Genomic DNA, 55,324 nt, shown 5'->3' on the forward strand with positions numbered 1-55,324 from the left:
GTTGGCAGCGTTGTTGACATAACCCACTGCGCTCGCGCCTTCCGCGCTGGCTTCGTTGAGCGCGCCCACGGCCGTGCTGTCGGTCGCGCTGGCTTCGCTGCTGCCTATCGCCACCGCATTAAGACCCGAAGCTTCGCTGAAGCTGCCGAGCGCGGCGCTGTTGTCGCCGCTGGCGACGCTGCCGGTTCCGGCGGCGACGCTGTTGGCGCCCGTCTGGGTGCCGCGGATCACGTAGCCGTCGCCGGCGGCGCCGATCGCGCTTTGCAACTGACGCACGTTGACCGCATCGGTTCCCTGCGTGCCGTCGGCGACGTTGACAATCTGACGTTCGGCGCCGGCCGCGCCGACCGAGATCGTATTGGCGCGATCGGCGATCGAATTGGCGCCCAGCGCCACTGCATCGTTCGCCGTCGCCTGGCTATTGAAGCCCGCGACCAAGCTGTTCGCGCCGCTGGCAACATTGCCGTTGCCGAGCGCGGCAGCATTGGCGCCACTGACCTCGTTGCCGTTGCCGAATGCGTTCGCGCTGTCGCCGCTGACGATGTTCAGGCCGCCGAACGCATTGCCGTCGGCGCCGGTGACGAGGTTTTCGCGACCGAACGCATTCGAACCATCACCGTTGGCCTGATTGAAGTTGCCGAACGCGCTGCTGTTCTCACCCTCGGCCGTATTCACGTAGCCGACCGCGCTGGAGGCCAAGCCCGAGGCGGTATTGACCGTACCCAGCGCGGTGCTTTCATCGCCAGTGGCCTTGCTGCCATTGCCCAACGCGCTGCTGCTGGCACCACTGGACGTGCTGCCGGCGCCCGCGGCGACGCTGTCGGTGCCCGTCTGGACGCCGCGAATCACGTAACCATCGCCCGCCGAGCCGATCGCGCCCTGCAACTGGCGCAGATTCACCGCATCGGTGCCTTGCGTCGCATCGCCCACGTTGACGATCTGACGTTCCGCGCCCGCGGCGCCGACCGAGATAGTGCCGGCGCGGTCGGCGACGGCACCGGAACCCAGCGCCACCGAGTCGGCGGCCAGCGCCTGGCTGCCGAAACCCGCGGCGAGGCTGTTGGCGCCGCTGGCTACGTTGCCGGTACCGAACGCGCTGGCGTTCTCGCCATCCACCGAGTTGGCGGCGCCGAAAGCGTTGCCGCCGAGGCCGTCGACCGTGTTGCCACGGCCGAACGCACTCGCACCGACGCTGCTGGCGCTGTTGAAATTACCGTAAGCACTGGAGTCCTCGCCCAACGCATTGCTGGCATGACCCACCGCGCTCGCTCCATCGCCCGCGGCTTCGCTGAGCGAACCGATAGCCAAGCTGTCGCTGCCGGTCGCCAGGCTGCCCAAACCCACGGCGATGGAATTGAGCCCGCTGGCTTCGCTGCCGGAGCCTAGTGCGCTGCTGCTGTCGCCGCTGGCGATGCTGCCCGCCCCGGCGGCAACGCTGTCCACGCCGGTCTGAGTGCCCCGAATCACGTAGCCGTCGCCCGCCGCGCTGATCGCCGAGTCGAGCTGACGCAGATTCACCGCATCGGTATCGTCGGTGCCGTCAGCGACGTTGACGATCTGCCGCTCCGCGCCGGATGCGCCGACCGAAACCGTACCGGCGCGATCGGCCACCGCGTTGGCGCCCAGCGCAACCGAATCGTCCGCGATGGCCTGGCTGTTGTAGCCGGCAGCGAAACTGTTCGCGCCGTCGGCGACATTGCCGCTGCCGAACGCGCTTGCGTTGATGCCGCTGACGGTATTGTCGCTGCCGAACGCGTTGCCGCCCGCGGCGCTCACCGAATTGTTGGCGCCGAATGCATTGCCCGCATCGCCGGTCACTTCGTTGAAGCTGCCGAATGCGTTGCTGTTGCCCGCATTGGCCAGATTGCCGGTACCGACCGCACTGGCGTTGTCGCCGTCGACGTTGTTGTCGCCGCCCACCGCATTGCCGTTGACACCCGCGACGCTGTTGCCGCGACCGAGCGCACTGGAGCCGACGCCCCCTGCCACGTTGAGATGACCAAGGGCGCTGCTGTTTTCGCCGCTGGCGAGGTTGGCGTATCCCAACGCGCTGGAGCTATTGGCCTGGGCCTCGTTGCCCACGCCGATAGCGTTGGCGTCGGTGGCGCTGGCGGTGTTGTCGACACCGGCCGCGACCGCTCCCGCGCCGCTGGCGTCGCCGCCGCTGCCGAGCGCGCTGCTGTTGAGACCCGACGCCTTGTTGTCGTTGCCGACCGCGGTAGCGTTGTCGCCGATCACCGTATTGTCGCCACCGAACGCATTACCGTTGTTGCCGGTGACGGTGTTGGTACGGCCGAATGCATTCGCTCCCGCGCCTCCGGCTGAGTTGAAGTAACCCATGGCGCTGCTGCTGTCGCCGTTGGCGTCGTTGACGAAACCGACGGCGCTGGCGCCGATGGAAACGGCCTTGTTGGCGGCGCCCAGCGAGGTACTGCTTTCGCCGCTGGCCACGCTGCCGCTGCCCAATGCGCTGCTGCCCGTTCCGGAAGATTCGCTGCCCAGACCGGCGGCGACACTGTCGGTACCGCTCTGAGCGCCGCGCAACACGTAACCGTCGCCGGCCGTGATGATCGCGCTTTGCATCTGGCGCAGATTCACCGCATCGGTGGTTTGCACCGCATCGGCGACGTTGACCAGATTGCGCTCCGCGCCGGCCGCGCCGATGGACACGGTGTTGGCGCGATCGGCGATCGAACCCGATCCCAGCGCGACCGCGTCGGCGGCCGTCGCCTGGCTGTTGTAACCGGCCGCGAGACTGTTGTCGCCGCTGGCGAGGTTGCCCACGCCGATCGCCGTCGCATTGGCGCCGTCGGCCGAATTGTCGCCGCCGAACGCATTGGCGTTGACGCCGACGACTCCATTACCGCGACCGAAGGCATTGGCGCCGGTCCCCGAAACCGAGTTGAAGGCGCCGACCGCGCTGGCGTTCTCGCCCGTGGCGTCGTTAATGAACCCTATCGCGCTGGCGCCGGTCGCGCCGGCTTCGTTGATGCGACCGATCGCGGTGCTGTCGTCGCCACTTGCCTGGTTGCCGTTTCCGACTGCCAACGCTGCCGCGCCGCTGGCGATATTGTCGATACCCGAAGCATGGCTGCCCAAGCCGGCGGCTTCATTATTGTTGCCGACCGCCACGGCACCATCACCGGCAACGTTGTTATTGCCGCCGAACGCCGCCGCCCCCACGCCGCCGACTGTATTCAAACTGCCGAAACCGTTCGCGCCGTCGCCGGTGACGGTATTGATCCGTCCGAAGGCATTGCTGCCCACGCCGAGCGCCTGATTGAAGTTGCCGACCGCGCTGCTGTCGTCGCCGGTCGCGCTGTTGACGAAGCCCAAGGCGCTGGCGCTCGCGCCGGCCGCGCTGTTGGCTTGTCCGATCGCGGTGCTTTCCGCGCCGTCGGCGCTGTTGCCGTTGCCGCAGCTGATCGCGTTGGCGCCGCTGGCGGTGCTGCCGCCGCTGTTCTCGTTGCTGGTGTCGCCATCGTTGAGGTCGCAGTTGTTGCCTGCGAACGCCTGCGTCGATGCGACCACGTTGATACCGATGACGCTGGCGATAGCCAGCGCCAGTAGGGTGCTGCGATTCATTCGTTTTCCCCCTAATGGCTGACAAGAACCGGTTCGGAACCGTCAAAGCGCGTGCCTGGATTTGACCCGCGCCCTCCCCGGCACCGGCTCGCACAACCATAAAGCGCTTTGGTGCACTTTTATATAGGGGAGGCCATACGAATTAATTCACCAACATGGACAGGACGTGCAAGCCCGCATTCATCGCGCTGCAACGCAGCAATATCAAGCTGTCCGGTTATGCATCATTTTTGCGTCCTTGTGTTCGGCCGCATTTCGTGATCAAACTCGGCCGCGGCCTGTCGTTCGCCTCACTCGTGGCCGTTCATCGTTCGCATCGAAGTACTGTCCGAACGAGTCACCATTGCCAATTCTTAGGGGGATTGATCATGAGTACTCGCATGAAAGCCGGGCTGTTCGTGCCCGGTTTGTTTTTGCTCAGCTTGAGCGTGGCGAACGCCGCGCAAAACGACGCAACCGATACGTCCATGGCCGGTTCCAAGGTCGGCATCGACCAGGTCACCGGCAAGTTGCGTCCGCTCACCGCGGAAGAAAGCAGCGCGCTGGAACAGGCCGGCGCCAGCCGGCAGAAGTCCATGGCGAAAACCAGTGCGATGCGCGGCGTGGCTCCGGCCGACGACGCGGCCGCGCGCGCCACCGAGCGGCGCCTGCCCAACGGCGCGGTCGCACGCAAGGCGCCGCTGAGCATGATGAGTACGCTCACCGCCACCCGCGACGCTTCCGGCAAGCTCGTGATCCAGCACAGCGAACCCGGCGATTCCAGCGCCGCGAACGCCCAGCACGAGGAGCTGCCGAGTGAATAAGTCCCTGCTCGCAAGCGCGCTCGCGCTCGCCGCCGCGCTGTCGTGCGCGCCGTCCGCCCAGGCCGCGCGCCTGACCTTGATCAATCTCGACAACGGCACCCAGGTCGGCCTCAACGATCCCACCCCGGCCGCGCCGGTCGGCGGCAATCCCGGCACCACCGTCGGCGAACAACGCCGCATCGCCTATCAATACGCGATGGATGCGTGGGGCGCGGTGGTGCAAAGCACCGTCGAGATCAAGATCTATGCCTCGTTCGCGCGGCTGAACTGCACCGCCACCAGCGCCACGCTCGGCCAGGCCGGGCCGAACTGGATCGTCAACGATTTCCCCGGCTCGCGTCCCAACACGCTGTACCACTCCGCGCTGGGCGACGCGATCGCCGGCGAAGACCTGGTGATCGACGAGAGCGATCCGGCCGACATTTCCTCCGCGTTCAACGGCGACCTCGGCAAGCCCGACTGTCTCGCCGGCCGCGGCTGGTATCTGGGCCTGGACGGCAAGACGCCGGACAGCACGATCAACTTCCTCAACGTGGTCATGCACGAAATCGGCCACGGCCTGGGCGCGTCGGGCTTCCTCAATAAGACCACCGGCGTGCTCGGCCTGGGCACGGGCCTGACCGACGTCTATACCGCCAACGCTTACGACAACGTCAGCAACAAGCGCTTCGACGATCCGGCGATGACCAACGCACTGCGCGCGACGGCGATGAAGACGCCCGGTCGCACCGTGTGGGACGGCGCCCAGGTCAACGCGCAGGCGGCGCTGATCCTCGACAATCGCACCGTGTTGAACGTCAGCGCGCCGGCGGCGGCCGCGGGCAGCTACGAGATCGGCTTCGCCGACTTCGGCCCGGCGCCGACCGCGACCAGCTTCCCGTCCAACCAGTTGGTGCTGGTCAACGACGGCGTCGCCGCCGCTTCGACCAGCGACGGTTGCGAGACACCGTTCGTCAACGCGGCGGCGGTGGCCGGCAAGATCGCAGTGATCGATCGCGGCACCTGCGGCTTCGCGGTCAAGGCCAAGAATGCGCAGCTCAACGGCGCGGCCGGCGTGGTGATCGTCAACAACACCGGCGGCGTGCAGGGCATGGGCAACGCGGTGCCGCCGATCACCGACATCACCATTCCCACGGTGATGATCTCGCAAGCCGAAGGCGGCCTGGTCAAGGCCAATTTGCCGGCGACGGCGAGCGTGCTGGTCGATCCGAGCTTCCTGCAAGGCGCCGATCGCAACGGCCGCACGCGTCTGTATTCGCCGACCGTGGTGGCCGGCGGCTCGACCTTCTCGCACTTCGACACCGACCTGCAGCCCAATGCGCTGATGGAACCGTTCGATACGCCGGAGATCCAGTCGCAGCTCAACGTCGATCTGACCCCGGCCTTGTTCACCGACATCGGCTGGACGCTCAATCCGGGCAACGCCGTGCTCGGCACCTGCAATACCACGGTCAAGGCGGTGGACACCGGCGGCCTGATCGTGGGCGCGAACATCACCGCCGAGAGCAACCTGTGCGCGGCGCACTCCAACGGCAGCCGTGCCTTGTATCTGCGTTGCATCTCCGATCACGCCACCGAACTGCAGCAGAAGGGCGCGATCACCACCACGCAGCTGGGCAAGGTGCGCCAGTGCGCGGCGACGGTGCGCCCGTAAACGGCATCGCCCGCTAAGCGATCGCGACAGCGATGACGGCGCCGCAAGGCGCCGTCATCGTTTGCGGCGGACGCGCGCGGCAACGATATTTCGTTTCATCGCCATCGCCGCATGCACAACGGCGGAATAACCCCATCGCGGCGCGGCAACGATCGGCACTTGAATTTCGCGCCCAAACCACTAATTTCGCAGCGTGGCCAACCCGGCCTTGCAGCGGAGTACGAAACGATGGGATTGATCAGCCTGCTCTGGGGCATGTTCGCGCTGGTGTGGATGATCCTGGCCCTGATTCCCTTGTTGGGCTGGGGCAACTGGTTCCTGATCCCGTTCGCCGCGGTCGGCGCGATCATCGCCGCGATCGGCCTGTTGTTCACGCGTTCGGAACACAGCGGCCGCGCCAAGGCCGGCCTGATCCTCAACGGCATCGTGATCGTGGTCGGCATCGTCCGCCTGAGCATCGGCGGCGGGTTCATCTGATCGCGCCAAGCCGCGTCCGGTAACGCAACGCGCGAGCCGCACCCCGGCTCGCGCCCTTTATGCCGCTGCCGCTGCGCAGCGGCGACGACTCAAGCCGAAGGCCGCGCCGCCAGCAGCGCGCGCGTGTGCGCATGTTGCGGCGCGCGCAACACCTGCGCGGTCGCCCCGGTCTCGACGATGCGGCCGGCTTCCAACACCGCGATGCGTTCGGCCACCGCCGCTGCGGCGGCGAGATCGTGAGTCACGAACAGCAGCGCCAGGCCGCGTTCGCGTTTCAGGCGCACCAGCAAGGCCAGAATCGCGGCGCGATGATGCGCGTCCAGCGCCGACACCGCTTCGTCGCACACCAGCAACTGCGGCTGCGTCGCCAACGCGCGAGCGATCGCGATGCGTTGGCGCTGGCCGCCGGAGAACTGGTGCGGGTAGCGATCGAGCATCGCCTGCTCCAATCCGACCGCCTGCAGCAGCTCGCCGGCGCGCACGCGCCGCACCGCCGGGTCGCGCTCGCCGTGGATGCGCAACGGCTCGGCGACGATCTCGGCCACGCGCAGGCGCGGATCGAGCGAGGCATACGGGTCCTGGAACACCACGCCGGTGCGCGCCCGCAGCGTGCGCAGCGCGGCGGCGTCCAGGCTGGCCAGATCGACGCCATCCAGATATACCCGCCCCTGCGCGCCGCGCAACAAACGCAGCAAGACGCGGCCGAGCGTGCTCTTGCCGCTGCCGCTTTCGCCGACCAGGGCCAGGCCTTCGCCGCGATGCAGTTCGATGTCCACGCCGTCGAGCGCGGACGTAAGCGCGCGCGGATAACGCATGCGCAAGCCTTCGCCGACCAGCAGCGCGGGCGTGTCGGCCGGACGCGGCGCGGCATCGTCTTCGCGCAGCGGCGCGATCCGGTCGGCCGCCAGCAACTCGCGCGTATACGCCTGCGCCGGCGCGGCGAACACTTGCGCCGTGGCGCCGCGTTCGATCACATCGCCGTGTTTGAGTACCAGCAACTGCTGCGCATACGCGCCGACCAGCGGCAGATCGTGGCTGATCAGCAACAGGCTGAGCCCGTCTTCGCGGCGCAGACGGTCGAGCAGATCGAGAATGTCGCGGGCGATGCGCGCATCCAGCGCCGAGGTCGGCTCATCGGCGATCAGCGCGCGCGGCTGCGTCGCCAGCGCCAGAGCGATGGCGATGCGCTGGCGTTGGCCGCCGGAGAACTGATGCGGATAGCGCCGCAGCGACGCGTCCGGATCGGGCAATTGCACCCGTTCCAGCAAGGCCCGCGCCTGCCTGTCGGCGTCGCCGGCGCTGAGCCCGCGCACCGTGCGCAAGGTTTCCAGCAACTGCGCGCCGATCCGGCGCAGCGGATGCAAGGACGCCAGCGGGTCTTGCGGCACCCAGGCCAGCGCGCGTCCGCGCAACCGCGCGTGTGCGGCGCCGGTCAGTTCGACGGCGGCGCCGTCCACGCTCAGGCGTCCACGCGCCTGCAGCGGCACCGGCAGCAAGCCCAGCAGCGACAACGCGGTCAGGCTCTTGCCGCTGCCGCTTTCGCCGACCACGCCCAGGCATTGGCCGGCATGCAGTTGCAGATCGATCGGGCCGAGCAGGCGCTGCATCGCTCCGGCGCGGGTGCGCGCTTCGACGTGCAGCGCGTCCAGGGTCAGCCACGCGCTCATGCGGCGGAGGCTTCTGCAGGCGCGGCGTCCTGGCGGTTGTCGCCGCGCACGTCGAGCCAATCGCGCAGACCGTCGCCGAGGAACTGGAACGCGGCCAGGGTCGCGACCAAGAAACCGGCCGGAAACAACAGGGTCCACGGCGCGCTGTCGAGTTCCTGCACGCCCTCGGCCAGCAACCCGCCCCAACTGGAGGATGGCTCGTCGATGGACAGGCCGAGGAAGCCGAGGAAGCTCTCAACTAGGATCGCCTGCGGCAGGATCAAACCCAGGTACACGAACGCCAGCGGCATCAGGTTCGGCAGCACATGCCAGCGCAGGCGCTGGCCGAAACTCGCGCCCGCGGCCTGCGCGGCGAGCACGAACGGCGCCTCGCGCAGGCGCGCGGCCTCCGCGCGCATGACCCGGGCCAGATCGATCCAGACATAGCCGCCGATCGCCGCCAGCAGCAGCCACAGCGAGCGTTCGAACAAGGTCAGCAGCAGGATCACCACCAGCAGGAACGGCAGCGCCGAGAACACGTCGAGCACGCGCAGCATCAGGCGTTCGACGCGGCCGCCGGCCAGTCCGGCGACGGCGCCGTAGCTCAGGCCGATGACCAGGGCGACCACGCTGGCCAGCAGGCCGATGCCCAGCGACAGGCGGCCGCCGGCCAGGGTGCGGGCGAACACGTCGCGGCCGATGGCGTCGGTGCCGAACCAGTGGCCGGCGCTGCCGGGGGCCGCGGACAGCGACTCCCAGTCCGGCAGGACCGGGCCGTAGCGGCCGAGCAGCGGCGCGAGCCAGCACACGGCGGCCAGGGCGGCGAGCACGGCCAGACAGGTGCGGGCGAGGGGCGGCAAGGATTTGAGCGAACGCATTGAGCGACATCGTAACGGGGCGGCGCGGTGGTGCGGGCCCTCATCCGCCCCCCGCCTTCGCGGGGGCAGGCCCTCCGGGCACCTTCTCCCGCGAGCGGGGTGAGGGCCGCGCTTGCGAGCCATCGGCTCGCGCGGCATCGAACGCCCGAACGCTTATGTGTTCGGGCCGGGCGAGGTTGGGAGGAAGGCACACCCAGGCACATGCCCCCTCGTCATAAGCAGATGAAGCATTACCTTTTCCCCTGAGCCACCGCCCGCGGCCACATTTCCTACATGGTGACTGGGAAATGCTGACGATGAAGGCCAAGTACGCTTTGCGGGCGATGTGCGCGCTCGCTCGCGCCGAAGGCGGCCGGCTGCCGGCCGACTCGGCTTACGCGCCGCGCCACGGCCGCCTGCAGGCCCGCGCGATCGCCGAACACAGCGGCGCGCCCGGCAAGTTTCTCGAATCCATCCTGGTGGACCTGCGCGAAGCCGGCTTCATCGACAGCCGCCGCGGCCAGAAAGGCGGCCACGCCCTGGCGCGGCCGGCCGACCAGATCATGGTCGGCGACCTGATCCGCGCCATCGACGGTCCGCTCGCGCCGGTGCGCTGCGCCAGCGTCAGCGCCTATCAGCCCTGCGCCGATTGCCCCGATCCCGACGCCTGCAGCCTGCGCGCGCTGATGCGCGAGGCGCGCGACGCGCTTTCGTCCGTGCTAGACCGCCGCAGCCTGCACGAACTCGCGCTGGCGCCGGACTTCGGCGCCGCCGCGCTCGATCCCGCGCTGCTGGATGCGACCTTCCTGCCGGTGGCGACACTGGCCTATGGCGGAGACCGCGCATGAGCCGCGAAAGCGCCCGCAAACCCGCCGCGAGCCGCGCGCGCAAGCCCGCGGCCGACGCCGCGCCGCAGGTGTCGACCGTGCGTTACGAAATCGCGCGCGATCCCGAGCCGGAAATCAACATCGTCAACCTCAGCGATACCGAGTACGTGCTGCTCAAGGCGGTGCGCGAATTGGGCGCGGGCAAGATCGAAGTCGTCGTCCAGGATTCGCGCATCGTCGAGATCACGCGCAGCCAACGCGTGCCGGTCGAAGTGGCGGGCGAATCCTGGAGTTAAGCGGGGCGCTGGACCCAGGGGGGAACCTGGTCCGGCGAAGTTGCACAGCGTGTTCGCCGGCGGCTGCGATGTCCGGCCACTTCAACCTCGTTTGTTTTTCCTGCGCATCGCGCGGGCTAATCCACCGTCAGCACCGATCCAAGGAGCACATCATGCGAATCCGGGTAAGACCAGCGCGAACGTCACGCATCGCAGCCACCTCGCTGTGCAGCGCGCTCGCCTGCGTCCTGGCCTTGCCCGCGCAGGCCGGCGAGCCGACCGTGGCCGAACTCGCGCAACGGCTTAAGGCGATCGAGCAACGGCTCGGCACGTCAAGCGACAACGCTGTCGCCGGCAACGACCTGACCGACCTGGATCAGCGCCTGCGCGTGATCGAACGCAAGCTGGAACTGCAGGCCGAGGAAAGCGCGGCCCGCACCGCCAGCACGCCCACGGTGTCGCTGAGCGCGAGCAAGGGCCTGTCGATCAAATCGCCGCCGCCGGGCGATGTCGAAGTCAAGGTCAAGGCACTGGTGCAGGCCGACGGCCGCTTCTTCATCGGCGACGAGCAAGTGCCGCAGAACGACACCTTCCTGTTCCGCCGCATCCAGCCGAGCATCGAAGGCACCTGGGGTTCGCTGATCGGCTTCCGCATCCTGACCGAGTTCGCCGGCGACAGCGCGACCATCAACGATGCCTACCTCGATCTGAAATTCGATCCGCGCGCGACTTTGCGCATCGGTAAGTTCAAGAGCCCGGTCGGCCTGGAACGCCTGCAGTCGAGCGGTTCCACCGGCCTGATCGAACTGGGCCTGGCCTCAGAACTCACGCCCAACCGCGATCTGGGCCTGCAGTTGCAGGGCGAATTCGCCGGTTCCACCGTGTCCTACGCGCTCGGCGTGTTCAACGGCGCGGTCGATGGCCGCGACAGCCCGACCACCAATCCCGACAACGAATTCGAATACGCCGGGCGGATCTTCTTCGAGCCGTGGAAGAACGCCAGCAACGCGCTGTCGGGCCTGGGCTTCGGTGTCGGCGCCAGCGCCGGCGACCGCGCCGGCAGCGGCAACAATTTCCTGCCGCGTTATCGCACGCCGGGCCAGGCGCAGTTCTTCAACTACCGCAGCACCGTGCTCGCCGACGGCGCCAGCAAGCGCTGGTCGCCGCAGGCGTATTACTACCGCAACGCGTTCAGCCTGCTCGGCGAATACGTCAGCTCCAGCCAGGAAGTACGGATCGGCGCGTTCGACACCGAACTCGACCATCGCGCCTGGCAACTCACCGCCGGCCTGGTGCTGACCGGCGAAGACGCCGGCTACAAGGGCGTGGCCCGGCCTAACCAAGCTTTTACGGTCGGTGGTGCAGGCTGGGGCGCATTCGAACTGGTCGCGCGCTACGGCCGCCTGGACATCGACGACGCCGCTTTCCCGCGCTACGCCGACCCCAACGTCGTCGCCGCGGCGGCGCGTTCGTGGGGCCTGGGCTTGAACTGGTACCTGACCGGCAACCTCAAACTCGTCGCCAACTACACCCAGACCCAATTCGACGGCGGCGCGGCCGCGGGCCGCGACCGCGAAGACGAAAAAGCCTTCTTCACCCGCGCACAGCTCGCTTTCTGAGCACCGCTACCCAGCAGAGGAACCTACGATGAAAACCGCTTTCCGACTGATGCTGCTCAGCCTGGCGCTCGCCGCGGGCGCAGCCTCGGCCAAGGACGCCGAACTGCTCAACGTGTCCTACGATCCGACCCGCGAGTTCTACGCCGAGGTCAATCAGGTGTTCGCCGCGCAGTGGAAACAGCAGACCGGCGAAACCCTCAACATCCGCGCCTCGCACGGCGGCTCGGGCAAGCAGGCGCGCGCGGTAGTCGACGGCCTGGAGGCCGATGTGGTCACGCTCGCGCTGGCCGGCGACATCGACACCATCGCCGCCTCCAAGCAGTTGCCGGCCAACTGGCAGACGCGCCTGCCGCATCAAAGCTCGCCCTACACCTCCACCATCGTGTTCCTGGTGCGCAAGGGCAATCCGAAGGGCGTCAAGGACTGGGGCGATCTGGTCAAGCCCGGCGTCAGCGTGATCACGCCCAACCCGAAGACCTCCGGCGGCGCGCGCTGGAACTATCTGGCCGCGTGGGCCTGGGCGTCGACCAAGTACCGCGACGGCGACAAGGTCGTGGACTTCCTGACGCAGTTATTCAAGAACGTGCCCGTGCTCGACACCGGCGCGCGCGGTTCGACCACCACCTTCGTCGATCGCAAGATCGGCGACGTGCTGTTGGCCTGGGAAAACGAAGCGTTGCTGACCCTGGCCCAGCCCAGCAGCCGCGACCAGTTCGAGATCGTCGTGCCGAGCCTGAGCATCAAGGCCGAGCCGCCGGTGGCCTGGGTCGATAAGAACGTGGACAAGCACGGCACGCGCAAGCAGGCCGAGGCCTATCTGCGTTTCCTCTACACCCCGGAAGGCCAGCGCCTGGCGGCCAAGCACGGTTATCGCCCGTCGGAGCCGGACAAGGTGCCGGCGGCGGAGTTGAGCAAGTTCCCGGAAGTGAAGCAGGTCACCATCGATGGCGCGTTCGGTGGCTGGAAGAAGGCGCAGGCGGCGCATTTCTCCGATGGCGGGTTCTTCGACAAGATCTATTTGCCGAAGTGATAAGTACGGCGGCGCGCGGCGGGTGAACATATTTTCGCCAGCCCGCTGCGCCAACGGATATTTGCGCTGCTCTTCGCTCCGGCTTGGCCCTGCCTTGCTCTAGCTCTACTTCGCTCTAGCTCTGCTTCGCTCTGGCTTTGCTCGACCCTGCTTCGCTTTGGCTTTGGCTCAGCTCTGGCCCGGCGCCGCTAGTAACTCGCGAGACCGATGGACACCCGAAGGGCGGCGCACATGGACGTGCGCCGGGTGCCACCTTGGGCAGGATGCCCAATGTGGGACCTGCCTGCGTCGGCATCGCACTCGTGGCTTTTGACTCGAAACAGTCAATGCGTTTTCTTTGGTTACTTTCTTTGTCGCTTTGGACAAAGAAAGTGACCCGCCGCTTTATGGCGGAAGCGTTTAGCGTTTGATCTTGTTTGTTGTGTTTGATCTTGCTTGGGCGCCTCTAAGGCTTCTAACGAACCTGTAGTCCTTAATCGAAACAACCAGCCCTGCGCACTCTCTCCTACCGTCATTCCCGCGAACGCGGGAATCCAGGGCCTTTCGTGCGAGAACGCTTGAAGTCGCTGGATTCCCGCGTTCGCGGGAATGACGAGCAAAAGAAGCCTCAAGCAACAGCAACTGCAACAGAACGAGCAAGAGCGAGATCAAACGCCTAAAGCTTCCGCCATAGAGCGGCGGGTCACTTTCTTTGTCCAAAGCCACAAAGAAAGTAACCAAAGAAAGGGCTTTAGCTGTTTCGAATCAAAAGCCACGAGTACGTAGCTTGCGCAGGCAGGTCCCACATTGGGCATCCTGCCCAAGGTGGGACCCGGCGCACGTCCATGTGCGCCGCCCTCCGGGTGTCCCTGGTCTCGCGAGTTACTAGCTGCGCCAAGCCAGAGCGAGGCAATGGCAATGGCCACGGCAAGAGCAAAGACAGAGACAGAGGCAAGGCAAGGCAAGGCAAGGCGGATCAAAGCAACAACCAAGGGCAGCAACAACCTGAGCGGCGACACGACATCTCGCCCCGAACCCGTCAAATCGCCGACATCACGCCCCGGCACACCCACAACCGCCCATTCACCTCCCCGGAACCACCCCAACGCCACAATCCCCACCCATATCGCCATCTCGCACCTCGAAACAACCAACGCACATTTCCAAAGGCCCGCGTATCTGCGATAGCGTCACCTCCCTTCGCCCTCACAAAACCTCTGCCGCCCACGCCACATGAGCGAGCACGCCCTTCCCCTGCCGACCTCCGCCACCCGCTGGCGCCGGCCGTTACCCGGCCTCGGCCTCGGCCTGGGCATCGGCATGACGTGGCTCGGACTGATCGTCCTGCTGCCGCTGGCAGCGCTGATCCTGCGCTCCGGCGGCCTCGGCGTGGCCGGCTGGCTGCGCACGGTTTCCGATCCGCTGGTGCTGTCCTCGCTGCGGGTCAGCTTCTTGAGCGCCTTCATCGCCGCGGTGGCCGCGCTGGTGTTCGGCGCGCTGATCGCCTGGGTGCTGGTGCGCTACCGCTTTCCGGGCCGGCGCCTGATGGACGCCCTGGTCGATCTGCCGTTCGCGCTGCCCACCGCGGTCGCCGGCATCACCCTGGCGGCGATCTACGACGAGACCGGCTGGATCGGCCAGCTGGTGCAGCCCTTCGGCATCAAGCTGGTCAACAACATCACCGGCATCGTCATCGCGCTGATCTTCATCGGCCTGCCGTTCGCGGTGCGCACGGTGCAGCCGGTGCTGGAAGCACTGGGCCGCGAACAGGAAGAAGCCGCGATCTCGCTCGGCGCCTCGCGCCTGACCGCGCTGCGCCGCGTGGTCCTGCCCGAATTGCTGCCGGCGCTGCTGACCGGTTTCTCGCTGGCGTTCGCGCGCGGCCTGGGCGAGTTCGGCTCGGTGATCTTCATCGCCGGCAACCTGCCGATGAAGACCCAGATCGCGCCGCTGCTGATCACCATCCGCTTGTTCGAGGACAACGGCATCAACGCCGCCATCGTGCTGGCGACCTTGCTGCTGCTGATGTCGTTCGCCTGTCTGGTCGCGATCAATGCCGCGTCCGCCTTGTTCTCGCACGGTAATCGCAGCGATGGTTGAGCCGCGCCTTCCGCCGCAACGCGATCCCTTGCAGGAGCCGGCCTGGGTGCGCTGGCTGCTGATCGGCGCGGCCGGCGCGGTCATGCTGCTGATCGTGGTGCTGCCGCTGCTGATGCTGCTGGGCACCGCCTTCGGCAACGGCCTGAAGGCCTGGTTGAACGCGGTCACCGAACCCAACACGGTGGCGGCGCTGAAACTCACCTTGCTCACCGCCGCGATCGTGGTGCCGGTCAACGCGATCTGCGGCGTGTTCGCGGCCTGGGCGCTGACCCGCTTCGAATTCCGCGGCAAGCGCATGCTGCTGGCGCTGATCGATCTGCCGTTCGCGGTGTCGCCGGTGGTCGCCGGCCTGTGCCTGATCCTGTTGTTCAGCCCGTCGCACGGTTTCTTCGCGGATTTTCTCAACGCCTACGATCTCAAGATCATGTTCGCCACGCCCGGCATCGTGCTGGCGACGATGTTCGTGACCTTCCCGTTCGTGGTGCGCGAGCTGATTCCGTTGATGGAACAGCAAGGCAGCGACGAGGAACTGGCCGCGCGCTCGCTCGGCGCCAACGCCTGGAGCATGTTTTTCCGCGTGACTTTGCCCAACATCAAATGGGGCCTGCTCTACGGCGTGCTGTTGTGCAGCGCGCGGGCGATGGGCGAGTTCGGCGCGGTCACGGTGGTGTCGGGCAACGTCGTGGGCAAGACCAATACGCTGTCGCTGCATGTGGAAGTGTTGTTCAACCACCCCGGCGACCCGACCCCGGCGTTCGCGGTGGCTTCGCTGTTGGCCGGTCTGGCCTTGGTCACCCTGGTGATCAAGATCTGGCTGGAAGCGCGTCATGGCGACGCGCTCGCGCGTTCGCACCGCAGGCATTGATTCACCGAGCATCGTTTCACTAGGTATCGCCACGAATGGATCTGCACCTCAAAGCCATCGCCAAGCGTTATGCGACCGTCGCCGCCCTGGATGCGGTGAGCCTGGATGTCGCCTCCGGCGAGCTGGTCGCCTTGCTCGGGCCTTCGGGCTCGGGCAAAACCACGCTGTTGCGGGTCATCGGCGGCCTGCTGCAACCCGATTCGGGCCAGTTGCTGTTCGGCGATCAGGACGCGACCCGGCTGAGCCTGCGCGAGCGCAACGTCGGTTTCGTGTTCCAGCACTACGCCTTGTTCAAACACATGACGGTGGCGGAGAACATCGCCTTCGGCCTGCGTAGCCGGCCGCGTTCGCGGCGGCCGGACAAGGCGACCATCGCCAAGCGCGTGCAGGAATTGCTGGGGCTGATCCAGTTGCCGGAACTAGGCGGGCGTTATCCAGAACAACTCTCCGGCGGGCAGAAGCAGCGCGTCGCGCTGGCGCGCGCGCTGGCGATCGACCCGACCGTGCTGCTGCTGGACGAACCCTTCGGCGCGCTCGACGCCAAGGTACGCGTCGAACTGCGCCGCTGGCTGCGCCGGCTGCACGATCACACCGGCCAGACCACCTTGTTCGTCACTCACGATCAGGAAGAAGCGCTGGAACTGGCCGACCGCGTGGTCGTGCTCAAGGACGGCCGGATCGAACAGATCGGCACGCCCGATGAGATCTACAGCACGCCGGCCTCGGCCTACGTGTTCGATTTCATCGGCCGCGCCAACGTCATCGAAGGCCAGACCGAGGGCGGCGAGCTGTCGGTCAACGGCCACGCCCTGCGCCTGCCGGTAGACAGCAACAGCCGCAGCCGCGCGCGCCTGTACGTGCGGCCGCACGACATGGCCCTGGTCGGCGACGGCGAGGGCCTGCCGGCGCGGGTGCTGTCCTCGCACCGCCTGGCCGAGCGGATCACCCTGGAGCTGAGCATCGACGGCCAGCAGCGGCCCCTGGAGCTGGATCTGGTGGCGACGCCGGACGCGGTGACGCCGGCTTCGGGCAGCACGGTGCATGTGCGGCCGCTGCGATATCGGGTGTATTCGGACTGACCGGTCTTCAGGCCTTCTCCCGCAGGCGGGAGAGGGAGAGACAAGCGGGCTTGCCGGATCGGGCAGAACACAGCGTCACCGCCCAGCCGCGACCGCCGGTCGCAGGCCGCCCCGCCGCGCGGGGGTAAACTACCCGCCATGACCTACCCCTACTCGCGCCCGCGGCGGATGCGCCGCGACGACTTCTCGCGCCGACTCATGCGCGAGACCGTCCTCACCGCCAACGACCTGATCTATCCGGTCTTCGTGCACGAACTCGACGGCCGCGCGCCGGTCGGTTCCATGCCCGGGATCGAACGTCTGTCGATCGACGAACTGCTGCGCGTGGCCGAACAGGCCAGCGAACTGCGCGTGCCGGCGCTGGCGCTGTTCCCGGTGACCGCGCCGGACGCCAAGTCGCTGACCGCCGAAGCCGCGTGGCAGGACGACGGCCTGTGCCAGCGCGCCGTGCGCGCGCTCAAGCAGCGCTTCCCGCAGTTGGGCGTGATCACCGATGTCGCCCTGGACCCGTACACCACCCACGGCCAGGACGGATTGATCGACGACAGCGGCTACGTCATGAACGACGAAACCGTCGAAGCGTTGGTCAAGCAGGCGCTGTCGCACGCCGTCGCCGGCGCCGACATCGTCGCGCCCAGCGACATGATGGACGGCCGCATCGGCCAGATCCGCAACGCGCTGGAACTCGACGGCCACATCCACACCCGCATCCTCGCCTACAGCGCCAAGTACGCGTCCAGCTTCTACGGCCCGTTCCGCGACGCGGTCGGCTCGGCCGGCGCGCTCGGCAAGGGCAACAAGTACACCTACCAGATGGACCCGGCCAACAGCGACGAGGCCCTGCGCGAGATCGCGCTGGATCTGGAAGAAGGCGCGGACATGATCATGGTCAAGCCGGGCATGCCGTACCTGGACATCGTGCGCCGGGCCAAGGACGAATTCGGCGCGCCGACCTTCGTCTACCAGGTCAGCGGCGAGTACGCGATGCTGCGCGCGGCCATCCAGAACGGTTGGCTCGACGAACGCGGCTGCGTGATGGAAGCGCTGACCTCGATCAAGCGCGCCGGCGCCGACGGCGTGTTGACCTATTTCGCATTGGATGCGGCGCGGTGGATGCGCGAGGCGAACTGAATCCGGGCAAGTCCGCGCTACGGATATCGCCACGATCATTTTCAATCCGTTGACTTGGACGCCGCTCTAAGCGCCGTACTGAGTTGGCATCGGCTTCGCGCGCTTAAATCTGCAGCACGCAAACCGGCCTGACCGGGCGACTGCCGAGAACGAACGCAAATTCCATGGCTTCGTCCATCCGCTCGCCGTCGAAGAAGCTGGAAAAAATGAAGTAGGGATCGGCTTCGTCAGCGGGTGTCCAGCCGTCACGGATGCTCAGCATCACGCAGGCATCCAGGAACTCGTCCTGCAGCTGCGACGCATTGAGTCCGACGAAGGACACATAGTTCACTTCGAGCGTCAGCCACTGTTCGACCAGGGCCTGCATATCGTCCAGCGCGCCGCTGAGCGAATGCACGATGACCTTCTTGTCGTAGATCATGCGCTGCGCACCATCGATTTCGTTCGCATGCTCGCGTATGTCCGTATCCGTCGCGTTGCGATCATCCCCATACCACGAGGCCGGCCGCACGGCCCCGCGGCGAACTACGTCAGAACGAGTGGAAGGTGCAGAAGTCGATCACGGTGACGCCGGACTGGCTGGCATAGCCGTACAGCTGCGTTTCGCAATCGCTCTGCGAAGCAGCCGAGATGTGCGCATAGGTGTAGGTGTAACGAAGCGGGCCGTTCGGGCCGGGAACGGTATGCGGTTGCACCCAACGCACGGTCGCGTCCCAGGTGCCCCAGCTGGGTTGCGGAGGCTGCGGGTTGGTGCCGCCGATCGGAGCGGCCAGCGACGGCGCCGCGGCGACCGTCAACAGCAACGACAACAACAAGCCCCCTGTACGACGTTTCATGTTGCGCATCGAAAGTCCTTTTTGGTCAGCCACTGAATGTGGCCGGCGCAGCATAGGCACTCGCCGTCGGGCGAGGCCGCGCGCGCATGCGCGTATCCGATGGGCGGCGAATGGACGCGGATCGGCGGAATCGCGGCGCGGTGCGCGCGCGCGATCCTCATGCACCGCATCAAACGCGCATGACCGTTGGCGGCCGACGAATGGCTGGCCGCTGCGCGTTATTTCGACGTGGCAGACGCACCGCAGCCGGGCTTGCCCGTCGCCGCCGGCGCTTTCATCCGGTAGATATCCATCTTCCCCGCTTTCGGCGATTTCGCCGAACCGCTGACCAACAGCTCGCCGGGCTTGTTCCAATCCACGGTCGGCCCAAGCGTGTAGCCGCTGTCGGTATTGAACGACAACGCCAGCGGCGCCGCATCGGTGTACGCCGCGCCGTCGCATTGCGCTACGTACAAACGGATCGGATCGTCGGCGACGTTCTTCGAACGCGCGAACACGATCGCGCGGCCATCGGAGAGCCAGGCGCCGTCGAATTCGTCCTGCGCCGTATTGATGCCCGGCACCGGCTTGGGATCGGCGAAGGCCTTGCCGTTCCAGCTCGCCACGAACAGATCGTGACGGCCGGCGCCGCCGAAGCCGTTGCTGGCGAACAACAGACGATGGCCATCGCGACTCGGCGTCGGCGCCCATTCGTCGCCGCGGCTGTTGACGCCGGGCCCGAGGTTTTCCGCCGCGCCGTAACCGCCGTCGGCGCGCACCGCGGCGCGATACAGATCGTCGCCGCCCTGGCCGCCGGCGCGGTTGGAGAAGAAATACAGCCAGCGGCCGTCTGCACTGAACAAGGGATCGAAATCGTTCGCCGCGCTGTCGATGGCGAGCGGTTCGGGCTGCTGCCAGCGGCCGTCGATCCAGCGCGCCTGCCACAGATCCCAACCGCCCGCGCCGCCGCCGCGATCGGTGCTGCCCCAGACGATGCGCTGACCGTCCGGACTGACCGCGCCGCGCACTTCGCTGTGCGGCGTGGAGACCACGCCCATGCCTTCGATGCCGAATTCCGACAAGGCCCAGGCGCCGCCGGCGAACGCGCATAGCGCGAGACCGGCAGCGAATCGCAACGAAGACATCGGCGCGGGACGCATCGCGGTTTTCATCGGCAGGCCTCTCGTTTCCAACCGGCGCCGCAGGCTCATCGAATCCGCGGCAGCGCGCGCTGCCGGCCTTCCTTGAGCACCGCATCGGCGACGCAGCCGCCCTGCCCGGTCACCGCCGGCGCTTTCATCCGGTAGATGTCCTGCTTGCCGGCCTTCGGCGACTTGGCGGTGCCGTTGAGTAACAGTTCGCCGGGCTTGTTCCAGTCGATCACCGGGCCGTAGGTGAAACCGTCCTCGTTGTTGAACGACAACGGCAACAGTTCGGCCCGACCGTACTGGCGGCCGTCGCATTGGGCGACGAACAAACGCACCGCCTTGGTTTTGACGTCGTCCGAGCGCGTGAACACGATCGCGCGTCCATCGCCGAGCCAGGTTGCGTCGAATTCGTCCGCCTCGGTGTTGATGCCCGGAACCGGTTGCGGATCGACGAAGGCCTTGCCGTCCCAGCGTGCGATCCACAGATCCTGGCCGCCGGCGCCGCCGCGTCCGTCGCTGGCGAACATCAGGTGCTGGCCGTCGCGGCTCGGCGTCGGCGCCCATTCGCTGCCGGAGGTGTTGACTCCGGGGCCGAGATTCTCGGCCGGGCCGTAGCCGCCGTCGTCGAGGACCGCGGCGCGGTACAGGTCTTCGTTGCCCAAGCCGCCGGGGCGGTCGGAGAAGAAATACAGCCAGCGGCCGTCGCCGCTGAACATGGGGTCGTAGTCCTTGGACGCCGTGTTGATCGACAACGGCTCGGGGTTCTGCCAGCGGCCATCGACCCGGCGGGCCTGCCACAGGTCGCGCCCGGCCGGTCCGCCGGGGCGGTCGCTGCTGCCCCAGACGATGCGCCGTCCGTCGGGACTCACGCTCGCGCGCACTTCGCTGTGCGGGGTCGAGACAATGCCCATGCCTTCTATGCCGAATTCGCTCAGGCCCGCGTGGACCGTGCTGGCGAGCCCGCAGGCGAGGAGTACACTCGATCCAAACCAGACCCTGGCGTGCCGCATTGTGCGTCTCCCAACGGAAGGGTCCACAGTCTAGAACGAGGCGCGCTCATGTCGATGGATTCCAGTTCGTCCAGCCCGGTCCTGCGTTACGCGGTCTTCGGCCATCCGGTCGCCCACTCGCTGTCGCCGCGCATCCATGCCGCGTTCGCGCGCCAGTTCGGGATCGCGCTGGAGTACGTCGGGGTGGACGCCGCGCCGGAGCGCTTCGACGTGGCCCTGGCCGAATTCGCCGCCGAGGGCGGACTGGGCGCCAACATCACCCTGCCGTTGAAGACGCGCGCCGCCAGCATCTGCTCGCACCTGAGCGATCGCGCCCGCCGCGCCGGCGCGGTCAATACATTGATCCGCAGCGCCACCGGCTGGGAAGGCGACAACACCGACGGCGTCGGCCTGATCCGCGACCTCACCGAACGCCACGGCCTGGACCTGCGCGAACGCCGCACCCTGCTGATCGGCGCGGGCGGCGCGGCGCGCGGCGTGGCGCCGGCGCTGCTGGATGCCGGCATCGGCGATCTGTTCATCGTCAACCGCACGCCCGAACGCGCCGACGCGCTCGCCGACACGCTCGGCCTGCCCGGCCGCGTGCATCCGCGTTACCTGTCCGACGTGAGCACGCTCGGCAACTTCGACCTCATCGTCAACGCGACCTCGGCCGCGCGCGACGACGCCATGCCGACCTTGCCGATGAGCCTGGCCACGCCGCGCACCGCGGCGGTGGACCTGAGCTACGGCGAAGCGGCGATTCCGTTCCTGGCCTGGGCCAAGGTCGCCGGCGCACACGATCGCATCGACGGCCTGGGCATGCTGGTCGAACAGGCCGCGGAAAGTTTCGAGCGCTGGCACCGCAAGCGTCCGGACACCGATCCGGTGTACGCGCAACTGCGCCAGGGCGCGTTGTCGCTGGTCACGGCGGACTGAGCGGCATGCGGTCGCGATCGCGCGCGCGTGCTTCGCGCGCATCGGCTTTTCGATGCCTGCGCCGCGAGCGATGCGATCGCGGCGCCGCCGCAGCCGCAAAGGCGCCGCGATGAACCAATTCATGCTCTCGGTGCTGCCGAACCTGCTGATGGCATTGCCGGGCATGCTGCTGTACGTGCTCGGCCTGTCGTTGTGCCTGATGCGCAAGCCCTCGCTGGGCAAGGCCAGCACCTACGCCAGCCTGGGCTTCGGACTGTTGCTGCTCAGTTCGTTGCTGGGCCTGGGCACTCAAGCCTGGATCATGTGGTCCACGCAGCACGAACACGCCTCGATCAGTTCGCTCTCGATCCAGTTGGCCGCGATGAGCGTCGCCAACACCCTGGTCTCGCTGGCCGGTGTCGGCCTGCTGCTGGCGGCGATCCTCGTGCGCCGGCCCGCGCAGGGCGGTTGAGCCGGCCATGCATTGCCGCGACCAATGCGGCGCGTGCTGCATCGCGCCGTCGATCACCTCGCCGATTCCCGGCATGCCGCACGGCAAGCCGGCGGGAATTCCGTGCGTGCAGCTGGACGACGAACTGCGTTGCCGCTTGTTCGGCAAGCCGGAGCGGCCGGCGTTCTGCGGTTCGTTGCAGCCTTCGTTCGAGATGTGCGGACGCGATCGCGGCGAGGCGATGGCTTCGTTGGCGGAGTTGGAGCGGGCGACCGCACCGAACTGAGCGCTCGTCGGGGCGGGCGTATGCGATGGCCGCTTGCCGAATGGGGCGATGAAGTGCTGCGATTGCGCGGGCCGCTGTCATCGCTACGCCTTTGCTGTTGCCCCCTTTGAAGAGGGGGCGAACGGCCGCGCAGCGGACGTGGGGGATTTGCTTTTGCTGCTCTATGCGGGCAAAAAGCAAATCCCCCCTAGCCCCCCTTTTTCAAAGGGGGGAAGCGGTAGGTGGGATGGCGAAGGTGTGAGGGGAACGAAGGATCAATTGCATCGTGTCTGTGCGTGTCGAAGCGAACCGCCACGGCTTACCACCCTTACAGCAACCCGTCCCGCTTAACCGCGAGATACTTCTCCACCAACGACGCCGCCAGCTGGCTGCAGCTCACGTCCAGAACCATGACCCCGTGATTGCGCAGGGCTTCGTGCGCGCGCACGCGGTGCTCCAGGTACTGCGCGGTGGCGCCGGCGCGGATGGCGCCGGACAGGTCGCCGACGTCTTCGTCCAGCGCCTGGTCGAGCGAGCCTTCGCGCAGGCTGGCCACGCACACCAGGTGACGCCCGCGCAGCATGCGCACGGCGGCGAGCAGGTCGTCCATGTCTTCGTCGCGCAGGTTCGTCACCAGCATCACCAGCGAGCGGCGGCGCTGGCGCAGCGACAGTTCGGTGGCCGCGGCGAGGAAGTCGGTGGCGATCGGCTGCGGTTGCAGCGCGTAGCTGGCGCGCAGCAGGTTGTCGATCGCGCCGACGCCGCGCTGCGGCGGCACCCAGCGGCTCTGGCCGCCGTTGGCGAGCAAGCCGACGCCGTCGCCCTGACGCAGCGCCAGATACGCCACCACCAGCGCCGCGTCCAGCACGTGATCGAAATGCGACAAGGCGCCGTCGCGCGCCATCAGCCGGCGGCCGGTGTCGAGCATCAGCACCAGTTGCTGGTTGCGTTCGTCCTGGTACTCGCGCGAGATCAACCGGCGCGCGCGCGCGGTCGCCTTCCAGTCGATCTGGCGCAGGCTGTCGCCGACGCGGTATTCGCGCATCTGATGGAAGTCGGTGCCTTCGCCGCGGCGGCGCTTGACGTGCGCGCCGACCAGCCGCGACGCCTGTTCGGCGCTGAACATCGCGAACTTGGCCAGCGGGGCGAAATTGGGAAACACGCGCACGCGCTGGATTTCGCCGGTCACCCGCGACTGCCACCACAGGCCCCACGGCGAATGCATGCGCAGTTGCACGCCGTCGAACTGGAAATCGCCGCGCATGTTGGCGCGCAATTGGTAATCGAAGATCGCAGCCTCGCCGCGGCGCAGATCCAGACGGCGCGGCAAATCGCGCATCGCCCAGCCGCCGGGATGCAGGTCGAACGCGTCCACGCGTTGCCGGCGCTGGCTCGCTTCCACCGTCAACGTGACCGGGCGTTCCACGCCGATCGCCCAGGTGTCGTGCATCTTGCGCGCGGCTTGCGGTGTCGGCGCGCGCAACAGCCGCGCCAGATCGATGATCGCAATCAGCAGCACCACGATCGTCGCCGCCTGCCACGCCTGCGCGTGCAGCCAGCCCGCGCTGGCCGCCAGGCCCAGCGCCGACCACGGCAGCACCAGCCACGCCCAGCGCGGCGCCGGCCGCGCCCAACCGCGCCGCGGCAGCGCGCGATCGCGCGGCACCGACAGATCGGCGTCGCTGGAGGCGACCGGCAGCGGCGGCGGCAAGGCCGATTTCATTGACGCGGCGCTTCCACCGTGGCGAGCAGGGTGTGCAGCACGTCGTCGGGCGACTGGCCCTCGATCTGCAACTCCGGCGCCAGCGCGATGCGATGGCGCAGCACCGGCTTGGCGACTTCGCGCACGTCGTCGGGAGTGACGAAATCGCGGCCCGACAGCACCGCCTGCGCGCGCGCCGCGCGCACCAGCCCGAGGCTGCCGCGCGGACCGGCGCCGAGCGCGATGCCGGCCCAGTCGCGGGTCTTGCCGACGATGCGCACCACGTAGTCGATCACCGCCTCATCCACCCGTACCAGCGCGGTGCCTTGCTGCATCGCCACGATCTCTTCCGGACCCAGCACGCGCTGCACCTGCGAGAGATCGAAATCCGACGCGCTGCGGCCCAGGCTGACCGCGGTGACCATGCGCTTTTCGTCGGCGCGGCTGGGGTAGTCGATCAGGATCTTCAGCAGGAACCGGTCCAACTGCGCTTCGGGCAATGGGTAAGTGCCTTCCTGCTCGACCGGGTTCTGCGTGGCCAGGGTCAGGAACGGCGGCGGCAGTTCGAAGCTGTGGCCTTCGATGGTGACCTGCAGTTCCTGCATCGCTTCGAGCAAGGCCGACTGGGTCTTGGCCGGGGCGCGATTGATTTCGTCGGCCAACAGCAAATTGGTGAACACCGGCCCGCGGCGGATATTGAAGCTCTCCGTTTTAGGGTCGTACACCGCGTGCCCGCTGATGTCGCTGGGCATCAGGTCGGGCGTGAACTGCACGCGCGCATAGCCGCAATCCAGGGCCTTGGACAGCGCGCGCACCACCAGGGTCTTGCCCAGGCCGGGCACGCCTTCCAGCAGCGCGTGGCCGCCGGCGAGCAAGGCGATGAGGATCTGGTCGAGAACGTCGGCCTGGCCGATGAAGGCCTTGCTGACTTGCTCGCGCACATCGGCGGCGCGTTGCGCCAGCGCGGCGCCGGTGATCGGAACGAGCGGAGCGGCGTCGAGGCTCATAAGCGGTTTCTCATGCGGATCAAATTGGCGATGCGGGCGCGGAACGCAGCGTGGTCGCGCGCCAGCGGAGTGGCCAGGGCGTCGCGGATCGCGGCGACGTCGAGGTTGGGTTCGTTCTTGTAGCGCTGGGCGAGCAGATCGATCTGCGCCTCGCCCTGGATCGCCGCGGCATACGGATCGCGCCGGCGCAGCCGCGCCAGGAACGCGGCGCGCACCGCCGCGTGCAGGCTCGGGCCGTAGCCGTAGCGGTAGATGTGTTCGCCGCTGGCGACGATGTGTTCCAGCAGCGAACGCCGCTCCATCGCCGGCGCCGGCCGCAACGGCCCCAGCCGCTGCATGCGCTGCCACAGCCAGCCCAGCAGCCACAGCAGCAGCGGCAGCCACGCCATCCAGCTGTTGACGATCAGGGTCTTCCACAGCGACGGAACTTCGGCGGCGTAGATCAGGTGGATGGTGCCGGCGCGGTAGTTCGGCGCCAGGATCTGCCGCGCCAGCGCGGCGCTGCCCGGCTTGGCGATGCGATCGCGCCCGCCCATGCCCAGGCCGTCGAGAAACGGATTGCCGGTGCCGCCGCGATTGGACAGGAAATCCAGGTCCGACAGCACATCGACCTTGCCCTCGCCGAAAGGAAAGCGCGCGTAGACGTAAGCGCTGTCCTCATCGCCCCAGGCGAAATCCGGATCGACCTCGCTGTTATAGAAATAGAACCGGCGCGCGTTGCAGAACAAGTCCTGCGGCGCGTTGCTGCGCTCGTACAGGCCCACGCACTGGTCGCGCTGATCCTCGGCCTCGGGCACGTCGTCGGCGTCGAGCAAGGTCACACCGAGCGCGCCGAGCACCGGCACCGGCGAGCTGCCGATGTTCTCGCGCCACGGCGGCGTGCGCACGATCAAATGGCCTCCGTGCTCCACCCAGGCCAGCAAGGCATCGGCGTCGGACGCGGACAGCGTGCGCGGATCGCGATAGATCAGCACCGTGTCGCGCGGCTTCAGCGTGTGCGTGGACAGCAGCAGGCGCTGGCGCGCGTCGACTTTCACTCCGTCCTTCTGCAAGGCCAGCTTGAGCACGTACAGCGGATTGCTGGCGGCTTCGCCAGTGCGCGGGCTATCGACGGTTTCCTCGACCTTGACGTAGCCGCGCTTCCAGATCACGCCGATGATCAGCGCCAGCGCGATCACCACGACCGCGCCGACGGCGACGAACACCGCGTTGCCGCGGTTCATGCCGTCCACCCGAAGCGCTGCGCCAACTGGCCGACCAGATCGTCGAAATCCTCGCTGCCGGGCAGGGTCTGCGCATAGGCCGCGTACTGCCAGGTGCGCACCGCGCGCGCGAACACGTCGCGGTCTTCGGCCGCGCCGAGCTTGCGCGAGGCGCGCAGGCACTGCGCCTCGGTGGCGCCGGGCACCAGCACGATCTGCGCGCGCGCGGCCATCGATTCGACCGCGGCGCGGTACATCAGCGCCAGCGCGTCGCGATGGCGGCCGCTCTGCCACAGGCGCCGGATCGCGGTGGGAATGTTGTCGGGCAGCGGCTCGGGTTCGGCCAGCACCGCGGTGCGCACTTCGCCGGGCGCCGGCGCGTCTTCCTCGCCGCCGCCGCGGAACCAGCCCAGCCAGCGTCCGGCGGTGAACAGCAGCAGGCCGACGATCACCGCCACGATGCCCCACAGCAGCACCTGCAGCGCCGACGCCAGCCCTTGGCCCAGGCCCTTGAACAAGGCGCCGTCGCGCGCCTTGGGCTCGTCCTTGGCGACCTCGTTCTTGGCCTTCCACACCGTCTGCTTGCGCTTGGGCGCGACGCTGGGTTCGACCATCGCCTTGGCCACTGCCTCGCGCAGGCTGCGGTCGTCGGCGCGCGCATCGCCGTACAACTCGCCCAGCGTGGACGGCAGGCGCCTGGATTTCTTGCTGCTGTCGAATTCGCGGATCGGCGCGGTACGGGTGTGCGACGGCTCTTCCTCGGAATCGTCGTCGTCGCTCGCCTCGATGGGCGCGTCCGCGACCTGCGCCGCGGCGGCGAGTTCATCGCCGTCGGCGATCTGCGCCGCGGCATCGGGCAGCCAGCCGGCCATCAGGCACAACGCCAGCAGCGTCGGCGCGGCGGCCGCGGCCAGGCGCGCGCGCAGGCGGCGGAACACGATCTCGATGTCCCAGCCTTCGATCTCGGTGCGGCGGTTGAGGTACAAACCGAAACCGGCGCCGACGTAGAACGGCTCAATCACGCTGACCGCGATCCAGATCAGGCCGTTGAACAACGCGTTCATCCAGTGCGGCTGTTCGAGGAAGGAATCCCACAGCGACTTCAGCGTGTCGGGCAGATAGTCGAACGGAATGATGACCAGACCGGCGAACACCGTGCCGAGGACGATCAGCATTTCGAAATTGGCGCATACCAAGGTCAGCAGCGCGCACACCCCGTACACCGGCGCGCCCAGCGCGGAGCGGCGCTGGCGCGCTTCCGAACTGTCGCCGCCTTCGAGCAGATCCACCGGCAGGTACAGCGAACGCGCCGGGCCCAGCCGGCGCCAGGTCAGGTACGGCAGCCACCAGCGCGCGCCCCAGCGCAGCTGCGCGCGCACGGTCTGGCGCGTGCTCGGGGTTTCGCCGAACACCGCGCGCGAAATCACGAACAGCGGGATGCGGTCGAACCACGGCTTGAGCCACCACATCAACAGGCCCGACAGCCACAGCAGGTCCAGCGCCCAGCCGGCGGCGTTGAGCAGCACCAGCAGCGGCAAGGTCACCAGCAGCCACGGCTTCCAGATCGCGCCGGCATGGCGGCGGACCAGGGCCATGCCGAGTTCGCAGGCCTCCCACGAGGTGCGCGGACGCAGGGCGACGGTGAGCGCTTCGAGCTTCATTGCGCGTCTTCGTCGTCTTGATGGATCGCGTTGCGGCCGCCGCGCGCCAGCCAGGCGAATACCAGCACCCACAGCGCCGCGCCGACCGTGTACTTGATCGAGGCCGGCACGCTCGCGATCGAGGACCAGAACGCCTCAACGAAGGCGGCGAACACCAGCATCGCGAACACGCCGATGCATATCTTGGCGCCGCGCCGGCCGCCGTGGATCAGCGAATCGACGCGGCGGCGCTGGCCCGGCGCCAGCAGGCTCAGGCCCATGCGCAACCCGGCGCCGCCGGCGATGACGATCGCGGTGAGTTCCGGCGCCGAATGGCCGGCGACGAAACGCCAGAACGGATCGCCGTGGCCGACAGCCTGCAGATGCCCGGCGACCCCGCCGATGGTGATGCCGTTGAAGATCAGCACGAACACCGTGCCCAAGCCGGCCAGCAGGCCGGCGGCGAAGGTCTGGAAACCGATGCCGACGTTGTTGCCGATGTAGTGCGCGAACATCTGCAGATCGTCTTCGTCGGTGCGGCCCAGCTCGCGCTTGGAGGCCGGGTCGTACATTTGTTCGTAACTGGCCAGCGTTTGCGCGTCGAACAGGCCCGAAGCCAGATCGGGCTTGACCTGGATGGCGACGAAGATGCTCACCAGCGGAATCACGAACAGCAGCGCCGCCGCCAGCATGCAGCGCCATTCGGCGCGCACTAGGCGCGGAAAACCGGCCAGCAGGAATTCGATCGCGCGCCGCCCGTGCACCGGCTTGGTCCGGTACAGCACGCTGTGGCCGCGCTGCATCAGCGACTGCAGGCGGTCGGTGACCACCGCGCTGTAGCCGCGCCGGCGCGCCAGCGCCAGTTGCTGGCACAGGCGCCGATGGCGCGCGGGCATTTCGTCGTCGCCGATGCCGGTCCACGAACGCCGGTGCTTGCGCGCCTCGCGCGCGCTGAGCGAACGCTTCTCCAGCCACAATTCGAACTCGCGCCACTCTGCCTGATGACGCTCGACGAAACGCTCCTGCCTCATCGTCGCCCCAGCAGCCAGTTAGCGATGCCGTACAGCCGCGTCACCGCGGTTTCGCCGCGCGCGTGCACCAGCGGCTCGGCCAGATCGGCGAGTTCGGCCTGGCGCGCCGCGGTCAGGCGCGGGCCGCGTTCGGCGAAGGCGACCACGGCGGCTTGTTCGTGCTGCAGCAGCATCTGGTTCGGCGCGATCGCCGGCGCCACCGCGGCCTCATGCAGGATCTGCTGACGCGGCGCGTGCACCACCAGGGTGCCGGCGACCATGTCGCCGAGACGGCGGCCCCAGGGATCGATCAGGCACGTGGTCAGCCCGACCGCGTAGCCGACCGGCAAGGCATCGACCACGCGCAACAGATTGCGGGTGAACGACGCCATCCAGCCGACCGGCGCGCCGTCGGCGGCGACCACGCGCAGGCCCAGCGCCCATTTGCCCGGCGTGCGGCCCTGCATCAGCACTTCGAACAGCACCGAGTAGAACCAGCTCAGCACGAAACTGATCAGCATCAGCAGCGCGTAGCCGACGCCACCGAACAGGCCTACGAGCGCCTGCAGAAACGCGGTGTAGATGGCGCCGCGCGCGGCCAGATCGATCGCGTACGCCAGCGCCCGCGGCACCGGACCGGCCGCGCGCAGGTGCAGGGCCACCCCTTCGGGTGTCACCACCTGGCGGTACGTGTCGAGCATCAGGCGTTGACGACCTTGGTGTCGGCCAGCAGGTCGTGCAGGCAGCGGCTTTCCTCGCCGAAGATCCACAGCACGTTGGCCAGGGCGAACAGGCCGCCGAGGCAGGGCACTTGTTCGATCACCCCGGTGACCACCATGCGCAGGCCCAGGATGCGGCCGAAGCTGGCCGGCGAGCCGTCGTTGCGCACGATCTTGATATTCATCCAGCGCTTGCCCAGCGTCTGCGAGGTCTGGTACAGCAGCACCAGCTGATAGATCGCCAGGCCCAGCACGGCCAGGCCGCAAATCACCATGCCGGTGATCTGCAGCGGAGTGAAATCCGGGGTCTCGCCGTTTTGTTGCGGGTTCATCGCCACGATCACGATCAACGGCACCAGGCAGGCCATCTGCAAACCCCAGTCGATCAGGCGCGCGACCAGACGGATGCCGCGATCGGCCTTGGCGCTTTGGTCCCACATTTCGGCGGGCAACGGCGGCGGCGCGCTCGGCGCGGCGTACGGATTCTGCGTTTCTTCCATGTCGCGATGACTCCCTGAGTCCTGCTTTCCCCTGCCGCGACTGTAAACGCGGCCGCCGGGCCTGACTAGCCCGACAACATGCCCAGGTAGCGGTCCTTGAGGCGGACATAGTGCTGCGCGCTGTATTGCAGTTGCTCGATCTCGCGCTCGCTCAGGCGGCGCGCCAGCCGGGCCGGATTGCCGACCCACAGCTCGCCCTCGCCGACCACCTTGCCCGGCGCGATCACCGCGCCGGCGCCGACGAAGCCGAAGCGCATGATCCGGGCGCCGTCGAGAATCTTCGCGCCCATTCCGATCAGGGCGAACTCATCCACGGTGCAGGCGTGGATGATGGCGCCGTGGCCGACGGTCACGTCGTTGGCGATCACCGTCGGCAGCCCGCCGGGGCGGGTGAACGGGCCTTCGTGGGTGACGTGGACGATGCTGCCGTCCTGGATGTTGGTGCGCGCGCCGATGGCGATCGAATTGACGTCGCCGCGGACCACGCAGCCGGGCCAGATCGAGACGTCGTCGGCCAGGGTGACCGCACCGATGATGGTGGCGGCGGGATCGACGTAAACGCGTTCGCCGAGGGTGGGGAAACTGTCGAGATAGGGGCGCAGGCTCATGCGGGCATTGTAAGCGGTGCGCGCGGCGAACAGCCGCGGCGGCGCGGTTTGGGCTCAGCCGGCAAGGCGGCCGATGCGCCGCGGCGGTCGAACGGCCGGCGCCCGCGGCGCGGCCGTTCAACCGTCCAGGCAGCGCCGCGCGGCATCGCGCACGCGCGGGTCCGGGTCGGCCAGGGCGGCTTCGACCGCCGCGTGCCAGGGCCGCGCATCGGACCTCCAGTCGCTCAGGCCCAGGACCGAAAACCAGCGCACCTCGGGATCGTCGTCCCGGCCGATGCGCTCGGCCAGCGCCGGCAGGATGCGCTCGCCGGCGCGCGCGCCGAGGCCGCGCTCGCTCAGCACGATGGCCGCGTGCCGGCGCACGAACGGAAAGCGCGAACGCAGTCCGCGCAGTGCTTCGTCGATGTCCTGCGCGCGCAGGGTGCCGTATCCGCTGCCGGGCTTGAGGATTTCCAGCGCCTGCGCCGCGGTTCGCGCCGGCCCGGCGAGCAGGCGCTCCAGCACCGCGTAATCGAGCCGGCAGCGGCTGCCGTCGCGCGGATGCCGGTACGGCGCGCACAGGCCTTCGAGCGCCGGGGTGCCGGCGCCGCGTTCGAGCTGGGCGAACAACCAGTCGTTGTCGCCCAGCAGCGCCAGCGAACGCGCCGCCCAGGCGCGCGCGGAGTCTTCGCCGCGTTCGCCCGCCTGCCGCCGCAAGGCTTCGACAACTTTCGTCGTGGCTTCGCCGATGCGTCCGAGCAGCATCGCAGCGCGCCAGTCGCATGCGTCCGCGCGCAAGCGCGCGAGCAATGCCGGCACCGCCGCGGCGCCGATCGCACACCAGCGCTCGTCGATTTCTTCCCAGCCCAGCAGACTGTCGTGGCGTCGCGCCAGTTCGACCAGAGCCTCGGCGCGCGCCGACGGCGCCAGCGCCTCGATGCGCGCGCGTTCTCGCTCGATCGCCAGTTGCTCGGGAAACAAGCGCGTGAAGACCGGCTCATCCAGACATTGACGCAGCAAGGTTTCGGCGTGCTCTTCGTCGTGCACGAACACGACGAACAGCGGCGCCCGCATCGGCAGCGCGGCGAGCGCCTCGGCGATCCTGCGACAGGCCGCGACCAGCGCCTGCAACCAGCGCCGTTCGCTGTCCAGCCACTGCTCGCGGCTAGCGTCGCGGGCGTGGCGATCGAGCCGCGCGGCCCACTCGCACAGGGCCGGGCCGGCGAAGTCGAGCTCCGGCCATTGCCAGTCCGGCGGATTCCAGGCCTCGCTGTGGAATTCGCGCGGCGGATCGCTCATCGGCGTGTCGCGGCCGAGCGCCTGCAGGCTGTTGGCGGCCAGCGACGGCAAATAGATCGGCCCGTCGAGTTCGCGGTACGCGCCGTACAGCGCGGCCGCATAGAAGGCCTGCTCGGGATGGCGGGCGAACAATGTGCGCAGCGCCGCCGTCGCATCGGCGACGAGGCAGTCTTCGACGGCGTTCCAATCGATCAACGGCGGCTCCCGCGTCCGGCTGTGGCGCGCAGCCTGCCCGAGCGGCGGGCGGTTCGGCCAGTGGCCGCTGTCATCGTCCGCCCATGCGCGGCGCAAACCGGAACATGGGCGTGCGATCGACTCGCGCCCGCGCCGCACAACGGCCGCCGTCGCCCCCTTGCTTGGCCTCTCGCGCCCCGTCGCCGGCACACTTCCGTGCCGCCGGGACGACTACACTGCCGCGTATGGACATTCTCGCCGACACCCCGATCGCCGACCTTGCCGCCACCCGCGAGCGCCTGCGCGCCGCCTGGCAGGCGCGCAAGCCCGATTACGCCCAGCGCCGCGCCGATCTGATCCGCCTGCGCGACGTATTCCGCGAGCGCGGCCCGGAAATGGACGCGGCGATCCGCGGCGACTTCGGCCATCGCTCCAGCCACGAGAACCTGTTGTCCGAAGTCATGATCACCCAGGCCGAGATCGACCACGCGCTCGGCCGCCTGCGGAGCTGGATGCGCCCGCGCGGCGCGTCGGTGGGCTGGCGCTTCTGGCCGGCGCGCGCGGAGATCCGGCCCGAACCGGTCGGCGTGGTCGGCATCCTGTCGCCGTGGAATTACCCGGTGAACCTGGCCCTGGTGCCGTTGGTGTCGGCGATCGCCGCCGGCAATCACGTCTATCTGAAGCCGTCCGAACACACCCCGCGCGTCGCACGATTCCTGCGCGAATTGCTGGCCGAAGTATTCCCGGAAGACCGCGTGGCCGTGGCGATCGGCGGGCCCGAGGTCGGCGCGGCGTTTTCCGCGCTGCCGCTCGACCATCTGCTGTTCACCGGTTCGACCGCGGTCGGGCGCAAGGTCATGGCCGCGGCCGCGCCCAACCTCACCCCGGTCACGCTGGAACTGGGCGGCAAGGCGCCGGCGCTGATCTGCGCCGACTATCCGATCGAACAGGCCGCCGCGCGCATCGCCAGCGGCAAGTGGTTCAACGCTGGACAGACCTGCATCGGCGTGGACTATGTGCTGGTCGATGCGGCGCGCCGCGACGAACTGGTCGCCGCGCTGCTGCGGCAATTGCAGCAGCGCTACGGCGATCTGGTGGAGCCGCGCGACTACACCCGCATCATCAACGCCAGCCAGTACGCGCGGTTGTCGAGTTACCTCGACGATGCGCGCACGCGCGGCCTGCGCATCGAAGAGCCCTTCGCCGGCACCGCCCCGCGCGAGCAGCGCGAAGCCGAACGCATCTTCCCGCCGGCGCTGGTGATCGAACCGGGCATGGACGCGCTGGTGATGCAGCACGAAATCTTCGGGCCGATCCTGCCGATCCTGAGCTACCGCACGCTCGATGAAGCCATCGCCCGCATCAATGCGCTCGACCGTCCGCTGGCGCTGTATCCGTTTGGCCACGATTCGGCGCAGATCGAAAAGATCCTGACCCAGACCCTGTCCGGCGGCGTCACCGTCAACGACACCCTGCTGCATTTCGGCGCCCACGACCTGCCCTTCGGCGGCATCGGTCCCAGCGGCATCGGCGCCATCCACGGCCGCAACGGCTTCGATACTTTCAGCAAGCTGCTGCCGGTGTTCTATCAGCGCTCCAAGGCCGGCAGCGACATGATCAAGCCACCGTACCGGGGCAAGATCGACGCGATGATCCGCTGGCTGGCGAAGTGAGCGGCGGCGGATAAGCTGTCGCGCCGGGCCGATGCAGCGTTCGATCCGGACTTACCCATCAGCGAAGGCCCCGATGAACTTCCCAGCCTTTCTTGTCGCGGCCGCCTGCCCTGCCGTGCTCGCCGCTTCGCTCGCGGCCGGTGCGGCCGAACCCGTCCGGGTGCCGTCCGACATCGAGCTCAGGCGCGGCGCGAACGACGTCGTGGCGAAAGTGGACAAGTGCCGTATCCGCCTGAAGATCGACGATGGCGACTATTTCTGGACCTCGCCTTCGTCCGCCGACGCGGTGTTCTACCGGCCATCCGGAAAATTCTCCCGCGCCAACGCGCCGTACCTTCAGAAGCTGGATGTGGAGACGTACTCCGGCGTGTACTGGGACTACATAAAACCCAGGCCGCACGCTGAGCCCTGGTTCGGCCTGCGCTGCACGGCCAGCACTACCGAGCCGACTACCTATGTGGACGCCAACTGCCCGGCGCGGAAGAACGGCGGCGTCTGGGTGCTGACCGAGGCGGCGGCGCGGTTGCCCAAGGCCGCGATCGAGCCGATCGCAGGCAAGGGCTGGGACGGGTTCGTGGTGTCGTTCGAATCCAAAACCCCGGGACTGCGCTCGCTGACCTTCTGCGCCGTGGGCGCGAACACGCTGATGGGGCAGGCGAGCTACCCCAGCAGGCGGAAACACAGCCTGGAGTCGATCAAGCGGGTGCTGCGGACGCTCGAATTCGTCGATTGAACCCGCCGGCCGAGACCGCGGCCCCCGTCCGTGTGCCGACATCGCGCCGCCCTGCGGCTACACTTCGCCCATGAAAATCGTCAGCTGGAACGTCAACTCCCTCAACGTGCGCCTGCCGCATCTGGAACAGTGGCTGGCCGGGTTCGCGCCCGATGTGGTCGCGCTGCAGGAAACCAAGCTCGAAGACAGCCGCTTCCCGGACACCGCGCTGATCGGCGCCGGCTACCGCAGCGTGTTCGCCGGGCAGAAGACCTACAACGGCGTGGCGATCCTCTCGCGCGAAAGCGCGCAGGACGTGCAGATCGGCATCCCCGGGTTCGAGGACGAGCAAAAGCGCGTGATCGCCGCGACCGTGGGCGGCGTGCGCATCGTCAACCTCTACGTGGTCAACGGCCAGGACGTGGGCACGGACAAGTACGCCTACAAACTGCGCTGGCTCGATGCGGTGCATGCCTGGGTCGCGCAGGAAATCCAGCAGCATCCGGACCTGATCGTGCTCGGCGATTTCAATATCGCGCCCGAAGCGCGCGATACCCACGACCCGGCGGTGTGGAACGAGAACCACATCCTCACCTCCACCGCCGAGCGCGACGCGCTGCAGCGCCTGCTCGCGCTGGGCCTGCACGACGCCTATCGCCTGCATAACCAGGAAGACGGCCAGTTTTCGTGGTGGGATTACCGTCAGGCCGGCTTCCGCCGCAACCTCGGCCTGCGCATCGACCTGACCCTGATCTCCGAATCGCTGCGCGCGCGTTGCGTGGCCGCCGGCATCGACCGCGAACCGCGCACCTGGGATCGTCCGAGCGATCATGCGCCGGCGTGGGTGGAGTTGGCGGGCTGATTGATCGGGAATCGGGATTCGGGATTCGGGATTCGGGATTCGGGATTCGCAAGATTCTGCGTAAGCCGCGAGGTCTTTTGTGGGAGGGGCTTCAGCCCCGATGCCTTTCGATCAGCTGCTGCGATCGGAACGGAAAGCATCGGGGCTGAAGCCCCTCCTACAATAAAACCTGATCCCTCTCACGACAAAGGCCCGGCTTGCGCCGGGCCTTCGCTTTTTCGCGTATCGATGCCGGATCGCTAAGCCGCGATCAACGCACCCGTCCGCGACGGAACAGATTCACGATCGCCAGCAGCACCACCGCGCCGACCAGCGACAGCAGCAGTCCGGACAGATTGAACGCGCCGCTGTTGATGGTGCCGCCGCCGATGCCGGCCACGCCGCCGAGCCAACCGCCGAGGAACGAACCGACGATGCCGACGATGATGTTGAGGAAGATGCCCTGCTGACCGTCGGTCCTCATGATCATGCTGGCGATCCAGCCGATGACGCCGCCTACGACAAGCCAGATGATTAAGCCGGTAATGTTCATGCGCGTTCTCCTGACGATTCCTGATGAATACATACAGCGATCGTGTGCCTGTACGCACTATCGATCGCTGTCCCCTGAACGGGCGACGCAGTCAGTCTGGAGCGTGCTACGTGATGGCAACGTCGAAGTGCGCATTGGCGATCCGTGAAGAAACGCACGGCTTTTCATGCAGATGAACAAGCTGTGATTTGGCGGGCTTCGACCTCGTTGCAAGAATGAAAAATCGTTGCGGGAATGAAAAACCCGAACGCGTTTCGCTTCTGCATCATGGCGACGGCCGCGCGCGGCGCGACGCAGCGATGAGCGTGAAGAAGATCGCCGATGCCGCGCGAGGAAGGCCGCGACGCGGATGAACCGTTCACTCGCGCAACCGCCTCACTCTTGCGAATGCAGCATCGCTTCCAAGGCATGCCGCGGCAACTTGCCGGTTTCGTTGCGCGGCAACGCGCTCACGCAGCGCAGCGGGCGCGGCAGGAACACCGGGTCGATGCTCTGCCGCAGCGCGTGCAGGATCTGCGCTTCGCTCAAGCCCGGCGCGACCGCCAGCGCGGCGATGCGACGCACGCCGAAATGGTCGGCGGCATCGAGCTGAAACACCACGCCGTCGCGCACGCCGTCGATGGCGAGCAGCTTGCGGGTTAGATCGCCAAGCGAAGCGCGCTTGCCGGCGATCTCCAGCAGATCGGCGCTGCGACCGCGCAGCACGAAACGGCCGTCGGCCTCGACTTCCATCAGATCGGCCAGCACCACCGGTTCGGGCAGATGCGGCGCGTGGATCGCGGTGCCGTCGGGCTGCGGACACACGCGCACGCCGGGCAGCGGCGTCCACGCCTCTTCCAGCGCGGTGCGACGGCGCGCGAACACGCAGGTCTCGGTGGAGCCGAACACTTCGCGCACTTCGCAGCGGTAACGCGCTTCGGCGGCCTGGGCCAGCTCCACCGGCAGCGGCGCGGTGGCCGAGACGATGCCGGCCAGCGCCGGCAGTTCGACGCCGGATTCGACCAGCGCGCGCAGATGCACCGGCGTGGTCACCAGCAGCGGCGGCGTATCCGCATCGCTCAGGGCGCGGGCGACATCGCCTGGAAAAAACGGCCGATGCGCATGCACCGCGACCGGCCCGAGCAGCGGCAGCAGCACCGACATCTCCATGCCGTACATATGCTGCGGCGGCACGGTCGCGACCAGCGGAGTGATCTCGCCGACGCGCAGCAAGTCCTGCAGCGCGGCCAGGTTCTGCGCGGTGCTGGTGCGGAACGCGTTCCAGGTCTTGTGATTGGGCTTGGGCTGGCCGGTGCTGCCGGAGGTGAAGCCGATCGCCAGCAAGGCCTGCGCATCGACCTGCAGCGGTTCGCCCTCGGCCTGCTCCAGCGTGTCGGCCAGGCGCAGATAGCGCGGCGGCGTCGGGTCCAGCGGCAGATCGCCGATGCAGTAGCTGTCCGGATAACGCACCAGCACGTCGTCGATCACCGCCGGGGCGCGCGAGGACGGCAGCAGATTGGCCTGTCCGCGCAGCGCCACCGCGCACAGCGCGACCAGGAAGCGATAGCGGTTCTCGCACAGATTCACCGCGCACGCGGCCTGCGGCAGGCGGGCGGCCAGCGCACGTACTTCGCGTTCGAAGCGCGCGCGTTCGATCCGCGGCCCGCCGCCGAAGGCGAGCATGCGTCCGGGCGCGCCGGCGACCAGATCGAACCACTGCGCGGTGCGCGCTAGACCCTGGCTGAGCGGAACCTGGCTCGGATCGATAACCGCTGACATCAATATGGTTTCCCGCGGCCGCGGCCGCTTTCATTGCCTGCAACTTGCCCGGCTCCGCCTGATCGCAGGCTGACGGCCGTCGCGGCCGCCCAGCTCCACTTCAGGAACGGTGTCACGCCCCCGCGTGCACACCTCGAACGAACCCGGTCCCCAGGCGTTTAGCTTACGCTGACTGGGCCGCCACCCGCCAAGCCGCCCTCGTTCATGTCCCTGTCCGCTCGTTCACCTTCGTCCGCCGCCGCGTCCGGCGACGCGGCGCCGCGCTGGGTCTGGCTGCCGCACCCGCACGGCGCGCCGGCCGAGCCGCAGGCGCGCGGCTGGCTCGCCGGGCAACTGGACGATGCCGGGCTGACGCTGTCGCGCGACGATCGCCAGCGCCCGCACCTGGACCCGCCGCACCAGGACTACGACTGCAACTGGAGCCACAGCGGCGAGCATCTGCTGGTCGCGCTGGCGTATCGCGCCCAGGTCGGCGTGGACCTGGAGCGGCTGCATCGGCGGCCGCGCGCGGTCGAGATCGCCCAGCGCTATTTCACCGCGCCCGAAGCGCAGTGGCTGGCCGCGCACGGCGATCGCGACCTCGCCTTCCTGCGCCTGTGGTGCGCGAAGGAAGCGGTGTTGAAGGCGCACGGGCACGGGCTGTCGTACGGCCTGGACAAGCTGCGGTTCGAGGAACGCGGCGAGGGCCTGGTGTTGGTCGAATGCGATCCCGGGCTCGGGATGCCGCAGCAATGGCGGTTTTGCGAGATCGAGCCGGCGCCGGGATATCTGGGTGCGTTGGCGTGGCGGCCTTGGGGTTGATGGGCTTGCTGCGGTTTCGTCGCAGGTGGGGTTCGGGTCTGGGCTGAAGCTCCCTCCCACAAAAGATTCCGAGCGCACGCAGACCCTCCGGTAGCGCCGCCCCTGTTCGCTGCGCAATTACCGATGTCTTTTGTGGGAGGGAGCTTCAGCCCCGACCCAAGCCGCGGCACAACTCCAGCCACCCGCGCCATCGGCGATAATCGCCGCAATGAATACCCCCGTCTCCCTCCCGCCCGGGCTGCGCACCGAGCTCGAAGCCGGCCTGTCCGCGCTCGCCCTCGACCCGGCCCTGTCCGCGCCGCTGCTGGACTACCTGGCCCTGCTCGCGCGCTGGAACCGCACCTACAACCTCACCGCGGTGCGCGATCCGCAGGACATGGTCGGCAAGCACCTGCTCGATTCGCTGGCCATGCACCGCTATGTCGATGCGCTGGCCGCGCGCGGCGGCGCTCTGGCCGACCTGGGCACGGGCGCCGGCCTGCCCGGCATTCCGCTGGCGATCGTCAAGCCCGGCCTGCGCGTGACCCTGGTCGAAAGCGCCGGCAAGAAGGCCCGCTTCATGCGCGAGGCGCTGCGTCAGCTCGGCCTGAAGGACGCGCGCGTGGCCGAATCGCGGATCGAGGCCTTCGCCGAACCCGGCGCCTACGACGCCATCACCGCGCGCGCCCTGGCCACCTTGCCGCTGATCCTGGAACTCGGCGGCCACCTGCTCAAGACCGGCGGCGTGCTGCTGGCGATGAAGGGCCAGCGCCCGGACGAGGAAATCGCCGCGCTGCCGCAAGGCTGGGAAGTCCGCGCGCTCGAGCCGATGACCGTGCCCGGGCTGGCCGCCGAGCGCCACATGGTCGTGATCGGCCGCCAGGGCGAAGGCTGAGCCGCCACTGCGGCGGGCCTGCGACCATACGCCGGGCCGCGCAACCGTCTGTCTCGCGGCGCGGCGGCGCCCGCCCACCCGGCCGCGAGCCCGCGTCAAGCGCGAGGCAGCCGGCGCGGGCATAATCCCCAGTCCGGTCGGCGCCTGGCGCCGGACGCCGTCGTTACTCAATTCACTCCGCAACAAGCAGGGGACGAGCCGCATGGCCCGCATCATCGCCGTCGCCAATCAAAAAGGCGGGGTCGGCAAGACCACCACCGCGGTCAACCTGGCCGCCGCGCTCGCACGCACGCCCAAGCGGGTGCTGCTGGTCGATCTGGACCCGCAAGGCAACGCCACGATGGGCAGCGGCGTGGATAAGCGCCAGCTGGAAGACACGGTCTGCGACGTCCTGCTCGGCGAAGCCGACGCCGCCGCGACCATCGTGCGCGCGCCGGAAGACTTCGACCTGCTGCCGGCCAACATCGACCTGACCGCGGCCGAAATCAGCCTGATGAACCAGGACGCGCGCGAGCAGCGGCTCAAGCGCGCGCTGGCGCCGCTGCGCGGCAACTACGACTACATCCTGATCGACTGCCCGCCGGCGCTGTCGCTGCTGACCTTGAACGCGCTGACCGCGGCCGATTCGATCATCGTGCCGATGCAGTGCGAGTACTACGCCCTGGAAGGCCTGAGCGCGCTGGTCGATACCATCGAGGCGCTCAAGGCCAACCTGAATCCTTCACTGGAAATCGAGGGCGTGTTGCGCACCATGTTCGACGTGCGCAACAACCTCGCCAATGCCGTGTCGGCCGACCTGACCACCCACTTCGGTGACCGCGTGTTCCGCACCATCGTGCCGCGCAACGTGCGCCTGGCCGAAGCACCCAGCTACGGCCAGAGCATCGTCGGCTACGACAAGACCAGCCGCGGCGGCATCGCCTACCTGGGTCTGGCCGGCGAAGTGCTGCGCCGCCAGCGCGAACGCGAACAGGCCGCCAAAGCCGCCAAGACCGCCGTGGGCGCGGAGACCCCTGCATGAGCAACCCCGCCAAGAAGCGCGGCCTGGGCCGCGGCCTGGAAGCCCTGCTCGGCCCGAAAGCCGCCGCCGAGGCGCCGACCCTGGTCGAAGCCCAGCCCGGCGACATGCTGCGCAACTTGCCGGTCGATTCGCTGAGCGCCGGCAAGTACCAGCCGCGCAAGCACTGGGACGAAGCCAAGCTGGCCGAGCTGGCCGAATCGATCAAGGCCCAGGGCGTGATCCAGCCCATCGTGGTCCGCGAGATCGGCGAAAAGGGCGGCAAGACTTACGAAATCATCGCCGGCGAACGCCGTTGGCGCGCCTCGCGCCTGGCCGGGCTGGCGGAAATCCCGGTGGTCATCCGCGAAGTCGATGACCGCACCGTGGTGGCGATGGCGCTGATCGAGAACATCCAGCGCGAAGACCTCAACCCGCTGGAAGAAGCCACCGCGCTGCAGCGGCTGATCGACGAATTCGACCTTACCCACGCCCAGGCCGCCGAAGCGGTCGGCCGTTCGCGCGCGGCGGTGTCCAACCTGCTGCGCCTGCTGGAACTGCCGGGCGAGATCCGCGTCCTGGTCGAGACCCGCGCCCTGGAAATGGGCCACGCCCGCGCCCTGCTGACCCTGCAGCCGCAAGCGGCGATCGCGCTGGCGCGCCAGGCCGCCGAACTGGGCTGGTCGGTGCGCGACGTCGAACACCGCGTGCAGCAGCTGGCCGCCGGCAAGATCCCGGTGTCGGGCAAGGCCAAGCCGGTCAAGGCCAAGCCGCAGGCCGACATCGCCACGCTCGAGCGCGAGCTGTCGGAATCGCTCAACACCAAGGTCAACGTCCTGCATGGCCGCGGCGGCAAGGGCCGGCTGGTGATCCACTACACCGACCTGGATTCGCTGGACGGGGTGCTGGAGCGGTTGCGCGGCAAGGTCGACGCCTGACCCGCATCCCGGCCGCGTGCATCCCTACCGCTACCGCGTTTCGTTGAGCCTGAGCCATCCCGACGCCGACTTGCGCGAACTGGGCGAGGCTCTGGACGTCCGCCCCGCCCGCGCTGTCAGAGCCGGCGATCCGCGCGTCACCCCGAAAGGCACACTGCTGCCGGGTGCGTACCGCGAATCGAGCTGGAGCGGCGACCTCACTCCCGAAGCCGATGCCCAGGCCTCGGACGACGAGCATCTGGAAACCTTCCTGGAAGCGCAGCTCGACCGTCTGGCCAGACACTCCGACCGGCTGCGCGCCTTCCGCGACGACGGCGGGCAGGCCAGGTTCTTCATCGGCCTGTTCTGCGATGCCAACACCGGGCTGGTGCTGTCGCCGGCCCTGATGGCCAAGGCCGCCGCGCTGGGGATCGAGCTCGGATTCGATATTTATCCGCCGGACCCGCCCGGCACCGGCGACACTCCGGCTTGAGCACCGGCTCGATTCTTTCCCACTAGCCTGAGCGCACCGCCGCTAGGCGGGCCGGAAAACGACCGTCCTGTGACGATTCGCGCCGGCGGGATTGGGGTAATCCACTAAACTTGTGCATTCGCTTTCGCTGAACACGCCTGCCGGGCCTTCCCGGCCGGGTCGAAGCGTCGTCGCCGCACTACGAACCACACCACTAAGAAGGAGATACACATGAAATGGATGGCCGCCGCCGCATTGATGCTGGCACCGGTTATGGCTTGGGCGCAGACCGGGTCGTGCCCGGAACTGAAGAATCCCGAGTTGAAGTGGAATCAGCGCCAAGGCGCCAACTACACGATCTGCTACCTCGAACTGCCCAACAGCCTGGGCACGGGCACCGGTTTCGGCGTCTACCTGGGCACCCGCACCTTCAAGCCGGCCAAGAAGGCCCGCGCCGAGAAGGGCAGCGTGGGCAGCCAACAGGTGCAGTGGTTCACCAAGCAAACCGTCAACAACCTGCGTCCGTACTCGCGCGAAACCCTGGTCAACCTGCCGGGCGAAAAGCCCAAGAGCAAGGTCAAGGTCTACGTGTGGATCGACGCGGCCACCGCCGAGCAGCTCAACGAGGGCTTCGCCCTGGCCAAGCAGGTGGCGGTGCAGTAATCCCGCCGCCGCAGCGCGCGCCGGGCGGACGCCGCCCGGAAGCGCGCACGCGGCCCAGGCCAGCGTGTTTTCCGCGCACGCCGCAGGGCACCGGGCGGATTTTCCGCGTGCGCATCGACGCGAAACCGGAACACGAATTAGGCGACACTTTGCGCCTCATCAGCCGACTCCACTTCGAATGACCATCCTAGTCACCGGCGCAGCCGGCTTCATCGGCGCCAACGTCTGCCGCGCCCTGCGCGCGCAAGGCCGCGCGGTCGTCGGCCTGGACAACTACAACGACTACTACGATCCGCAGATCAAGCGCGACCGCGTGGCCGCGCTATGCGCGGACGTGGATATCCGCGCGCTGGATCTGGGCGATCGCGACGGCCTGGCCGCGCTGTTCGACGAGTTCGCCTTCGAGCGCGTGGTGCACCTGGCCGCGCAGGCCGGCGTGCGTTACTCGCTGACCAATCCGCATGCCTACGTGGACAGCAATCTGGTCGGCTTCGTCAATCTGCTGGAGCTGTGCCGCCATCGCGGCGTGCAGCACCTGGCGTATGCGAGTTCGTCCTCGGTGTACGGCGATTCGGCCACGCCGCCGTTCTCGGAAGACCAGCGCATCGACCAGCCGCGCTCGCTGTACGCGGCGACCAAGGCCGCCAACGAATTGATGGCGCACACCTACGCGCATCTGTACGGACTGCGCGCCACCGGCCTGCGCTTCTTCACCGTCTACGGGCCGTGGGGCCGGCCGGACATGGCGCCGCTGCTGTTCTCGCGCGCGGTGCTGGCGGGCCGGCCGATCGACGTGTTCAACCACGGCAAGATGCGCCGCGACTTCACCTACATCGACGACATCGTCGCCGGGGTGATCGGCGCGCTCGACCATCCGCCCGAGTCCGACCCGCCGCATCGGGTGTTCAACCTGGGCAACCACACCCCGGTCGAGCTGGAGCGGTTCATCGAGGTCATCGCCGACGCCGCCGGCCGCCCGGCGCAGAAGGTCTACAAGCCGATGCAGCCCGGCGACATGGTCGAGACCATGGCTGACACCTCACGCGCTCAGGCCGCGTTCGGCTTCGAGCCGGCGACGACGATCGAGGTCGGATTGCCGCGCGTGGTCGAATGGTGCCGGAGCTATTTCGGCGACAATGCCTGACGTTTCAGTCGTATAGTGCGGGTAAATCGATAATTCGCCGATGTTCTCCACCCGCCGGTCGCCGTGGGCGGGCGGCGAAATCAGCGATCGCCCCGCGCCGACATCCCGCCGACATCGGCTCATTCATGGTCCGGCGTCCCGAACCCGCCTCCGGGCCGTTCACTCAGACACACCAGAAGCTTAAGCTGCGCGTGTTTTTTGCAGCTCTTGTGACGTTTGTCGTCTGGGCACGCTTTAACACTTTGTAATCCGCTGTCGCCCCAGGACGGGCTCGCCTCGATGCGACCCGGCCCGGCTTCGCCGCCGCGTTCATCACCCCGCGCCGACACGGCCTCGGGCGCAAATACCCGTATTACTCGCGAGCTTCATTCATGACGCAAACCCCCCAGTTGTCCGTCGTGGTCCCGGTATTCAACGAACAGGACAACGTCGCCCCCTTGGTCCAGGAGATCGTCACCGCCCTGCGCGGCGTGGCCGATTTCGAGATCGTCTACATCGACGACCACTCGCGCGACGGCACCCTGGCCGCGCTGGAAGCCCTGAAAGCCGGCGTGCCTGAACTGCGCGTGCTGCACCACGTCACCCAGAGCGGGCAGAGCACGGCGGTGCGCAACGGCGTCAAGGCCGCGCGCGGCGCCTGGATCGCGACCCTGGACGGCGACGGCCAGAACGATCCGGCCGACATCCCCAAGCTGCTGGCCAAGCGCGCCGAATCCGGCCCCGAGGTCAAGCTGTTCGCCGGCTGGCGGGTCAACCGCCAGGACTCGGGCAGCAAGCGCTGGGCGTCGAAGTGGGCCAACGCGATCCGCAGCCGCATGCTGCGCGACGACACCCCCGACACCGGCTGCGGCATCAAGCTGTTCGAGCGCGCCGCGTTCATGGAACTGCCTTACTTCGACCACATGCACCGCTACCTGCCGGCGCTGATGCAGCGCGCCGGCTGGAAGACCCTGAGCGTGCCGGTCAACCACCGCCAGCGCAGCACCGGCGTGTCCAAGTACAACAACCTCAATCGCGCCCTGGTCGGCATCAGCGACCTGCGCGGAGTGGCATGGCTGATCCGCCGCGGCAAGCTCACCCAGATCGTCGAACGCTGAGGCCGCCGCCATGGACTTCATGAATTCGCCGATCGAGTGGCTGGCCTGGACCGGCCTGCACATGTCGCCGTGGAAGCTGATCGGCCTGATCGGCGCGCTGATGTTCGGCGGCCGCTGGCTGGTGCAGTTCATCGCCAGCAAGCGCCACGGCAAGCCGGTGATCCCGCGCGCGTTCTGGTACATGAGCCTGGTCGGCAGCGTGATGACGCTGAGCTACTTCGTGTTCTCGCAGAAGCAGGACTCGGTGGGCGTCATCCAGAACCTGTTCCCGGCCTTCACCGCTGCCTACAGCCTGTACCTGGACATCAAGCACCGCGGCTGGCGCCGCGATCGCGCCAGCCACTGAGGCGCGGGCCGGGCACCGGGATCAGTCGAGGATCTCGCAGCCTTCCGGCATCCGGATCCAGCCCGAGCGCCTGTCGTCGTAGACCGACACCCACGGCGGCGGGAAGTCCGGCTCGGCGAAGGCGCCGACCGCGATGGTGACGAACGCTTCCAGACCTTCGGCCCGCCAATAGACGGTGGAGCCGCAGTTCGGGCAGAAGCCGAACCGGGCCGAACTGCCGCTGTCGCCTTGTCGCACGTATTCGCGCGACTCGCCCTGGATCGCTACCGCCTCGCGCGGGAACCGCGCCTGCCAGCCGAACGCGCTGCCGGTGCGGCGGCGGCAACACAGGCAGTGGCAGGCCGAGACCCGTACCGGATCGCCTTCGCAGGTCAGACTCAGTTGGCCGCAATCGCAGGATGCAGTGCGACGGATCATGCGGATCTCCTTGGCTGGGCTGGGAATGGATAAGGGGCTCGCGGCCCAGTTCGGGAGAATATCGCGGCTCTCCGCCCGGCCGCCGGGGTCGTGGCCGGCAAGTGCTTGTTCCGACTTGGATTTGCCGGCATAATGCGCGGCTCGCTGTGTCCGGCGGCCCTTAGGGGCATCACCGGGCGGCCCTCGGAAGCGCGATTCCGGGCCGCCACGTACGGCGAGAATCCTTACCTGTATCGCGCGGTGCCAGCCTTCGAAAGAACGCGGTGCCGGGGCCGCCGCCTCCCTGGCCAAGGGAAGCAAGACTCCTTTCGAGGTGCGTAATGTCCCGCGTATGCCAAGTAACGGGCAAGCGAACGACGACCGGCAACAACGTCTCGCATGCCATGAACAAGACCCGCCGCCGTTTCCTCCCCAACCTGCACGAGCGCCGCTTCTGGGTCGCCAGTGAGAACCGTTGGGTGAAGCTGCGCGTTTCCGCCCATGCCCTGCGCACCATCGACAAGAACGGTATCGATTCCGTCCTCGCCGAACTCCGCGCACGCGGCGAAAAGATCTGAGGAGGATCGAACCATGGCTTCCAAGCGCGACAAGATCCGCCTGATCTCGACGGCGAATACCGGTCATTTCTACACGACCGACAAGAACAAGAAGAACACCCCGGCGAAGATGGAGGTCAAGAAGTATGACCCCGTCGTTCGCAAGCACGTGATTTATAAGGAAGGCAAGATCAAGTGACACAATGGCGCGTTCGCGCTTAGCGCGAACGCCTTTGCCATTGCGTCATCCCCGCGAAAGCGGGGATCCAGCGCCTTTAGAAGAAACCCGCCTACTCGGCGGGTTTTTTTTGGCCTGAGATTTTGTGAGGTTTAGACACGCCGCGACGAATTGCATCGGCGTTGCGAACGAATACCCCGAACAAGCGCGCCACCGTTGCCCCCTTTGAAAAAGGGGCGGACGCCCGGCGACAGTTGATGTCTGGGCCGCCGCTGATGGCGCGGGGGATTTGCTTTGGCTTTGCGGTTGCGGGGAAGAGCAAAGGCTAATCCCCCCAGCCCCCCTTTTTCAAAGGGGGGAACAGCAACAGCAACGGCAATAGCGTCGGTGTGTGGTCGATTGTGGGATACGCCGCGACGGCTGCATCGACACGACGATCAAGCACGCCACCATTGCCCCCTTTGAAAAAGGGGGCGGCGCCCGGCGACAGTTGATGTCTGGACCGTCGCTGATGGCGCGGGGGATTTGCTTTGGCTTTGCGGTTGCGGGGAAGAGCAAAGGCAAATCCCCCCTGCCCCCCTTTTTCAAAGGGGGGAACAGCAACAGCAACGGCAATAGCGTCAGTGTGTGGTCGGTTGCGGGATATCCCGCGACGGCTGCATCGACACAACGATCAAGCGCGCAACCGTTGCCCCCTTTGAAAAAGGGGGCGGACGCCCGGCGACAGTTGATGTCAGGGCCGTCGCTGATGGCGCGGGGGATTTGCTTTGGCTTTGCGGATGCGGGGAAGAGCAAAAGCGAAATCCCCCTGCCCCCCTTTTTTAAAGGGGGGAACAGCAACGGCAACGGCAACGACGACGACGACGACGACGACGACGACAACAGCCACTTGTCGTTTGCCGCTTCCCAAAGCAAAAAAGAAACCCGCCCGAAGGCGGGTTTCTACGCATTGCCGAACCCGCCGACCTCAGGGAATCACACCCCCGAAATACGTCGAAACCTGCGGCCAGATCAGCGAAATCTTCGCGCCGGAATTGAAGCAGCCGCCGAAGTGATGCAAGGCGATCGCCTTGCCGGTGGAACGCGCGATCACCGGCGAGCCCGAGCTGCCGCCCTCGGTGTCGCAGTAATAACCCACGTCGCTGTTGGGCGCGTTGCCGGTCACGCTCGGCGCATCGACGCGGCATTTGCCGCCGCTGTTCTGGGTGTCGGCGACGCTGAGCTCCTTCATGCGTCCACCCGGATGGCCGGCGATGAAGATGCCTTCGTTGGCGGTCGCCGCGCGCACGTCCAGGCCCAATGAGCCGAAGCTCGAGATGTTCGCGAAGTTCTTCACCGTGAACAGCGTGTAGTCGAGCGTGGTGTCGGTCTTGAGCATCTGGTCGCCCGCGACCTTGGTCACCGTCGCCTGCGCGCCGGTACAGGTGCTGCGCTGGTAGTTGAACCAGAACTCCGCGCCGGCCACGCCCGCGGCGGTGCTGATGCAGTGGTTGTTGGTGAACATCCGGTTGCTCGAACTCACCCGCCACGCCGTGCACAGGCTGCCGCCGCTCATGACCGCGCGCGCGACCGGCTTGGAGCCGTTGAAGGCCTGCGTGTCGCTGGTGGCGTAACAGGCCGCGGCCTGCTTGTTGTCGGTGCCGCAGATCGACTTACCGCCGACCTGGGTGCCGAGCAGACCTTCGTTCTGCAACTCCGGCAGCATGTCCTCGGGATAGCCTTCCAGATAACGCGACACCTTCACGCCGTGATCGGCGCGCCACGGCTCGCGCGCGGTGCCGACCAGACGCAGCACCGCGACCGGGCCGCTGATCGACATCGCGGAGAAACTGGTCTTGCCGTCCTGGCCCAGATCGGCGGCGACGGTGTGCGGGCCCAGTTGCTGCGCGCTGTAGCGATACACCTCGCGGCCATCGGGGCTGGACACTTCCAGGCTCACGCCGGCCGGCAGCGAGAAGCGATCGAAGTGCACCTTGATGAAGGACGCGTCCGGGGTGCGGATCTCCACCGGCTTGGTGCCGGCGTCGTTGCCGGCGCGGCCGACGCGGCCGGATGGGGCGCCCAGTTGCAGGTCGATGCTGCGCTGCTCAGCGATCTTCAACGGCACCGGCGCGGCCGGTTCGGTCTGCGCGGCGGCGAGCGCCGGCAACGCCAGACACAGGGCGCCCAACAGCAGGGCCGGGGCGAACTGCTTGCACTGTCCATACTTCATACGGTGTTCCTCCTGGAACGGTGGCGGCGCGGTCGCAATCGAAACGGGCAAGCGCACGTGCGCGCACCGCGAACGCGGCGGCGAACGTGCATGGCGGTTGCATGCGCCGATGAGAGAGTTGGATTGCGCACCGACAGCGACGGCTGCCGTGCGCGGCGACACTGGCAAATGCGCGCGGCCGAAACCGTGATCGCAGTGGATTACGCCGCATCGATGACTGGAAGCTTGACCGCCGGCTCAGCTGAATCGTGCCGAAGGTGGGGCAAGTTCAGTCTGAGCGCTGCGCTGCGGGGTGGAACGCGTCGCTTCGCCACCAGCGTGCGTTGGCTTTTTCAGCCATCGCGAAGAGCGTTTTCGTTGGCGGTATACGCAAGATCGGCGAAATCGAAAACGACGTGCATATGCCATCACGCGCCATCCAATTGCACGAATCGCATCTCGCGCACTCGATGCGCATCCGTGATCTCGCCTTCGCGAAATTTTCCAGTGCTGCCGATCAGATACGCGCGCCGATTCCGTGATCGCTGATGAAGTAGCGAGGTAAGACACGGATGCGCGTTCGTCGCAGACCCAATCGCCCATCTCGCTCGCGACGAAACGCAGATACGCCGGGCCACTTCGCCTTGCGATGCCCGCGAAGGTGAAGACCACATCCGGCAGTCAAGCCGGCGCACCGCTTCGGCGTGGATCGAACCCGCGACGACGCAGCAGCCGCCGCCTCGCCCCGGGCGGCGCCTGCCCATCTCCACCCCGACCCATGGCCCGCTGCACCCGTCCGCGCCCACCTACCCAAAGGTCGAACCCCCGCCGCGGCCCCGCGCCTGACCCCAGGCCTTACACTCGGCCGACCTCCCACTCAAGCCTGAAACGCCCTTGATTCCCGGCTGGATCCTGCTGCTGGTATCGGCCGGCTACGTCGGCCTGCTGTTCGCGGTCGCCTACTACGGCGATCAGCGCGAACGCACGCCGCGCGCGCGCTGGCTGCGCACCGCGGTGTATTCGCTGGCGCTGGCGGTGTACTGCTCCTCGTGGACCTTCTACGGCGCGGTCGGCACCGCCGCGCGCACCGGGCTAGGGTTCCTGCCGATTTACCTCGGCCCGCTGCTGATGCTGCTGTTCGGCTGGCGCATCCTGGAGCGGCTGGTGCTGATCTCCGGCGAGCACCGCATCGTCTCCATCGCCGACTTCCTGTCCTCGCGCTACGGCCGCGCGCCGGGGCTGGCGGCGCTGGTCGCGGCGGTCGCGCTGACCGCGGCGGTGCCCTACGTCGCCCTGCAGTTCAAGGCGGTGGCGATGAGCGTGCAGGTATTGGCGGGGGTGCCGTCCGACGCCGGCCTGCTCGCCGATCCGGCCTTCTACGTGGCGATGATGCTGGCGGTGTTCGCGATCCTGTTCGGCACGCGCCGGGTCGATGCGACCGAACACCACCACGGCATGGTGCTGGCGGTGGCGCTGGAATCGCTGGTCAAGCTGATCGCCTTCATCGCCATCGGCGTGTTCGCGCTGATCCATCTGCCCGGCCTGGGCAACTACGCGCAGCGCGTCGAACAGGCCGCGCGTGTGGTGATGCAGCCCGGCCTGCCGGCCGGTTTCGTCACCCAGACCCTGCTCGCCTTCACCGCGATCATCTGCCTGCCGCGCCAGTTCCATGTCGCCGTGGTCGAATGCCAGGACCCCAACGACCTGCGCTCGGCGCGCTGGCTGTTCGGCGGTTATCTGGTGCTGATCAGCCTGCTGGTGGTGCCGATCACCTTGACCGGCCAGGCCATGCTCGGCGGCAGCGGCGTGTCGCCGGACACCTATGTGCTGGCGCTGCCGCTGCAGTTCGATCAGCAGGCGCTGGCGCTGATGGTCTACATCGGCGGGTTCTCGGCCGCGACCGGCATGGTCATCGTGTCTTCGGTCGCGCTGTCGACCATGGTCAGCAACGATCTGGTCATGCCGCTGCTGCTGCGCAGCGGCGTGCTGCACGAAGGCGCGCCGCACGAAAGCACCGGCATCGACCGGCAGGTGCTGTGGGTGCGCCGCATCACCATCGTGCTGCTGGCGCTGATGGCCTATGCCTATCACCGCGCCTCGATCGGCGCGAACGGTCTGGCCCAGCACGGCCTGCTCGCGTTCGCCGCGGTCGCGCAGTTCGCGCCGGCGCTGATCGGCGGGCTGTACTGGCGCGGCGCCAGTCGCGCTGGCGCGGTGTCGGGCTTGTTCGCCGGCACCGTGGTGTGGATCTACACCCTGCTGCTGCCGGCGCTGACGCGGATCGGCTGGCTGGACGAAGGCTGGCTCAGCAGCGGCCCGCTCGACATCCTGTGGCTGCGGCCGGAGCAGTTGTTCGGCCTGGTCGGTTGGGACGCGCTGACGCACGGCACGTTCTGGTCGCTGCTGTTCAATGTCGGCGCGTTCTTGTTCATCTCGGTGCGGCAACGCCCGCGCCTGCAGGAACAACTGCTGGCCGCGCCGTTCCTCGATCCCTACGTGCGCCGTCCCGCGCTCGGCCCGGGCGGCTGGGCCGGCGCGGTGCGCAGCGGCGAATTGCTGGCGCTGGCCGAACGCATCGTCGGCGAGCGTCATGCGCGGCGCGCGTTCGAGGACTACGCCCATCAGCAGGGCCGCGAATGGCAGCCCGAGCAACCGGCCGATCGCGCGCTGGCGCAGTTCACCGAGCGCTTGCTGGCCGCCGCGATCGGCGCGGCCTCCGCGCGCCTGACCCTGACCAGCGCGCTGCGCGGTTCGGGCATGGAACTGGGCGAAGTGGTGGCGCTGCTCGACGAGGCCAATCAGGAACTGCGCTTCAACCGCCAGGTGCTGTCGACCACGCTGGAGAACATCAGCCAGGGCGTCAGCGTGGTCGATCCGGAGATGCGGCTGGTGGCGTGGAATCGCCGCTATCAGGAATTGTTCGACTATCCCGACGGCATGCTCTACGTCGGCCGCCCGGTCAGCGACTTGCTGCGCTGGAACGCCGAACGCGGCGAAATGGGCCCCGGCCCGCTCGACGAAGACACCATCAACGAACTCGTGCGACGCCGCATCGCCCATCTGCGCGCCGGCGCGCCGCACGTGTTCGAGCGCGTGCGCAGTAACGGCCAGGTGATCGAACTGGTCGGCCGGCCGCTGCTGGGCGGCGGCTACGTCACCAGTTACAGCGACGTCACCGACTACAAGCGCGCCGAACAAGCGCTGCGCGAAGCCAACGAAACCCTGGAACAGCGGGTCGAACAGCGCACGCAGGAAGCCGAATCGGCGCAGCAATCCAAGACCCGCTTCCTCGCCGCGGTCAGCCACGATGTGCTGCAACCGCTCAACGCCGCGCGCCTGTTCACCACCGCGCTGCGCGAAAGCGACGACGCGCAGGAACAGCGGCGCCTGGCCGAACGCGTGGACGCCTCGCTGCGCGCGGCCGAAGACTTACTCGACGGCCTGCTCGACATCTCGCGCCTGGACGCCGGCGCGCTGCGGCCGGAACTGGCCGACCTGGACGCCGGCGAACTGCTGCGCGAACTGGCCGCGCAGTACGCCCCCAGCGCCGCCGGCCGCGGCCTGCAACTGCGCGTGCGCGCGCCGCTCAACACCATGCCGGTGCGCAGCGACCGGCGCCTGCTGCGCCGCGCCTTGCAGAACTTCCTCGCCAACGCCCTGCGCTACACCCGCGAAGGCGGCGTGCTGCTGGCCGCGCGCGCGCGTCCGGACCTGCAGCGCATCGAACTGCAGGTCTGGGACACCGGCCCGGGCATTCCCGAGCATCACCTGGAACAGATCTTCGACGAGTTCCGCCGCTTCGACCAACCCGGCATCGGCGGCGAACGCGGACTCGGCCTGGGACTGTCGATCTGCCAGCGCATCGCGCGCACGCTCGATCATCCGCTGCGGGTGCGTTCGCGCATCGGCCACGGCAGCGTGTTCTCGATCGCGGTGCCGTGCGGCGAACCGCCGCGCGAAGTCGCGGCCGAACCGGTCAACGCCACGCTCACCGATTCGCTGGCCGGGCTGCGCGTGCTGTGCATCGACAACGATCGCGAGATTCTCGACGGCATGCGCGCGCTGCTGGACCGATGGGGCGCGAGCGCGCTGTTGGCGGCGACGGTCGACGACGCGCTGGCCTTGCTCGATCAACATCCGGACGTGGCGCTGGTCGATTACCACCTGCACGACCGGCTCGACGGTCTGGCGATCATCGATGCGCTGCGCGAACGCCTGGGCATCGCACTGCCGGCCGCGCTGCTGACCGGCGACGGCAGCGACGCGCTCAAGCTCGCGGCGCGCGAACGCGGCTGCCGGGTGCTGACCAAGCCGATCAAGCCGGCCTCGCTGCGCGCCTTCCTCGCCGCGCAACGTCGGGCGGTGCAGGCCTGATCGGTTCGCGGATCGATCGCGATTTTGTGCGCTCGTACCGCGCGGCGACATCGGCGCGACACCGCAGCGCGACTAAAATCGGGCTCCCCCACTGGCTTGCGCGCGCGGCGCACGATGCGGCGCGCGCGAGTCTTCACAGGATGCTGCGGATATGAATAAACGGCGAAATCTTCCGGCTCGCGCGCTGGCGATGGGCTTCATCGCGGCGGCCGGCCTTGCCGGTGCGCCATCGAGCTTCGGCGCATCGCCTTTCCATGCCTACGACAACAGCCAGTACACCGGCGTCGATCTGGTCGGCGACGCCGGCCTGGTGAAGTCGAACATCCTCTACCAGTCCGAGCGTTGGGTTCAGTGCACTCGCAACAACCTGTTGCCGGACGAAGCGGAGTTCAAGCAAGCCGTGCGCGACAAGGCCGTCAATCCCGGGCCGATCGTGCTGGATTTCGAGAACATCTGGGTCAAGACCGCCGATCCGGCCGAAGCGAAAAAGCACTACCTCATCTGGCGCCAGTTGTTCATCTGGGCCAAGCAGGCGGCGCCGGACCGCGTCATCGGCGCCTACGATCTGCTGGGGCCCAACACCGACGGCTACCGCGATTGCGCGCGCGATCTGGCGCGCTACCAGGACGCGTTCTATCCGCACCTGTACACCGGCAAGGACCTGGACCAGCCGACCTGGGAGCGGCGCCTGGACAATCGCGTGGCCTCGGCGCGCAACATCGATCCGCAGTTGCCCTTGCTGCCCTACATCCGCCCGCAGATCGAATCCGGTTGCCCCACGCCCGACAGCACCTCGCCGTTCCTGTCGGCGCAGCGTTGGCGCCGGCAGCTCGATCAGCTCGGTGAGAAGGCCTCCGGCTTCGTCGTCTGGAGCCCGGTGAGTTGTTCGCACGATGTGCCGGTGGCGGATCGCGGCTGGATCGACGAAACCATCGGCTTCATGCAAACCGTCAGCCCCTCGCAGGCAAAGCCGCGGCCGCTGCAGATCGCGCCGGCGCTGAGCGTATGCGACGCCACGCCTGGCATGCCCGCACCGACGCCGACGCCCACGCCGCCGACCGAGCCGGCACCGGCTTATTGCGACGCGCTGCCGGGCCCCTACTGAGTGCGTCTGGTCGCGGCTAAAAACGACTAGAGTTGCGGCGATGACCCCGACCGTATTCATCGTCATCCTCGGCATCGCCGCGCTCGGCTGTTGGCTGATCGCGGCGGTGCGGCGGTCGTCGCGCGATCGCGGCGATACGCCGCTGGAGCCGCCGCTGTTCGAAGTCGATCCGCCGTGGCATGAGGTGTTGGGCGTACCCGAAGACGCGAGCCGCGAAGCCATCGATGCCGCGCATCAGGCCAAACGCGCGGAGTACCTGCCTGAGCGCGTCGCTCGTTTGCGCTCGGGACCGCGCAATGAAGCGCAGCGGCGGATCATGCAGATCGATCGCGCTTATGCGGCGGCGATGCGGGAGTTGGGGTTCGGGCGGCGGGACGAGGGCGGCGAGCGCTGAGCGGCCTCTGGCGCGGTGCTGACGGCGCGATGCATCGCGTTCGATGCGATCAAGCTTCCTGCCAACCGATCGACACACCGCTCGCCGATTGCTCGATATGGAATTCGAACGAGAAGCCGCCCGGATCGAGGGCGCCGCTGATCTCGATCACGCCCGGCCTGGGCTCTGCTTCGCGCAAGCCGCCGTGTGCGATCGCGGCGCGCAGGCGCTGCGCGTCGGCGGCGTTCCAATAGGTTTCCACTGTCGCGAGCACTCGCTCGATCGCGGCCTCGCGCGTTGGCGCCGGCGCGCCTTTCGCGTAGGTCAGGCTGACCCGCGTGCCCAGGTCCACGCAGCCGCCGTGCGTCACCTGCACGGTTTCGCCGTTGCGCAGGCGCCAGGTCGCGGTGCGTTCGGCCGGATCGAGCTTCGCGCCGCCGTGGCGCGCGGCCGCCTGTTGCAGGCGCTTGGCCAGGTAGGCCTGATTGAAGTCGCAGTCGGATGCGGCATCGGATGCGAAGCAGGCCAGCGGCAGAGCCAGCATCAGCAGTGCCGCGCTCAAACGCATCGCGTGTGTGGGCGATCCGCAGCTAAGGGCGGTCGCGATCTTCGAAGGGTTTTCGCTCATCGGGCCATCCGTGCGCGGCGATGGCTCAAGTCTGGGCCGGCGACCGCGCGGCGGCAATCGCCGGTATTGCGCGTTGGAGCAGCGCGGCCTTGCAGGCGCTACGTAGCGGCGATCAATCCGCCTCTTCCGGCGGCGGCACGATCGCCCCCGGGTCCAGCGCCAGGCGGCCGGCGATCAACACCGCCTGGGTGCGGTTGTTGGCGCCGAGCTTGCGCAGGATCGCGGTCACGTGCGCTTTCACCGTCGCCTCGGACACGCCCAGCTCATAGCCGATCTGCTTGTTGAGCAAACCCGCGCCGAGCATCTGCAGAACTCGGAACT

General features: G+C 67.9%; 54 protein-coding genes (2 of these 54 only partly in view). 32 read left to right on the plus strand and 22 right to left on the minus strand.

The window, feature by feature from the left end; translation table 11 throughout:
- Positions 1–3,585: the 5' portion of a hypothetical protein gene (locus AB4Y92_RS18105; RefSeq protein ID WP_441820924.1), read on the minus strand. It extends 1,179 nt beyond the left edge of the window; the window shows 3,585 of its 4,764 coding nt (coding positions 1–3,585); the start codon lies at positions 3,583–3,585; its stop codon lies off the left edge, out of view.
- 368 nt (positions 3,586–3,953) lie between these two features.
- Here AB4Y92_RS18105 and AB4Y92_RS18110 point away from each other — a divergent pair, with 368 nt between their 5' ends.
- The 3 genes from AB4Y92_RS18110 to AB4Y92_RS18120 all read left to right on the plus strand — a co-directional run bounded on the left by AB4Y92_RS18110 (position 3,954) and on the right by AB4Y92_RS18120 (position 6,519).
- The gene (locus AB4Y92_RS18110; protein WP_441820925.1) at positions 3,954–4,388 is read left to right on the plus strand and encodes a post-PEP-CTERM-1 domain-containing protein; all 435 of its coding nucleotides are present in this window, start codon (positions 3,954–3,956) and stop codon (positions 4,386–4,388) included.
- Positions 4,381–6,042 carry a PA domain-containing protein gene (locus AB4Y92_RS18115; protein WP_441820926.1) on the plus strand — a complete coding sequence of 554 codons (1,662 nt, stop codon included), beginning with the start codon at positions 4,381–4,383 and terminating at the stop codon, positions 6,040–6,042. Before AB4Y92_RS18110 ends, AB4Y92_RS18115 begins: the two co-directional genes overlap by 8 nt.
- A 228-nt stretch (positions 6,043–6,270) precedes the next feature.
- Entirely contained in the window at positions 6,271–6,519 is a 249-nt protein-coding gene (locus tag AB4Y92_RS18120) for a hypothetical protein (RefSeq protein WP_057944916.1), read from the plus strand.
- 89 nt (positions 6,520–6,608) lie between these two features.
- Here AB4Y92_RS18120 and AB4Y92_RS18125 read toward each other — a convergent pair whose 3' ends face one another.
- Complete coding sequence (locus AB4Y92_RS18125; RefSeq protein WP_441820927.1) at positions 6,609–8,186, minus strand: dipeptide ABC transporter ATP-binding protein; 1,578 nt, start codon at positions 8,184–8,186, stop codon at positions 6,609–6,611.
- On the minus strand, positions 8,183–9,043 hold the full coding sequence (locus AB4Y92_RS18130; RefSeq protein ID WP_441820928.1) for an ABC transporter permease: 861 nt from the start codon (positions 9,041–9,043) through the stop codon (positions 8,183–8,185). Before AB4Y92_RS18130 ends, AB4Y92_RS18125 begins: the two co-directional genes overlap by 4 nt.
- Positions 9,044–9,330: 287 nt before the next feature.
- Between AB4Y92_RS18130 and AB4Y92_RS18135 the strand changes: the two genes are divergently transcribed.
- The 8 genes from AB4Y92_RS18135 to hemB all read left to right on the plus strand — a co-directional run bounded on the left by AB4Y92_RS18135 (position 9,331) and on the right by hemB (position 17,927).
- Positions 9,331–9,870 (plus strand): RrF2 family transcriptional regulator, encoded by a 540-nt coding sequence (locus AB4Y92_RS18135; protein ID WP_441820929.1) that lies wholly within the window; start codon positions 9,331–9,333, stop codon positions 9,868–9,870.
- Positions 9,867–10,145, plus strand: coding sequence for a hypothetical protein (locus AB4Y92_RS18140; protein WP_441820930.1), 279 nt, complete (start codon positions 9,867–9,869; stop codon positions 10,143–10,145). The genes AB4Y92_RS18135 and AB4Y92_RS18140 overlap by 4 nt, the downstream gene beginning before the upstream one ends.
- A 152-nt stretch (positions 10,146–10,297) precedes the next feature.
- Entirely contained in the window at positions 10,298–11,743 is a 1,446-nt protein-coding gene (locus AB4Y92_RS18145; protein WP_441820931.1) for an OprO/OprP family phosphate-selective porin, read from the plus strand.
- A 28-nt stretch (positions 11,744–11,771) separates the two neighbouring features.
- Complete coding sequence (locus tag AB4Y92_RS18150) at positions 11,772–12,773, plus strand: sulfate ABC transporter substrate-binding protein (RefSeq protein ID WP_441820932.1); 1,002 nt, start codon at positions 11,772–11,774, stop codon at positions 12,771–12,773.
- Between the two features lie 1,212 nt (positions 12,774–13,985).
- A complete protein-coding gene (gene cysT, locus AB4Y92_RS18155) occupies positions 13,986–14,852 on the plus strand; it encodes a sulfate ABC transporter permease subunit CysT (protein WP_441820933.1) in 867 nt (288 codons plus the stop codon).
- Entirely contained in the window at positions 14,845–15,717 is an 873-nt protein-coding gene (gene cysW, locus AB4Y92_RS18160; RefSeq protein WP_441820934.1) for a sulfate ABC transporter permease subunit CysW, read from the plus strand. The genes cysT and cysW overlap by 8 nt, the downstream gene beginning before the upstream one ends.
- 35 nt (positions 15,718–15,752) lie before the next feature.
- The gene (locus tag AB4Y92_RS18165) at positions 15,753–16,796 is read left to right on the plus strand and encodes a sulfate/molybdate ABC transporter ATP-binding protein (protein ID WP_441820935.1); all 1,044 of its coding nucleotides are present in this window, start codon (positions 15,753–15,755) and stop codon (positions 16,794–16,796) included.
- A gap of 138 nt (positions 16,797–16,934) precedes the next feature.
- The gene (gene hemB / locus AB4Y92_RS18170; RefSeq protein ID WP_441820936.1) at positions 16,935–17,927 is read left to right on the plus strand and encodes a porphobilinogen synthase; all 993 of its coding nucleotides are present in this window, start codon (positions 16,935–16,937) and stop codon (positions 17,925–17,927) included.
- A 103-nt stretch (positions 17,928–18,030) separates the two neighbouring features.
- Here hemB and AB4Y92_RS18175 read toward each other — a convergent pair whose 3' ends face one another.
- The 4 genes from AB4Y92_RS18175 to AB4Y92_RS18190 all read right to left on the minus strand — a co-directional run bounded on the left by AB4Y92_RS18175 (position 18,031) and on the right by AB4Y92_RS18190 (position 20,801).
- Entirely contained in the window at positions 18,031–18,348 is a 318-nt protein-coding gene (locus AB4Y92_RS18175) for a hypothetical protein (protein WP_441820937.1), read from the minus strand.
- A 109-nt stretch (positions 18,349–18,457) separates the two neighbouring features.
- Complete coding sequence (locus tag AB4Y92_RS18180; protein WP_441820938.1) at positions 18,458–18,763, minus strand: hypothetical protein; 306 nt, start codon at positions 18,761–18,763, stop codon at positions 18,458–18,460.
- A 218-nt stretch (positions 18,764–18,981) separates the two neighbouring features.
- Positions 18,982–19,914, minus strand: a complete 933-nt coding sequence (locus AB4Y92_RS18185) for a TolB family protein (RefSeq protein WP_441820939.1) — start codon at positions 19,912–19,914, stop codon at positions 18,982–18,984.
- 35 nt (positions 19,915–19,949) lie between these two features.
- Positions 19,950–20,801 (minus strand): TolB family protein, encoded by an 852-nt coding sequence (locus tag AB4Y92_RS18190; RefSeq protein WP_441820940.1) that lies wholly within the window; start codon positions 20,799–20,801, stop codon positions 19,950–19,952.
- Between the two features lie 153 nt (positions 20,802–20,954).
- Between AB4Y92_RS18190 and aroE the strand changes: the two genes are divergently transcribed.
- The 3 genes from aroE to AB4Y92_RS18205 all read left to right on the plus strand — a co-directional run bounded on the left by aroE (position 20,955) and on the right by AB4Y92_RS18205 (position 22,534).
- On the plus strand, positions 20,955–21,818 hold the full coding sequence (gene aroE / locus AB4Y92_RS18195; RefSeq protein ID WP_441820972.1) for a shikimate dehydrogenase: 864 nt from the start codon (positions 20,955–20,957) through the stop codon (positions 21,816–21,818).
- Between the two features lie 109 nt (positions 21,819–21,927).
- Positions 21,928–22,269 carry a hypothetical protein gene (locus AB4Y92_RS18200; protein WP_441820941.1) on the plus strand — a complete coding sequence of 114 codons (342 nt, stop codon included), beginning with the start codon at positions 21,928–21,930 and terminating at the stop codon, positions 22,267–22,269.
- A 7-nt stretch (positions 22,270–22,276) separates the two neighbouring features.
- Positions 22,277–22,534, plus strand: coding sequence for a YkgJ family cysteine cluster protein (locus tag AB4Y92_RS18205; protein WP_441820942.1), 258 nt, complete (start codon positions 22,277–22,279; stop codon positions 22,532–22,534).
- Positions 22,535–22,841: 307 nt separating this feature from the next.
- On the opposite strand, the gene AB4Y92_RS18210 is transcribed toward AB4Y92_RS18205, so the two are convergent.
- From AB4Y92_RS18210 to AB4Y92_RS18250, 9 genes are all read right to left on the minus strand, one after another.
- Positions 22,842–24,236, minus strand: coding sequence for a DUF58 domain-containing protein (locus tag AB4Y92_RS18210; RefSeq protein ID WP_441820943.1), 1,395 nt, complete (start codon positions 24,234–24,236; stop codon positions 22,842–22,844).
- Positions 24,233–25,222, minus strand: coding sequence for an AAA family ATPase (locus AB4Y92_RS18215; RefSeq protein WP_215058423.1), 990 nt, complete (start codon positions 25,220–25,222; stop codon positions 24,233–24,235). Before AB4Y92_RS18215 ends, AB4Y92_RS18210 begins: the two co-directional genes overlap by 4 nt.
- Positions 25,219–26,445 (minus strand): DUF4350 domain-containing protein, encoded by a 1,227-nt coding sequence (locus tag AB4Y92_RS18220; protein WP_441820944.1) that lies wholly within the window; start codon positions 26,443–26,445, stop codon positions 25,219–25,221. Before AB4Y92_RS18220 ends, AB4Y92_RS18215 begins: the two co-directional genes overlap by 4 nt.
- On the minus strand, positions 26,442–28,085 hold the full coding sequence (locus AB4Y92_RS18225; protein ID WP_441820945.1) for a DUF4129 domain-containing protein: 1,644 nt from the start codon (positions 28,083–28,085) through the stop codon (positions 26,442–26,444). The genes AB4Y92_RS18220 and AB4Y92_RS18225 overlap by 4 nt, the downstream gene beginning before the upstream one ends.
- The gene (locus AB4Y92_RS18230) at positions 28,082–29,095 is read right to left on the minus strand and encodes a stage II sporulation protein M (protein ID WP_441820946.1); all 1,014 of its coding nucleotides are present in this window, start codon (positions 29,093–29,095) and stop codon (positions 28,082–28,084) included. The genes AB4Y92_RS18225 and AB4Y92_RS18230 overlap by 4 nt, the downstream gene beginning before the upstream one ends.
- Complete coding sequence (locus AB4Y92_RS18235) at positions 29,092–29,775, minus strand: RDD family protein (protein ID WP_441820947.1); 684 nt, start codon at positions 29,773–29,775, stop codon at positions 29,092–29,094. The genes AB4Y92_RS18230 and AB4Y92_RS18235 overlap by 4 nt, the downstream gene beginning before the upstream one ends.
- On the minus strand, positions 29,775–30,293 hold the full coding sequence (locus AB4Y92_RS18240) for an RDD family protein (protein WP_441820948.1): 519 nt from the start codon (positions 30,291–30,293) through the stop codon (positions 29,775–29,777). Before AB4Y92_RS18240 ends, AB4Y92_RS18235 begins: the two co-directional genes overlap by 1 nt.
- Positions 30,294–30,358: 65 nt before the next feature.
- The gene (locus tag AB4Y92_RS18245; protein ID WP_057944941.1) at positions 30,359–30,901 is read right to left on the minus strand and encodes a gamma carbonic anhydrase family protein; all 543 of its coding nucleotides are present in this window, start codon (positions 30,899–30,901) and stop codon (positions 30,359–30,361) included.
- Between the two features lie 117 nt (positions 30,902–31,018).
- Positions 31,019–32,374, minus strand: coding sequence for a HEAT repeat domain-containing protein (locus AB4Y92_RS18250; RefSeq protein WP_441820949.1), 1,356 nt, complete (start codon positions 32,372–32,374; stop codon positions 31,019–31,021).
- A gap of 224 nt (positions 32,375–32,598) precedes the next feature.
- On the opposite strand from AB4Y92_RS18250, the gene AB4Y92_RS18255 reads away from it, so the two are divergent.
- The 3 genes from AB4Y92_RS18255 (at position 32,599) to xth (ending at position 35,600) form a co-directional block, all read left to right on the plus strand.
- A complete protein-coding gene (locus tag AB4Y92_RS18255; protein WP_441820950.1) occupies positions 32,599–34,026 on the plus strand; it encodes a coniferyl aldehyde dehydrogenase in 1,428 nt (475 codons plus the stop codon).
- Positions 34,027–34,099: 73 nt separating this feature from the next.
- On the plus strand, positions 34,100–34,759 hold the full coding sequence (locus AB4Y92_RS18260; protein ID WP_441820951.1) for a hypothetical protein: 660 nt from the start codon (positions 34,100–34,102) through the stop codon (positions 34,757–34,759).
- Positions 34,760–34,829: 70 nt separating this feature from the next.
- Positions 34,830–35,600, plus strand: a complete 771-nt coding sequence (xth, locus tag AB4Y92_RS18265; RefSeq protein WP_441820952.1) for an exodeoxyribonuclease III — start codon at positions 34,830–34,832, stop codon at positions 35,598–35,600.
- Positions 35,601–35,850: 250 nt separating this feature from the next.
- On the opposite strand, the gene AB4Y92_RS18270 is transcribed toward xth, so the two are convergent.
- Together AB4Y92_RS18270 and AB4Y92_RS18275 are read right to left on the minus strand one after the other, a co-directional pair.
- Complete coding sequence (locus AB4Y92_RS18270) at positions 35,851–36,132, minus strand: GlsB/YeaQ/YmgE family stress response membrane protein (RefSeq protein ID WP_441820953.1); 282 nt, start codon at positions 36,130–36,132, stop codon at positions 35,851–35,853.
- Positions 36,133–36,507: 375 nt separating this feature from the next.
- Positions 36,508–37,794: an AMP-binding protein gene (locus AB4Y92_RS18275; protein ID WP_441820973.1), complete on the minus strand. Its 1,287-nt coding sequence runs from the start codon at positions 37,792–37,794 to the stop codon at positions 36,508–36,510.
- A gap of 300 nt (positions 37,795–38,094) precedes the next feature.
- Here AB4Y92_RS18275 and AB4Y92_RS18280 point away from each other — a divergent pair, with 300 nt between their 5' ends.
- The 9 genes from AB4Y92_RS18280 to AB4Y92_RS18320 all read left to right on the plus strand — a co-directional run bounded on the left by AB4Y92_RS18280 (position 38,095) and on the right by AB4Y92_RS18320 (position 45,201).
- Complete coding sequence (locus AB4Y92_RS18280; RefSeq protein ID WP_441820954.1) at positions 38,095–38,691, plus strand: 4'-phosphopantetheinyl transferase family protein; 597 nt, start codon at positions 38,095–38,097, stop codon at positions 38,689–38,691.
- Between the two features lie 208 nt (positions 38,692–38,899).
- A complete protein-coding gene (rsmG, locus tag AB4Y92_RS18285; RefSeq protein ID WP_441820955.1) occupies positions 38,900–39,565 on the plus strand; it encodes a 16S rRNA (guanine(527)-N(7))-methyltransferase RsmG in 666 nt (221 codons plus the stop codon).
- A gap of 202 nt (positions 39,566–39,767) precedes the next feature.
- Positions 39,768–40,586, plus strand: a complete 819-nt coding sequence (locus AB4Y92_RS18290) for a ParA family protein (RefSeq protein WP_057944948.1) — start codon at positions 39,768–39,770, stop codon at positions 40,584–40,586.
- Positions 40,583–41,500 (plus strand): ParB/RepB/Spo0J family partition protein, encoded by a 918-nt coding sequence (locus tag AB4Y92_RS18295; protein WP_057944949.1) that lies wholly within the window; start codon positions 40,583–40,585, stop codon positions 41,498–41,500. Before AB4Y92_RS18290 ends, AB4Y92_RS18295 begins: the two co-directional genes overlap by 4 nt.
- Positions 41,501–41,516: 16 nt before the next feature.
- Entirely contained in the window at positions 41,517–41,972 is a 456-nt protein-coding gene (locus AB4Y92_RS18300) for a DUF4279 domain-containing protein (RefSeq protein WP_441820956.1), read from the plus strand.
- A gap of 210 nt (positions 41,973–42,182) precedes the next feature.
- Entirely contained in the window at positions 42,183–42,614 is a 432-nt protein-coding gene (locus AB4Y92_RS18305; RefSeq protein ID WP_148649123.1) for a hypothetical protein, read from the plus strand.
- Positions 42,615–42,792: 178 nt separating this feature from the next.
- Positions 42,793–43,758 carry an NAD-dependent epimerase/dehydratase family protein gene (locus tag AB4Y92_RS18310; RefSeq protein ID WP_441820957.1) on the plus strand — a complete coding sequence of 322 codons (966 nt, stop codon included), beginning with the start codon at positions 42,793–42,795 and terminating at the stop codon, positions 43,756–43,758.
- A 371-nt stretch (positions 43,759–44,129) separates the two neighbouring features.
- Positions 44,130–44,855: a glycosyltransferase family 2 protein gene (locus tag AB4Y92_RS18315; protein ID WP_441820958.1), complete on the plus strand. Its 726-nt coding sequence runs from the start codon at positions 44,130–44,132 to the stop codon at positions 44,853–44,855.
- Positions 44,856–44,865: 10 nt separating this feature from the next.
- On the plus strand, positions 44,866–45,201 hold the full coding sequence (locus AB4Y92_RS18320) for a lipid-A-disaccharide synthase N-terminal domain-containing protein (protein ID WP_441820959.1): 336 nt from the start codon (positions 44,866–44,868) through the stop codon (positions 45,199–45,201).
- A 21-nt stretch (positions 45,202–45,222) separates the two neighbouring features.
- On the opposite strand, the gene AB4Y92_RS18325 is transcribed toward AB4Y92_RS18320, so the two are convergent.
- On the minus strand, positions 45,223–45,618 hold the full coding sequence (locus tag AB4Y92_RS18325; protein ID WP_441820960.1) for a GFA family protein: 396 nt from the start codon (positions 45,616–45,618) through the stop codon (positions 45,223–45,225).
- A gap of 320 nt (positions 45,619–45,938) precedes the next feature.
- Between AB4Y92_RS18325 and rpmB the strand changes: the two genes are divergently transcribed.
- Both rpmB and rpmG read left to right on the plus strand, forming a co-directional pair.
- Complete coding sequence (gene rpmB / locus AB4Y92_RS18330; RefSeq protein WP_057916198.1) at positions 45,939–46,175, plus strand: 50S ribosomal protein L28; 237 nt, start codon at positions 45,939–45,941, stop codon at positions 46,173–46,175.
- Between the two features lie 13 nt (positions 46,176–46,188).
- On the plus strand, positions 46,189–46,353 hold the full coding sequence (rpmG, locus tag AB4Y92_RS18335) for a 50S ribosomal protein L33 (RefSeq protein ID WP_031370656.1): 165 nt from the start codon (positions 46,189–46,191) through the stop codon (positions 46,351–46,353).
- Between the two features lie 946 nt (positions 46,354–47,299).
- Here rpmG and AB4Y92_RS18340 read toward each other — a convergent pair.
- On the minus strand, positions 47,300–48,544 hold the full coding sequence (locus tag AB4Y92_RS18340; protein WP_441820961.1) for a trypsin-like serine peptidase: 1,245 nt from the start codon (positions 48,542–48,544) through the stop codon (positions 47,300–47,302).
- Between the two features lie 248 nt (positions 48,545–48,792).
- Here AB4Y92_RS18340 and AB4Y92_RS18345 point away from each other — a divergent pair, with 248 nt between their 5' ends.
- From AB4Y92_RS18345 to AB4Y92_RS18360, 4 genes are all read left to right on the plus strand, one after another.
- Positions 48,793–49,065, plus strand: coding sequence for a hypothetical protein (locus AB4Y92_RS18345; RefSeq protein WP_441820962.1), 273 nt, complete (start codon positions 48,793–48,795; stop codon positions 49,063–49,065).
- A 352-nt stretch (positions 49,066–49,417) separates the two neighbouring features.
- Positions 49,418–52,897: a PAS domain-containing hybrid sensor histidine kinase/response regulator gene (locus tag AB4Y92_RS18350; RefSeq protein WP_441820963.1), complete on the plus strand. Its 3,480-nt coding sequence runs from the start codon at positions 49,418–49,420 to the stop codon at positions 52,895–52,897.
- A 151-nt stretch (positions 52,898–53,048) separates the two neighbouring features.
- A complete protein-coding gene (locus AB4Y92_RS18355; RefSeq protein ID WP_441820964.1) occupies positions 53,049–54,002 on the plus strand; it encodes a hypothetical protein in 954 nt (317 codons plus the stop codon).
- Positions 54,003–54,042: 40 nt separating this feature from the next.
- Positions 54,043–54,396, plus strand: coding sequence for a hypothetical protein (locus tag AB4Y92_RS18360; protein ID WP_441820965.1), 354 nt, complete (start codon positions 54,043–54,045; stop codon positions 54,394–54,396).
- Positions 54,397–54,445: 49 nt separating this feature from the next.
- On the opposite strand, the gene AB4Y92_RS18365 is transcribed toward AB4Y92_RS18360, so the two are convergent.
- Both AB4Y92_RS18365 and AB4Y92_RS18370 read right to left on the minus strand, forming a co-directional pair.
- Entirely contained in the window at positions 54,446–54,937 is a 492-nt protein-coding gene (locus tag AB4Y92_RS18365) for a hypothetical protein (RefSeq protein ID WP_441820966.1), read from the minus strand.
- Between the two features lie 178 nt (positions 54,938–55,115).
- Positions 55,116–55,324: the 3' portion of a response regulator transcription factor gene (locus AB4Y92_RS18370; protein WP_057944961.1), read on the minus strand. The gene runs 460 nt beyond the window's last position; only the last 209 of its 669 coding nucleotides appear in the window; the start codon falls outside the window, past its right edge; the stop codon is at positions 55,116–55,118.

Origin of the sequence: Lysobacter sp. TAB13 (assembly GCF_052113885.1) — a bacterium.
GTDB classification, from domain to species: Bacteria; Pseudomonadota; Gammaproteobacteria; order Xanthomonadales; family Xanthomonadaceae; genus Lysobacter; species Lysobacter gummosus.

Bases quoted from the DNA above. Each gene is read 5' to 3' on its own strand.
- AB4Y92_RS18310 (WP_441820957.1), top strand. From the start codon at position 42,793: ATGACCATCCTAGTCACCGGCGCAGCCGGCTTCATCGGCGCCAACGTC.
- AB4Y92_RS18150 (WP_441820932.1), top strand. From the start codon at position 11,772: ATGAAAACCGCTTTCCGACTGATGCTGCTCAGCCTGGCGCTCGCCGCG.
- AB4Y92_RS18305 (WP_148649123.1), top strand. From the start codon at position 42,183: ATGAAATGGATGGCCGCCGCCGCATTGATGCTGGCACCGGTTATGGCT.
- AB4Y92_RS18225 (WP_441820945.1), bottom strand. From the start codon at position 28,085: ATGAAGCTCGAAGCGCTCACCGTCGCCCTGCGTCCGCGCACCTCGTGG.
- AB4Y92_RS18135 (WP_441820929.1), top strand. From the start codon at position 9,331: ATGCTGACGATGAAGGCCAAGTACGCTTTGCGGGCGATGTGCGCGCTC.
- AB4Y92_RS18220 (WP_441820944.1), bottom strand. From the start codon at position 26,445: ATGAACCGCGGCAACGCGGTGTTCGTCGCCGTCGGCGCGGTCGTGGTG.
- cysW (WP_441820934.1), top strand. From the start codon at position 14,845: ATGGTTGAGCCGCGCCTTCCGCCGCAACGCGATCCCTTGCAGGAGCCG.
- AB4Y92_RS18280 (WP_441820954.1), top strand. From the start codon at position 38,095: ATGTCCCTGTCCGCTCGTTCACCTTCGTCCGCCGCCGCGTCCGGCGAC.
- AB4Y92_RS18190 (WP_441820940.1), bottom strand. From the start codon at position 20,801: ATGGGCATTGTCTCGACCCCGCACAGCGAAGTGCGCGCGAGCGTGAGT.
- AB4Y92_RS18175 (WP_441820937.1), bottom strand. From the start codon at position 18,348: ATGATCTACGACAAGAAGGTCATCGTGCATTCGCTCAGCGGCGCGCTG.
- aroE (WP_441820972.1), top strand. From the start codon at position 20,955: ATGGATTCCAGTTCGTCCAGCCCGGTCCTGCGTTACGCGGTCTTCGGC.
- AB4Y92_RS18360 (WP_441820965.1), top strand. From the start codon at position 54,043: ATGACCCCGACCGTATTCATCGTCATCCTCGGCATCGCCGCGCTCGGC.
- AB4Y92_RS18235 (WP_441820947.1), bottom strand. From the start codon at position 29,775: ATGCTCGACACGTACCGCCAGGTGGTGACACCCGAAGGGGTGGCCCTG.
- AB4Y92_RS18200 (WP_441820941.1), top strand. From the start codon at position 21,928: ATGAACCAATTCATGCTCTCGGTGCTGCCGAACCTGCTGATGGCATTG.
- AB4Y92_RS18245 (WP_057944941.1), bottom strand. From the start codon at position 30,901: ATGAGCCTGCGCCCCTATCTCGACAGTTTCCCCACCCTCGGCGAACGC.
- AB4Y92_RS18315 (WP_441820958.1), top strand. From the start codon at position 44,130: ATGACGCAAACCCCCCAGTTGTCCGTCGTGGTCCCGGTATTCAACGAA.
- AB4Y92_RS18130 (WP_441820928.1), bottom strand. From the start codon at position 9,043: ATGCGTTCGCTCAAATCCTTGCCGCCCCTCGCCCGCACCTGTCTGGCC.
- rpmG (WP_031370656.1), top strand. From the start codon at position 46,189: ATGGCTTCCAAGCGCGACAAGATCCGCCTGATCTCGACGGCGAATACC.
- AB4Y92_RS18290 (WP_057944948.1), top strand. From the start codon at position 39,768: ATGGCCCGCATCATCGCCGTCGCCAATCAAAAAGGCGGGGTCGGCAAG.
- AB4Y92_RS18215 (WP_215058423.1), bottom strand. From the start codon at position 25,222: ATGAGCCTCGACGCCGCTCCGCTCGTTCCGATCACCGGCGCCGCGCTG.
- AB4Y92_RS18230 (WP_441820946.1), bottom strand. From the start codon at position 29,095: ATGAGGCAGGAGCGTTTCGTCGAGCGTCATCAGGCAGAGTGGCGCGAG.
- AB4Y92_RS18210 (WP_441820943.1), bottom strand. From the start codon at position 24,236: ATGAAATCGGCCTTGCCGCCGCCGCTGCCGGTCGCCTCCAGCGACGCC.
- rsmG (WP_441820955.1), top strand. From the start codon at position 38,900: ATGAATACCCCCGTCTCCCTCCCGCCCGGGCTGCGCACCGAGCTCGAA.
- AB4Y92_RS18185 (WP_441820939.1), bottom strand. From the start codon at position 19,914: ATGAAAACCGCGATGCGTCCCGCGCCGATGTCTTCGTTGCGATTCGCT.
- AB4Y92_RS18275 (WP_441820973.1), bottom strand. From the start codon at position 37,794: ATGCTCGCCTTCGGCGGCGGGCCGCGGATCGAACGCGCGCGCTTCGAA.
- AB4Y92_RS18180 (WP_441820938.1), bottom strand. From the start codon at position 18,763: ATGAAACGTCGTACAGGGGGCTTGTTGTTGTCGTTGCTGTTGACGGTC.
- AB4Y92_RS18205 (WP_441820942.1), top strand. From the start codon at position 22,277: ATGCATTGCCGCGACCAATGCGGCGCGTGCTGCATCGCGCCGTCGATC.
- AB4Y92_RS18120 (WP_057944916.1), top strand. From the start codon at position 6,271: ATGGGATTGATCAGCCTGCTCTGGGGCATGTTCGCGCTGGTGTGGATG.
- AB4Y92_RS18110 (WP_441820925.1), top strand. From the start codon at position 3,954: ATGAGTACTCGCATGAAAGCCGGGCTGTTCGTGCCCGGTTTGTTTTTG.
- AB4Y92_RS18340 (WP_441820961.1), bottom strand. From the start codon at position 48,544: ATGAAGTATGGACAGTGCAAGCAGTTCGCCCCGGCCCTGCTGTTGGGC.
- AB4Y92_RS18140 (WP_441820930.1), top strand. From the start codon at position 9,867: ATGAGCCGCGAAAGCGCCCGCAAACCCGCCGCGAGCCGCGCGCGCAAG.
- AB4Y92_RS18125 (WP_441820927.1), bottom strand. From the start codon at position 8,186: ATGAGCGCGTGGCTGACCCTGGACGCGCTGCACGTCGAAGCGCGCACC.
- AB4Y92_RS18270 (WP_441820953.1), bottom strand. From the start codon at position 36,132: ATGAACATTACCGGCTTAATCATCTGGCTTGTCGTAGGCGGCGTCATC.
- AB4Y92_RS18320 (WP_441820959.1), top strand. From the start codon at position 44,866: ATGGACTTCATGAATTCGCCGATCGAGTGGCTGGCCTGGACCGGCCTG.
- AB4Y92_RS18165 (WP_441820935.1), top strand. From the start codon at position 15,753: ATGGATCTGCACCTCAAAGCCATCGCCAAGCGTTATGCGACCGTCGCC.
- AB4Y92_RS18255 (WP_441820950.1), top strand. From the start codon at position 32,599: ATGGACATTCTCGCCGACACCCCGATCGCCGACCTTGCCGCCACCCGC.
- hemB (WP_441820936.1), top strand. From the start codon at position 16,935: ATGACCTACCCCTACTCGCGCCCGCGGCGGATGCGCCGCGACGACTTC.
- cysT (WP_441820933.1), top strand. From the start codon at position 13,986: ATGAGCGAGCACGCCCTTCCCCTGCCGACCTCCGCCACCCGCTGGCGC.
- AB4Y92_RS18355 (WP_441820964.1), top strand. From the start codon at position 53,049: ATGAATAAACGGCGAAATCTTCCGGCTCGCGCGCTGGCGATGGGCTTC.
- AB4Y92_RS18240 (WP_441820948.1), bottom strand. From the start codon at position 30,293: ATGGAAGAAACGCAGAATCCGTACGCCGCGCCGAGCGCGCCGCCGCCG.
- AB4Y92_RS18295 (WP_057944949.1), top strand. From the start codon at position 40,583: ATGAGCAACCCCGCCAAGAAGCGCGGCCTGGGCCGCGGCCTGGAAGCC.
- AB4Y92_RS18325 (WP_441820960.1), bottom strand. From the start codon at position 45,618: ATGATCCGTCGCACTGCATCCTGCGATTGCGGCCAACTGAGTCTGACC.
- xth (WP_441820952.1), top strand. From the start codon at position 34,830: ATGAAAATCGTCAGCTGGAACGTCAACTCCCTCAACGTGCGCCTGCCG.
- AB4Y92_RS18260 (WP_441820951.1), top strand. From the start codon at position 34,100: ATGAACTTCCCAGCCTTTCTTGTCGCGGCCGCCTGCCCTGCCGTGCTC.
- AB4Y92_RS18145 (WP_441820931.1), top strand. From the start codon at position 10,298: ATGCGAATCCGGGTAAGACCAGCGCGAACGTCACGCATCGCAGCCACC.
- rpmB (WP_057916198.1), top strand. From the start codon at position 45,939: ATGTCCCGCGTATGCCAAGTAACGGGCAAGCGAACGACGACCGGCAAC.